This window comes from Sphingobium sp. WR1 (genome assembly GCF_059693745.1).
Genome location: NZ_JCATID010000032.1, coordinates 1 through 43,019, shown reverse-complemented (window position 1 = coordinate 43,019; position 43,019 = coordinate 1). Strand labels below are relative to the sequence as shown.

The window sequence follows — 43,019 nt, the reverse complement described above, 5'->3', positions numbered from 1 at the left end:
TGCGCTTGATCGATGAGCGCGCGTCCGGTCAGCTTCGCTACCGTCGAACTACACCATCACCCGGGGCACGACCGACGCCCGTCGTTTCCGGAAGCATTCATAAATTTGTTTTGCGTCCATTGGAATCTGGAGAATGCCTTATCGACATGCCATCTTGAAAAAATCGTTCATTGGCATAATGTTATGGATGCCATAGTGCCATTCGGAATGGCATGTCAAATCGTTCTGAATCCGAAATGAGCCGTTTTGGTTGTCATTTGTCGAAGGCTTGTGGGCGCGCTCTGCGCAACCGCGGGTGAACTTTTCGTACGGTGGCGGCAAGACATAGCCCATCACTTGCCGCCAAGGCTATTGCAAACGTTTGCGGATACGTTTAACGCCCGATCCGGGAAATCGGTAAACCGTATGATGGCCTGACGGGTTTCCCAAATTCGGGGAGGATGTCATCAGGAAGTGCTTGATGACGCCTTCCGATTTTTCGGGAGGATCGTGGAGATGAGAGCCAATTGGAACGCCGAACATGTGCGCGGCATTTCCGGTTCCTCTCCGTCCCTGCCTCGCCTCGGTGCGAAAGATTTTGTCCGTGTTTCGCCGGATCTGGATATCTGGGATGCCTGGCCGGTGCAGCAGCGGGACGGAAATCCTCTGACGCTTGCGTCAAAGGCGCAGCTTTGGATGGCGCTGGGAGCGCCCCGCTTCAACGATCCTGACGAGCGCCATGGCCATGCGCGCATCCACCTGTTCCGCCATCTGGATGGCGTCTGGGATCATGTCGGCCCGGCCATGCCGGATGGTTTTTCGCCGGGAAGTCGCGAATGGTCCGGATCGGCTATTCTGGATCAACGCACGGGGGAGGTGATCCTCTATTTCACGGCAGCCGGGCGACGGGGGGAGGCGACACCCAGTTTCGAGCAGCGCATGTTCAGTGCGCGCGCCAGCTTGACGGAAGAGGCAAATCTGATCGATTGGCATGACCTGCGGGAGGTCATTGCGCCTGAGCCGAATTTCTACATGCCCACTGTCGGCGGCGGCGGCATTGGCACGATAAAGGCCTTTCGCGATCCCGCCTATTTTCGTGATCCGGCAGATGGCCGTCACTATCTCTTCTTCGCAGGCTCGCTGGCCAATTCGGATTCGGCCTTCAATGGCGTGATCGGTTTCGCGAGCGCGCCCGCAGAGCGATCCGACGAGTGGCGGATCGGGCCGCCGATCGTCTCGGCCGATGGTCTCAACAATGAACTGGAACGGCCGCATGTGGTCCATCATCAGGGGCGCTATTATCTGTTCTGGTCGACGCAGAGCCATGTCTTCAACCCGGACGGCCCGGCTGGTCCTACGGGCCTCTATGGCATGGTCGGCGACAGGCTGGACGGTCCGTGGCAGCCGATCAACGGCTCCGGGCTGGTTTTTGCCAACCCGCCACAGGCGCCGGCGCAAGGCTATAGCTGGATGGTGTTGCCGGACCTCGCCGTGACCAGCTTCGTCGACAATTGGGGAGGCGACCCGGAGCGGCGCTTCGGCGCGACCTTTGCGCCGTTCGCGCGCCTTTGGCTCGATGGCGACAGGGCCGGACTCGTGGCATGAGATGTCCGTTCGTCGCCCCGCACCGGGTAGGTCGTACATAAAAACAAAGGATGATGAGGATGCCATATTTTCGATCCATTCTTCTGACCGGCATGATCATCCTGCCTCTGGGTGTTCCGGCGACAACATGGGCCAAAGCCAGCGCGACGGCGGACGGGCGCGTGATGCGGCTCGATGGCGGCGGCGTGACCTATGCCATGGGCGTGGACGAGCAGGGCTATCTCCAACCGCTTTATTGGGGCGCGACGCTGGATGAGAAGGCGCCGCTCTCGGCCCGGCATCCCGCCGAGCTGTCCGGCTTCGACCCGGCGGGATCGATCACGCCGCAGGAATATGCCGGACAGGGCGAAGGGCTGGTCAGCGAGCCGGGGGTCAAGGCGGTGTTCGCCGACGGCAATCGCGACCTCGTTCTCAAATATCGAAGCCACAAACTGTCCGGTGAGACGCTTACGGTCGAATTGGCCGATATTCGTCGCCCGCTTACCGTTACGCTGCATTATGCGATCGATCCTGCAACGGGCGTGGTTGCACGCTCCGCCAATGTCCGCAATGGCGGCGACAAGCCGGTGCGCATCGATCAGCTCGCGGCGGCGACCTATACGCTCCCGGTCGGCAACGAATATCGTCTCCATTATCTGACCGGTCGCCACGCATCCGAATGGTCGCAGGTGGACATGGCGGTGACGCCTGCCTTGACCGTGCTGGAAAGTCGACGGGGATCGACCGGCCATGGCAACCAGCCCTGGTTCGCGATCGGGAAGGGCGGCAAGACCAGCGAGACGGACGGCCCGGTCTGGTATGGAGCGCTCGCCTGGTCCGGCTCCTTCCGCCTGTCGGTCGGCCTCGACAATCTCAGCCGGGTGCGGATCAGCGGCGGCTACAACCCCTATGACTTCAGCTGGACATTGAAGCCGGGCGAGAGCCTGGACACGCCGGTCTTCTACACGGGATATACGAACAAGGGGATGGGCGATGCGTCGCGCCGCTTCCATGCTTTCCAGCGCGCCAACATCCTTCCCGGCGGCGCCGGGGCGAAAATCCGGCCGGTTCTCTACAATAGCTGGGAAGCGACCACCTTCAACGTGACGCAGGCCGGGCAGATGGCGCTCGCCGAGAAGGCGGCTAAAATCGGGGTCGAGCGTTTCGTCGTCGATGATGGCTGGTTCGGCGCGCGCGATGACGACAAGGCCGGCCTGGGAGACTGGACGGTCAATCCGCGCAAATTCCCGAATGGTCTGAAGCCCTTGATCGACCGGGTGAAGGCGCTGGGCATGGATTTTGGTCTGTGGGTCGAACCGGAGATGGTGAACGCCAATTCCGACCTCTATCGCGCCCATCCCGACTGGGTCCTGAACTTTCCCGACCGGCCGCGCACCGAAGGGCGCAACCAGCTGGTCCTGAACCTGGCCCGGACGGATGTGCGCGACCATATATTGGGCGTGCTGGACCGGCTGGTGAGCCAGAACGACATCGCCTTCCTCAAATGGGATTATAACCGCAACTGGACCGAGGCAGGCTGGCCCGAATTGCCACCGGAGGATCAGCAGCGGGTGCAGGTCCAATATGTCCGCAACCTCTATCATATCCTGTCCGAATTGCGGCGGCGGCATCCGGGGCTGGAGATAGAAGGCTGTTCGGGCGGCGGCGGTCGTATCGACCTGGGTATCATGGCCCTCACCGACCAGAGCTGGACGTCGGACAATACGGATCCCTATGACCGCCTGATCATCCAGGACGGCTTTACCCAGGCCTATGCTCCCTCGATCATGATGGCATGGGTGACGGACAGCCCCAATTGGGCGAACGGGCGGGAAACCAGCCTCGACTATCGCTTCCTCTCCGCCATGCAGGGGAGCCTTGGTATCGGGGCCAATCTGGATCATTGGCGGGACGCGGATTTCGCCACGGCCGCGAAGTGGATTGCCGCGTATAAGATCATTCGGGAGATCGTGCAGCGCGGCGACCTCTACCGGATCGCGCCGCCGGGGCAGGATGCGGCAAGCTCCGCAACCTTCTATGTCACCCCCGACAAGCGCAGGGCGGTGCTGTTCCAGATGCTGCACAGTTCGCTGTTCCGCGACAATGCCGCGGCGCTTCATCCGGCGGGCCTCGATCCGGCGCGCAGCTACAGGGTGCGGATGCTGGACGCATCGGCATTGCCCGACGGCGTGCCGGCTGAAGCGAGCGGCGCCTACTGGATGGAGCAGGGACTGCGCCTGAAGCTGAAGGGCGATTACAAGGGTGCGGCTTTGCTGTTCGAAGGCTGAGCTTTCAGCGGCGCGGCGGGCTGATGTCGAAGGCGATGGACAGCCGCTCGCCATCCGCAAACGGCGCGGTGCCGTGCCAGAGGGTCGAGGGAAAGAGGATCAGGCGGCCCACCTTCGGTTCGATCTGGCCATAGGGTTCCAGGTTCAGCCCCAGTTCCGGCGGCGGCGAGCCGAAACGCAGCCAGCCTGATGGCGCGTCGCCCATCGCCGAGGGGGGCGGCAAGGCGATATATAGCGCGGAACTGATCCAGCCGACCGGATGGGTGTGGGCGGCATGAAACCCCTGCGCGCAGAGGCGCACGGACCAGCTTCCCGCCAATCGCACCTCGCCGCGGGGTTTCCCGAGCAACGGATGGTCCGGCTCGGGCGGCGGCAAGCGCGCGATATAGTCGTGCACGGCGGCCGCGATGGCGGCGCGGGTCCGCTGGATTATCGGTTCGTGGCGAAAGAGCAGGGGCCGGTCGGTCTGCGTGCCGCCGCGTACCGACTGATCGGGATAGGGGGCCGTGGCGGTGTGCAGCGTGCGGAGAAGGCCGGCCAGATCCGACAGTTCATGCGCGTCCAGGCCGATATCGGCGCTGTGTATCAGGGTATCGGGCCGGTCGAGCCACGCCGCTCGGTCATCCCCCAGCAGACGCCAGCCGACCGAGAGATAGGGCCAGAACAGGGGGGCGGACGGCAAGCCGATTTGCGCGAGAGCGATGTCCGTCGCCCTGTCCGGCGCGCCACAGCGCAGCGCATGGCGGACACGGGCGAGGGCCAGCCCGGAGTCGGGACGGTCGGCCAGCCTATCGAACAGATCGGGCCTGTCGTCCGCCGCACCCGATTCCGCTTCGAGATAGAGGCGTGCGACTTCCAGCGCGGCGGACTCTCCGCAGGCGCGGGCCGCATCGGTCAGCAGGGCGCCAGCGGCGTCCCATCGCTTCGCCTTCGCCAGCCAGTGAAACCGTGCGAGATGGAGCGCCAGATTGCGCGGCTCGGCGCGGAGCGCCGCGACAAAGTCTTCATCCTCTTCTCCGCTCGCCCCGACAAGGCGACGCAAGGTTGCCTGATAGCTTTGCCCCTCGATCCAGCCCGGCTGCGCTTCCAGCGTCGACGCCATCAGCGCCAGCGCCGCCTCGGCCTCTCCCTCCGCCGCCAGCGCGCCGGCATGGCTTCGGATCAACGCCAGGTCCGAAGGGGCGAGGGCGCGGGCGGCAGCGAAATGCGCGGAAGCGCTGCGCCCTGTTTCATAGCGCAACTGGGCGAGCAGGGCGTGCGCTGGCGGATCGCTCGCCGCCAGGGCTGTGGCGCGTTGGGCTGCGGTCAGCGCGGCCTCATGCGCCTGCGCCTCTCGCAAGACGAGCGCCTTCAGCCAGAGGAGGCGGGGGTGGTCCGGCCAGTGGAGGCTGGTCCGTTCAATCAGCAGGGCCAGATTTGCCTCGTCCCCCGAACGCAATGCGGCAAAGACGACCGATTCGATCGCTCTCAGCCAGGCGACGGCGTCGGGAGAAAGAGGCGAAGCCGGCTGAGCGGCTGCAAGATCGGCGTAACGGTGATGCTCTTCCATCCTCTGCCTTGCCTCTCATGACCTTGGCTCTCGGCCCCAATATTTGAGTCCGAATATAGCAGCTTGTCACTGCCCGGCCAGCGGATAAGCAAACGTTTGCTGAAATATGTTGCAAAGGTTTGCGGAGGCGCATATGCAGTCATTCAACCCGACCGCGAGGCAACGCGCGGCGGCCCTAAGGAGGGGATGATGAAGACCGTTTTTCAATTGAGCTGCATCTCGACCGCCGCCCTGGCGATGGCGTGCCTTTCCGAACCCGCGCTGGCGCAGGAGGCCGTGGCCGGCGAAGCGCAACAGTCGCCCGCCGCGCAGGAACGCGCGCCCGTCGGCGGCGAGGATATCGTCGTCACCGCTGCGGCAGGCGACAAATCGCGCTTTCGATCGTCTATTTCGGTGTCGCAGATAAGCCAGGAAGCGATCCAGAATTTCACGCCCCGCTCCGAAGCCGAAGTGTTGCGCTCCATACCCGGCCTCCAGCCGTCCGACACGGCGGGGCCGGGCGGGAACGCCAATATCGGCGTGCGCGGCATCCCGGTGTCGACCGGCGGTTCGGAATATGTCGCGCTTCAGGAGGACGGTCTGCCCGTCACCCTGTTCGGCGACATCCAGTTCGGCAATAATGACTATTGGCTGCGCTTCGACCAGAATGTGGAGCGTGTCGAAGCCGTGCGCGGCGGTTCCGCCTCCACCTTCGCCAGCCAGGCGCCCGGCGCGGTCATCAACTATATCAGCAAGACCGGGGAGAAGGAGGGCGGTTCCATCGGCCTGTCAAAGGGTGTTGGCTTCCGCGAAACCCGCGTCGATTTTGACTATGGCGGGCCGATCAGCGACACGCTGCGCTTCCATGTCGGCGGCTATGCCCGCGAAGGCGGCGGTCCCACCAGCGAGGATTTCAACATCCTGCGCGGCTATCAGGTGAAGGCCAACCTCACCAAGGAATTTGATGACGGCAAGGGCTATATCCGCTTCAACTTCAAGCGTCTGGATGAACATGCCCCGACCAACAGCACCATGCCGTCGCTGGTGAAGATCGATGGCAACAAGATCACCGACTTCAAGCCGCTGCCGAACTTCGACGCCCGCGATGGATCGACCTATTCCATCTATCAGCGCAGCTTTCAATATGTCGACAGCAACGGCCAGCTCAAAAATGCCGATGTGGAGGGCATCCATCCCCGCGTCACCTCCGTCGGCGCGCAGTTCCATTATGAACTGAGCGATGCGCTGACGGTCGACAATGCCTTCCGCTACACCGACATGAGCGGCAATTTCACCACCCAGTTCCTGAACGTTGCGACGACCGCCAGCGTGTTGGGATCGACCGTCAACGGCCAGACGGTGGGCGCGATCCGTTATGCGGCAGGCCCCAACAAGGGGCAGGACTATACCGGCGCCTATCTGAACAATAATCCGAACATCAACACGCTGATGAAGGATATGGGCAGCATCGCCAACAATCTGACGCTGACCGGCAAATTCGATGTCGGCGCGGGCAAGGTCACGGTGCAGGCGGGCTGGTTCCACATGAGCCAGAACATCGTCCAGGACTGGCATGTGAACCGCCAATATAGCGCGCTGGAAGGGGAAAATGCCGCGCCGCTCAATCTCTTCTCCACCACCGGCGCGCAAATCACCGCCGCCGGACAGGCGGGCTTCAACGACAATTGGGGCAATTGCTGCGCCCGCAGCGTCGACCTCAAATATACGGACGATGCGCCCTTCCTGTCCGCCAACTATTCGGGTGGCGGTTTCGACCTCGACGCCAGCGTCCGCTTCGACCGGGTGCGCGGCGAAGGCACGGCGCGCGCGGGCGTTGCCGGCCCCGATTACGTCGTCAGCGACGAGGTCGGCAGTGCGATCCTGCCGTCCATGCTGCCGGGCGGGGTAATCGAGCGGATCAACTACAAGCGCAGCTATACCAGTTGGTCGGTCGGCGCCCTCTATGCCTTCGACAACAGCACCAGCATCTTCGCCCGTGTCAGTCGCGGCGGGCGCTTCAACGCCGACCGGCGCACGCTGGGCGGCAACTTCAACGCCGACGGGTCGCTCAACAGCCAGGGCGCGCGCACGGCCATCAATTTCCTCAACCAGCAGGAAGTGGGCGTGAAGCATCGTGGCTTCGTCGGTGGGGCGGGCAATTATTCGGTGGAGATCACCGGCTTCCGCTCGACCCTTACCGAGAATAACTACGACTTCACCCGGATCAACAATCCGCCGCCGAACAATGACCCCAATATCTCCAACGACTATCGTTCCTGGGGTATCGAACTCACCGGACGGCTCAACATCGACAATTTTCATCTGGCGGTCGATGCGACCTGGGTGAACCCGAAGATCAGGGACAGCGCGACGGCGGCGCTGGTCGGCAACCGGCCGGGCGGCATTCCCAAGCTCACCTATCTGATCTCGCCATCCTATGATGCCGGCCTGTTCGCGGTGGGCTTGTCGGCGAGTGGCCAGAGCAGTGCGCCGAACGACGATTTCAACCTCTACACGGTGCGCGGCACCACCTTCTTCAACGGCTTCATCAAGGTGCGGCCGGTGGAGAATCTGGAACTGGGTCTCAACGCCAATAATCTCTTCGATACGCTGGGCTACCGTGGCGGCGGCCAATTGCTGCCGATCAGCGCGACGAGCGGCATCTTCCAGAACAGCGCGGTCTATGGCCGCACGGTGACGGCTTCGGTCCGCTACAATTTCTGATTCATTTCCAACGCCGGAACGACCTTTTTCATCCTCCCTGTAGGTCTTTTCCGGCCAACTTATGGGCCCGGTTCCGCAAGGAACCGGGCCTTTTCTTCAGCTTGATTCCCGCGTCACGATTTCCGGTTCGATCTGGATCGAGACAACCTCCTCGCCCGACAGCCGCTGACACAGAAGTTCGACCAACAGAGCCGCGCCGCGCTGGATATCCTGTCTTACCGTGGTCAGGGGCGGGTTTGACAGTTGCGCCAGCGGCACATCGTCGAAGCCCACCACCGAAAGCTGATCGGGTACGCGAATATCCCGTTCGGCGGCAGCGGTGATCACGCTCATAGCGGTCACGTCGGACGCGGCGAACACGCCGTCGGGGCGATGGCCGGCCGCAAAATAGTCCGCCGCGACACGATAGCTGGCCTCCGGCGTCACATGGGCATGGACCAGTTCGACCCGCTCCCGCGCATCGGCGGTCAGCGCGGACAGAAACCCCTGATAGCGGGCGGCAAATTCCGGCACGGCGACATTGCCGAAAAAGGCAAGCTTGCCGCGTCCGCGCTCCATCAGGTGCCTGGCGGCGAGGGCGCCTCCGGTCGCATTGTCGGTGCCGACGGTCAGATACTGGTTGTGCGCATCATGGGCGCCCCAGATGACGAGCGGGCGATAATGGCTGGCGGTGCGGTCCAGTACGGCGCTCTGGTCGGACTGTCCGATGATGATGACGCCATCGACACGACCCGCGCGAATGAAGTTGTCCAGCCAGTCGTCGCCATCGGGCAGCACGCGGGAGAGGAGCAGATCATACCCCCGCTCGGTCAGTTCGTCCGCCAGAAAGCCGAGCATGGCCATGAAGAAGGGATCGGACAGATGCTGTCCACGCTCATGGCCCAGCGGCAGCAATACGGCGATCGCCCCTGTACGCCCCAGCCGCAGATTTTGTGCTGCGACATTGAGCTGGAAGCCATGCTTGGCCGCCAATTCCTGAATGCGGCGGCGCGTTTCCTTGTTGAGCGCGCCCTTTGATGTCAGGGCGCGCGATACCGTGGACACCGAAACGCCCGCAATCCGGGCGAGGTCGGTTATGCTTCGGACAGGTTCGTCATGATGATCCGTCATGCCTATCGTCTAGGCTACACGAGGGCGCTGGACAATCCGATCAGCGACATGGCCGGCCTCAGGCGCTACGAGGGTTCCGCACGATCAAGGTGGCCGCGCCCGCAGCGATCATCATAAGGCCCGACATCCATATGATGTTACGCGGATCACCGTTGAGCAGAGGAAGATAGAGGAGCGGCACGATCAGCGTTTCCAGCAGCATGGGGATGACGATGAACATATTGAAAATGCCCATATAGACGCCGGTCCGTTCTGGCGGGATGGCGCTGGCCAGCATCACATAGGGATTGCCCATCATGCTGGCCCAGCCAATGCCGACGCCGATCATCAGCAGGAACAGGTGGATGGGGTCGTCCATGCCGGGGATCGCCAGCATTGCGGCGCCCGACAGGGCGACGGCGGCGGCGTGCACATAGTGCGGTCCGATCCGCCGGCTGAGCGGCACCATGGCGAAGGCGGCGAAAAAGGCCACGGCATTGTAGAGCGCACCGGCCTGGCCGGTGAGCAGCACCGCCTGGCGGAAGCCGCTGCTCGTTGGATCAGCGGTATCGAAAATCGCGCGGGCGAGCGCGAAGCTGATGAACTGCCAATAAGCGAACATGGCGAACCATTGCAGCAGCATCGACAGGCCAAGCTGGCGCATGGCCACAGGCATTTCGCGCACCGCAGCCCAGAAATCGCGCAGCGCCGTGCCGAAGGACAGTCGATCGCGCTGCATGTGGGCGATCTCCTCCGAAGAGAGCGGCAGTTCGGGAACGCGCAGCACCGACCAGAGGATAGTGGAAATCGAAATCACGGCGCCGATCAGAAAGGCGATCCGCGTGATGTCGGGTATCCCGTTCGCATCGACCAGATCGGCGTCGAAGCCGCACCAGACCAGTAGCGAGGGCGCCAGATAGGACAGGGTTTGCGCAAGCCCCGTGAAAGCGCTTTGCGTCAGGAAACCTACCGAACGCTGCCCTTCCTCCAGCCGGTCGCTGACATAGGCGCGATAGGGCTCCATGGTGATATTGTTCGCAGCGTCCAGCACCCACAAAAGGCTGGCCGCGAACCAGAGCGACGGGCTGTATGGCATCATCAACAGGCCCAGGCTGCACAGCACGGCGCCGATGAGGAAATAGGGTGTGCGTCGCCCCCATCGGCTGACAGTCCGGTCGCTGAGCGCGCCGACTATAGGCTGAACGAGCAGGCCCGTGACCGGCCCCGCCAGCCAGAGCAGCGGGAGATGTGCTTCGTCCGCGCCGAGATAGCGATAGATTGGACCCATATTGGCCTGTTGCAGGCCGAAGGAAAATTGGATGCCCAGAAAACCGAGATTCATTTCGACGATACGTGACAAGGGCATGATGGGTCTGACGACGCGGCCACGCATGACTTGATCTCTCCTAACGCTCAGGATGGCCGATGGCCTACCCCGTTTCACAGGATACACAGGTGTTAGTGAATTGCAAACGTTTGCTGATGCGATTGGGATAGCCGGCGTTACGGTCGGTTGGCAGATGTGGTAAAATATTCGATGGATTGTTCACACATCTGCAGACAATGCATGAATGGGCAAAAGGGCTGCGCCAAAGGTGATTGGCGAGCCATGAAGGCTCGATATCTGTATAGGCGGCCGGCGTTGATGGACGGTCGTCACGAGATCGGCATCCTGCAGGCGGCCAGCCAGGCCTTGAAGAATGGCAGGCGGCAAGGTGCCTGCCAGGACAATTGCCCCCGGATCAAGCCAGGCGAATGCAGTATTGCATATAGCCTCCAACTGCTCTGAGGCTCGGTCTAGCCAGTTCTCGATCGTGCGTATCTGCTCTGGGGCACTGAAGTCGATGTCGTTGACCGACGACAGGTCGCAGCCGGCGCTGCGGAGCATCGCCAGCAGATCCAGGGGACTTGGACGCGGCAGATGCCCCGGGAACAGGCAGCCAATCTCGCCCGCCACCCCATATTGACCACGCACCAGCCGGCCATCGACAATGACGCCTGCGCCAATGCCAAAGCCCAGCAGCAGCACAACGATAGTGCCGAAATCTCGAAGCAGGCCGCCCAGATAATATTCGGCGATCGCCGCCGCATTGGCATCATTCTCGATCCAGAGCGGCCAGCCCATTTCTGCGGACAATATGTCCCGCAGCGGCGCATCCCGCCAGTTGGGCAGGACATCGACGACGCTCCACCGATCACCCGCCGGAGACAAGGATGGGCCAGGCACGGCTACGCCAAGGCCCAGCATCCGCCGTCCCAGCAGGCCATACCGGTCCACCAGTTCGTGCGTGATGCGCCGCACCTTCTGCGCGAAACCATGGGGATCGATCGGTTCCACCGCCTCATGATGGGTCGCGATGGTGGCGCCCGTGAAGTCGATGAGCGAGATGTCCAGAAACCCTTTGTGCGCCGTCGCCCCCACGGCATAGCCGCCATGGCCCGCAAGGCGCAGCGGAATGGCCGGGCGTCCGCGCCCCTGCGTTTCCGCGCCCGGCACTTCTTCCACCAGGTTCAGCCCCAGCAGATCGCGGGACAGGCGGGTCAGCGCGGTGCCGCTGATGTCCAGTGCGTCGGCCAGCGCCGACCGCGAGAGCGGACCGGATTTGCGCAACATCTGGAGAATGCGCCGCTGATCCTTGTCTAGATGGGGAAACTGCATGGCTGCCTTGCCGTCTAGAGCTTTTGATTACCGCATTCTGCGAGCCGTCGGCTGTTCCAACCGACTTCAGAATGCTCCAAGAAATGCGACGACCCGTTATGCCGATTTATTTATTTTCACAACAATAATTAAAAATGTCACACGGCAACGTCAGGGAGCGCCCGACCAATCAAGAGGGGCTTCCAATGTTCAAGACCATCCTTGCCACCGGCACCGCCCTTGCGGCGCTCTGTTCCATTTCGCCTGCGTTCGCGCAGGACAATGCGCCGGCCGAACAGGCGGCCGACGCAGGCGACGGGGCGAACGACATCATCGTCACCGGCTCCACCCGCGCCCAGCGCCGCTTCGACGTGTCCTATGCGATCAACACTATCTCGAACGAGGATGTGGAGAAGATCGCGCCGGTGAACTTCGCCGACCTGATCGGTCAGCTGCCCGGTTTCCAGACCGAAATCACCGGCGGCGAAGTGCAGAATATCTACCGCATCCGCGGCCTGCCCAACGACGGCGGCTTCGTCAGCTTCCAGCAGGACGGCCTGCCGTTGTTCCATGAGAATGACGGTGTCTTCTTCCGGGGCGATGCGATCCTGAAGCAGGACCTGATGACCGACCATGTGGAGGTCGTGCGCGGCGGCCCGGCGCCGGTCTATGCCAGCTATTCGGGCGCGATCATCAACGCCATCACCGTCACCGGCAGCGACACGCCGCGCGGCAAGGCGCAACTGACGCTGGGCGACACCGGCCTCTATCGCCTGGATGCCTATCAAGCCGGGCCGCTGGGCAAGGATACCTATTATGCGATCGGCGGCTTCATCCGCCAGCATGACGGCTATCGCGACAATGGCTTCCCCAACGACAAGGGCGGCCAGATCCGCGCCAATATCAAGCATGATTTCGACAATGGATCGATCAAGTTCAATGTGAACTATGTGAATGATCACAACGTCTTCTATCTGCCGATCCCGACTGCCGACCCGCGCGACCCCAGCGTGTCGCTCGACAAATATATCGACTATTTCGACGGCACGATGAACTCGCCGGCGCTGCGCAACGTCAACCTGATGTATCGCGACGGCACGGGCCAGATCCAGAGCCGCAACAGCGACCTGTCCGATGGCCGCCATATGCAGATGATCAATTTCGGCGCGCAATATGAGGGCGAGTTCGGCGAATGGCTGGTGTCCGCCAAGGCGGGCTACACCCAGGGCAAGCTCGATTTCACCGCTTTCTATTCGACCACCAATCCGGCCGATGGCAACAGCTTTGCCGCTGGCTACCTGACCCGCGCGACCGCGGCCTTCGGCGCGGTCGATCATTTCGGCTATACGCTGGCGGGCACCAACACCGTCTATGATCCCTATTCGGCGTCGGGCCTGGTCATGCAGGGCCAGTATCGCGACATCCACTCAAAATTCTATTCCGGCCAGGCCAACCTGTCCGTCGCCCGCAAGTTCGATACGGGTATCGGCAGCCATGACCTGAAGCTCGGCCTCTATGGCAGCCTCTATGGCGAGGACAGCCGCACCCTCTACCAGAATTATCTGATCGAGGTTTCGGGCAAGCCGCGCACGCTGGATCTGGTGGCCTATAACGCCGCTGGTGCCGAAATCGGCCGCGTGACCGACAATGGCGTGCTCAACTATGCCGCGACGCTGAATCAGGGCGACAGCGATGCGAAGATGTTTGCGGTCTACGCCAACGACACCTGGGAAATCATACCGGGCCTACGCATCGACGCGGGCATCCGCCACGAGCGTTACAGCTACAAGGGCTGGGCCGCGCTGACCGATGTCGCCAATCTTGGCGACGCCACAACGCTGGCGGACGACAGCACCCGCGCCTTCACCGGCGTCATCATCAACCAGAAGCTGAAGCCCAATGTCACCAACTGGACGGTCGGCGTCAATTACGACTTTTCCAGCCATGTCGGCGTCTATGGCCGCGCCTCGCATCTGGAAACGCCGCCCAACGTGCAGACGGTGATGAGCATCAACCCGACCATCATCACGACCAAGGCCGACCAGTTCGAAGCGGGCCTGAAGCTCGCCTTCGGCCGCTCCTATCTCTATGTCACCGGCTTCTACACCAATTTCGATCCGCTCAATGCCAGCTTCCTGGCCTTTGATCCGACCACGGGGCGCAACGACGTCAACATACCCTTCATCGGCGAAGCGCAGGTCAAGGGCGTCGAATTTGACGGCAAGCTGGCGCTGACCAACTGGTTCTCGCTGAACGGCGCGCTGACCATCAGCGATCCCAAATACAAAAATTTCCAGAGCTCGACCGGCGCCGATCCGGAACAGGCCGAAGGCAACCAGATCGTCCGCCAGCCCAAGGTCTATGGCAATATCCGTCCCAGCTTCGACTTCCAGACGGGCGACACGGATATCTCCATCTACGGCCGCTACACTTATATGGGCAAGCGCTTCGTCGACCTTTACAACAATACCGCGCTGCCGGCCTATGGCACTGTCGGCGCGGGCATCACGGCGCGCCACGGCAGCTGGCAGATGCAGATCGTGGGCGACAATCTGTTCAACGCCCATGGCCTGACCGAAGGCAATACCCGCACCGACTCGCTGAGCGGTCAGGGCAGTTCGGAGGCCATCTACGGCCGCCCGATCTTCGGCCGCAACTTCCGCCTCGTCATCAGCAAGAGCTGGTGATGCGGCGGGGCATGGCAAGCCTGCTTACAGCGGCTGCGGTTGCGTTCACCCCCGTCCCGGCTTCGGCCGGGACGGCCCGCGATACCGTCGCGGAGGCGCTGTCAAAGCGCCTCTTCCCGCTGTTCGATGCGGCGGGACGCGATCCGGCGGCACTGGATCGGCTCAAGGCCGGTCCAGGCGTCTCCACCCTGCTCCGCGCCCGGCAGGAGCGGCGCGCGGCCTGCGGGCAGGATCTGGTCTGCGCCGCGCAGGCGATGATCTGGACGCCGACGGAGGCGGAGGCTATGGGCCGCGCCGCTGCCGCACTGTCCAACCTCCCGGCAGCGGATGATGGCGCGCCCGCCCAGATCCGGCGCGAGATTGAGGGCGTCAATGCCATCGTGCGGACCTATGGGCTGGGGCAAGTCCCCGCCTATCCGCAGATCGACGGCGCGGGCATGATCGACCCGCGGGAGCGGCAGGCGCGGCTTCAGGCCGCCGACTGGCTGTCGCACGCCCCCCGCGACCAGTCGGCGCAGGCGCTGGACCCCAGCATCGACTATGCGCTCGCCCTGCTCGACGTCAGCGACCGCACCGACGCGATCGGCTATGAACCACTGATCGGCGGCGCCAATGCCCCGGCCATGGCGCGGGCAAAGTCGCTCGACTGGAGCCGCTATCGTTTCAGCGCGATGATTTTGACCGGCGTCGGCCCGGAAATCGACGGTATGCCGCTCAGCCCTTACGGCAAATATCATCTGCGTCTGGCCGCCAACCGTTTCGCGCAGGGCGATATTCCCTTCATCATCATCACCGGCGGCCGCGCGCATCCGCGCGCAACCCGCTTTGCCGAGGCGGAGGAGATGCGCAGGGCGCTGATCGCGCGCTATGGCGTGCCCGCCGATGCCATCGTGATTGAACCCTATGCCCGGCACACGACCACCAATTTGCGCAATGCGACCCGGCTTCTGATCGCCATGGGCGCGCCACTGGATCATGACGCGCTGATCGTCTGCAACCCCCAGCAGAGCGCCATGATCGAGAGCGTCCAGTTCACCAAGCGCAATGCCGATGAACTGGGCTATCAACCCGGCCAGACCGGCCGCCGATTCTCGCCCACCGAACTTGCCTTCCGCCCCAACCGCACGTCCGCGCGGATCGACCCGCGCGATCCGCTCGATCCCTGACACGGAGCCGTCCCATGCGTATCTTCGCACTCGCCACCGCCTTGGCAATGCTGCCAACGGCAGCGCACGCCTGGGGCGGCACCGCCCATAGCGCGATCGACCGCGCCGCGATCGAGGCCATTCCCGATGATGGCCCGATATTCCTGCGCAAGCATGTCGACTATATCGCGGCGTCCGCCTCCCTGCCCGACAGCTGGCGCGGGGAGTCGGAGAATTTCTCGAAGATCGAGGAAGACCCCAATCATGGCTGGTTCCGCGAGCAATTCACGTTCCTGAAGCCCATTCCCCGCTCGCGCTACGAATTCGTGATCGCCCTCTACAAGCGCTACGAGGCGATCAAGGACAGTGATCCCGCGACCGCCGCGCGCACCAATGTCCGCTGGACCGGCACTTTGCCTTATGCCGCGATTGAAGCCTATGACCGGCTGGTCGTCTGTATGCGCTATGTCCGCAAGGCGCAGGTCGAGGGCGGCGACGCCTCCGTGCCGGAGCAGCATTGCGCCTTCCAGGCCATCCGCCTTGGCCATTATATCGGCGACGGCGCACAGCCCATGCACGACTCGATCCATTCGGACGGCTGGCGGGGCGACAATCCCAGGGGCTTCACGACCGACCGCAGCGTCCATGGCCGGTTCGAAAGCCAGTTCGTCGACGGCATGAAGCTGACCGTGGCGGACATCGCGTCGCGCATCAGCGCGCCCGGCCATAGAAGCGGGGACTTGTTCGAAGCGGTTCTCGCTTTCCTGGACGAGGCTGGGGACAAGGTCGAAAAGGTCTATACGCTGGAAAAGCGCAACGGCTTTGCCGACTTCGCCGACAAGGATGTGCGGGCGATGGTCTATGAACGGACGGCGGCGGGCGCCTCAATGCTGCGCGACATGCTCTGCCGCGCTTGGGCGGAAAGCGCCCAGGCGCCAGCCAAGGTCACGCCTTCACCGCTCGATTTCAACAACCCCCGCTTCAACCCGGAAACGGGATCGGCGCCCGACTGACGGCGCCGATCCAGCGCGGCAAGCAGCCGGCCATGCCGGGCATGGCTGAGGTCGAAGCGCCGCATCAGCAGGATCGCGCTGCAGCTGCCGATCAGCGGGACGCCAAGGCCCAGGGCGATCATGCCGGCCTGAACCGCGACCGTCTGCGCCTGGCCCGGTGCATAGCCAAGCCAGCCCAGCGTCCAGCCGATCAGGCTGGTGGAGGCAGCGCCGCTCGCCTTCACGACGACCAGGTAGAAGGCGAACAGCCCCGTCTCGAAGCGCCGGCCATGCCGCCATTCCACTATATCGACGGCATCGGCCAGCAGCCCCCATGGCAGCATGAAGACGCTGGCGAGGCCGAAGCCGATGACCGCCGCGCAGACCGTGAGCGCGGCGGGCCAGGACAGGCAGAGGCTGAAGGCGACCAGGCCGGCCGCGCTGACGCCATGGCCCATGGCGAGCAGCCCAGCCTTGCTGAAACGGCCGGTCATGGCTGTCCATAGCAGGACGCCTGCAAATTGCCCGACGGTCAGCGCCAGCAGCAATGTCGGAACAAGGTCGGGCCGATGGACGAGGTAGCTGCCCATATAGAGCAGCATCCGCCCGAAGGCGGGGGCCGCAAAGCCGGTGAGCAGGGCAAGAAGCCCCATGCCGATCACCATGGGATCGCCCAGCGGGACGCTGATGCCATCCCGCCCCGCGCTTGTCCGTGCGGACCGGGAGGCGCCGCTCCCGGATGTCCATGCGCACAGGATCATGGTCAGGGCAAAGAGGCCGCCTGCGACCGCGCCGGTCAGCGCCAGCCGCTCGAAAGCCTGATCGCTCCCCGCCCGCTGCACCAGCGGCGTCAATATGGTGGCGACGGTCAGCGCGCTGGCCGTGCTGAAGAATAATCGATAGCCGGACACGCGCCCCCGCGCGCGACTGTCGCTGGTCATCTGCGCCATCAGGGCATTATGGGGCACATCGATGACCGCATAGGCCCCCCGGAATATCAGCAGCGCCGCGGCCAGCATCCAGAGCCGCCGCGCGCCCAGCGCCGGCATCGCATACAGTAGGGCAAAGGCCAGCGCGCATGGGGTCGCCGCGACCGCCACCATCCAGCGATAACCTTTTCCCGCGTGCCGCAGGCGAATGACCAGCCGGGCCGCGATCAGGTCGAAGACGAGATCGCCGCACAGCGCCGCCAGCATCAACGATCCGGCCGTCGCACCTCCCAGCCCCAGCACGTCGGTCAGCAGAAACAGGATGGTCAGATCCGCGCCGCCAAACACCAGCGCCTTGCCGAAATTGCCGGAGGCATAGGCCAGCATACGGCGTTCGGCCGGTTTCTGGATCACCTGGAATTCCCGTACTTTGCGACCGCAAGACTTCTGCGGAAGAATAGGGGCCTAGAATCCTACTTTTTCATTTCTGCGACATGGTCTGAACGAATTTCAAAGGATTCGTCGATCTCCAGGGCCTCGACACAAAATCCCGCATCCATCGTGTGCCACGCCAGCACCTTGCGGCTCGCTCTCCTGAGCCTGTCGAAGGGCCTTGATGGCGACCGGATAGAGGAAGCCCCGGCGCATGGGCAAATAGATCCCATCCGCGCACCCGATATGGTCGGGGCGCGTGATTTCCAGATTGCGCAGCAGATAGGGATAAATACGATGCTCCGGGTGCGGGTCGCTCGTAGATCGGCGTCGGGCCTAACCGCACACGATTTTCTCAGATCGAAAAAAGGAACAGCTAAGTGATTGAGAAATGGCGCACCCAAGAGGATTCGAACCTCTGGCCTTTGCCTTCGGAGAATTAAAACAGGGGCCACGCCACGGCTCCCTAATCTACCTTGATCTACGCTGATACGCGCTAATGCTCTATATTCATTATCTTTTTCTACAGTTAGGATACGCCGTGGGTACGCTATTCTAACCGGGAGTTCGCTCCCACCTGCTTCCGTGGTGCTTCCGCGGAAGCAGGACCAGATGCCGGAGATTCGTCGCAATGGCAAAGATCAACAAGCGCAATGTGGATGCCGCACCGACCCAGGAAAAGGACTATTTTCTTTGGGACGATGAACTGCCCGGCTTTGGGCTGAGGGTCTTCGCATCAGGAAAGCGCAGCTATCTCGTCCAGTATCGCGCCCTCGGGCGGACGCGCCGGTTCACGATTGGATTGCATGGCGTGTGGACGCCCGAGCTTGCTCGCAAGGAAGCGAAGGTGCTTCTGGGGCGCATCGCGCAGGGCGAGAATCCCGCCGAGGAACGGCAGCTCGACCATAAGGCAATCACGGTCAAGGAGCTTTGCGACCTCTATCTCAAGGATCTGGAGTCCGGTCTGATCCTTGGCAAAGGCGGTCGGCCCAAGCGCCCAGGAACCATCGTTTCCGACAAGGGGCGCATCCTCCGCCATATCGTACCGTTGATCGGGACGCGCCGGGTAAAGGATCTGACCAAGGCCGACGTCACCAAGGTTCTGAAAGATGTGATGGCGGGTAAGACCCGGCGAAACGTGAAGACCAAGAATTTGCGTGGCCGTTCTATCGTCAAGGGCGGGGCCGGTACGGCGAACCGCACGGTCGGTCTGCTCGGTGGGATCCTGACCTATGCGAAGGACGCGGGGATCATCGACGTCAACCCTGCCGCCGGTGTGAAGAAACCGAAAGACCAGGTCCGAACCCGGCGCCTGACCGAAGCCGAATATCGAATCTTCGGCGAGATACTCGAAGAAGCTGGGCGGAATCCCAACTACGCCATGACGGTAGAGATCGCTCGCAATATCGCCCTGACCGGAGCGCGGCGCAGCGAGATCATCGGTCTGGAATGGAGCGAGTTCGATGCGGATAGTAGCTGCCTGCGGCTCAACGACAGCAAGGAGGGCGCGTCGGTTCGCCCGATTGGCCTGTGCGTCGTGGAAAGGCTTGAGAGCCTGCGCCCGGTTGAAGAACAGACTTTCGTGTTCCCAGGAATTCGAAAGCACGATCAGGCATTCGGCGGTTTTCCGCGCCAGTGGAAGGCGATCTTCAAGGGCACCGAGCTGGAATGGATGACGCCCCATGTCCTGCGCCACAGCTTCGCCAGCCTTGGCAATGATCTCGGTTTCACCGAGGCGACAATCTCCGCGATCGTTGGGCACTCGCGCCACAGCGTGACGAGTAAATACATCCACACGCTCGACACCGCGCTCATCATGGCGGCCGATACGATCTCGGGCTACATTCAGGGCTTGCTGCACGGCATGGCGTTCAAGCACACGTCCTACGCGCTCGATCGCCAGTCGCGGCAAGCTGCGCTGTCGCGATTCCTCGGGTTTGACGATGGGGAGAATGCGTTCGGTGCGAATGATGCGGCAGCGGCGCAGATGGCGGCCTGAGGCTCGATTTCTGCAGGCGCAGTATGGACGGCGACACATAGCCAGTCTGGTCGACTGCAATTCGAATTGATCGACCGCGCCGTGGACGGCTATGGCGGTGACGGGGGGATGTTTTGGATAACACGCAACGCTTTGGGTACGGGCTGAAGTTTGAGAATGCCTTCTTGCGGGAGCGGGGTAAGGCGTTTGAAACGCTGTTCGCCCGTATCATGGCCCACGCCCACCCCGGCGATTTCCAGCCAGTTCGCCCCTACGGTCCGCGCGGCGATTTGAAATGTGACGGCTATCGGGCCAGCGATGGAACGGTTTTCCAATGCTACGTGTAGCGGCTCGCAATGATGATCGCCCGGAACTGCAATAGAGGGGGCTTTCGCGCTTGAATTATGTGAGACGCTGGCGATCAGCCGGCGCACGTTCGGTGAGACGCAAATCACATTCGATGCGACGGACGCGAGATGTTCACCGAGCGGCGCGGGATCGCGGACACGGCGGTCAAAGCGGTAATCCTGCCGCGCGCATATCGTCGGTCAGCTCGCGCGCACGAGCCGGATCAAGCCCGCCCCGGAGCAGTTGCCGTATCTCCGCCGGCTTGGCGTCGAACTGGTCCGCCAGGCTCTTCGTATCGTAGCCGTGGCGGGTAAGCTGGGGTTCGAGGTCGTCAATCTGGCGTGACAGCACACCCTCTACGGTAGCGGCATCGATCGGTTTCACGCTGGCCTCGAACCCGGCTTCGAACGCGCGCACGAGATGGCGGCCGATCTGGAGCGGTGTCTTAAGCTTGGCGGCGAGCAGGATCGCGGCGTCTTCGGTCAGCACGGCATCGGGTTCTATCCCCGGCGACAGTGCGGTGCGCAGCGCCCAGTCGATATAGTCGCGCTGCCGATCGCGCAGGCCGCCAAACTCGAACACGGTCGTCCGGTCGCCGATTTCCTCCATCAGCGGGCGTTTCAGGTCGTTGCGCAGCTTCGGATGGCCGACGAGGATCACGGCCAGTTGACCGCCGCCCTCGGTGACAAGCTCAACGAGGCGCTTGAGCGCGGTCAGCGTCTTTGGGTGGAGGTCGTGGGCATCGTCGACGAACAGCGCGACCGGTCGCTTGGCCTTGCGAAACAGCTCCTGCAAATCGCGTTCGCGCCGTTCCGATTGGCTTGGGATCGAGACGGTCTTCTCAGACGAAAGATCATAGAACAGCGCTGCAACCAGCAGCGGCACCGATATCTTGGCCTTTTCCAGGCTGAGCGCGCGCGAGACGATCACACGGCCCTCGCGCTCTAGTTCTTCGCGCAGTCGCCGCGTCAGCACGGTCTTGCCCGAGCCGATGGTGGCCGTAAGCGCGATCAGGCGACCACCTGTGATCGCGGTCTTCAGATCATGGGTAAGCTGGGCATGATGCTCGGTCTCGAAGAAGCCGAGATCGACCGGGGGCCGGGCCAGCCCGTAATAGCGCATCACCTCGGTCTGCATCAGCCGCTCCGTCTGTGGCCGGGCGGGAATCGCCTGCGGATTTCATCCATCACTTCGGGCCGGGACAGCGTGCGCGCGAGCAACGCGTCGATGAAGGCGCGGTCCTCTTCGCAAAGGCCGCCAAGCGGCAGGCGCAGTTCCTCGGATATGGCGAAGCGTGCCTTGAGCGGCGTGGCGAAGGTGAGTTCGGCGAACGGATCTGGATCGGCGAATGGCCGGGCCGGCACAGGTGCGATCCCATCGGTGGGCTTGCGACCGATCACCACGATGTCGTCCTCGCCCGTCAAGACCGAGCGAGGGATTCCGATCTTCGTCGCCAGCGCATCGACGCGATCCGCGCGGACCTCGCGCCGGCTCTTGCGGTGCTTGCGATAGCGATGCAGCGGCACCGGCCCTCCGACCGGATCGAACGGGCCGTATCGGTCATCGCCATGCTCGACCCATAGCTCCTGGTCGAACAGCCCCCACCAGACGACAACCGTTTCGCCGGCCACTTCGGACGTGACCTCATAGGTAACGCCGGCGACGGTCAGCCGGCAGTCGAGGCCGACCTTGCGGCGCTCTGGCTCGCGCGCGAATGCGCAATAGCGCTCCCAACTGCACATGGCGCAAATGCCGCCATCGGGCAGGTGGCCGAGCCAGTCGTCGATCCGAGAATGCGGCTCGCGACGATGGTCGCCGCTGTTGTAGGTGGCGATGTAGCGCGCCAGCCAGCGATTGGCCTCCTCCTCGCTGGCGGGTTCGTGAAAGTGGTACAGCGTCTCGTGCGCTTCCTTGACAGTGCGGAACGGGCGCTCGACTTTCCCCTTGGCGCGCGCGGTCGTGCGGCGTCCGTCCGACCCTGCTGGCATGTGCGGAGTGACGGTAATCCCGAGACATTCCATGACCCGCTTGAACACGCTCGATTTGCCGACCGGGCCGCCATCGAGCTGGATGTTCTCCGGAATACCTCCAAACGGATTGTCCTCCTTTGGTGCCATCGCACGGAACAGGAAGCGCAGCGCCGCCTCGGCATCCTCCCCATAGACGAGCGCATATTCCTGGTAGACGACGCCCGACCGGTCATCGACCACCGAGAACAGCATCAACGTAGGCGCGCCATTACGATCGGGATCGATCCAGGTCGGGGCCTTCAACTGCTTGAGATCCGACGGGCTCATGTCGAAATGCCAGAGCATGTTGGCGCGTTCGGCCTGATAGCGCACCGCAGCCGGCTCGCGCGTCATCCGCTCGGTGTCGTATCCCCGTTGCCGCATGTGCCGGTTGAGTGTCGAGGCAGCCAACCGACCTGCCGGCAGCTTCACCAGACCGCGATCGGGGGTCTCGACACCGTGTTCGGTGACGATTTCGAGGATACGCTTCGTCGAGAGACGACGGCCTTGACGGTTGGTCGTGCGGCTCTTCATCGCCGCAACGACCTCACACCACCATTCGATCTCGCCGGCAGGCATGGTGCGCGACAGGCCACGATCGGCACGGTGTGCGTCCTTCGGCCTTCGCTCGCCGCGCAACAGCCGGTAGAGCGTAGCGCGGCTGATGTCGTAGAGTTCGGCGGTCGATGTCATCAGCGGCTGCCGCTCGGGATGCCTTGCTGGCAATGCCGCCAAACGACGTCGGAGCGTCACGATCGCCTCGATGGGGACCGTGACGCCCGCGCTCATTATGCAGCCTGGCTTTGCGGTTGCCGAGTGGGACCCGCATCGAGCAACGCCTGCCCCGGCGCCTTGGGGGTGCCGTCGCCGTTGACATAGACATACAGGGTCGTGGTCGTGATCCCGAGCCGCTTAGCGACATCAGCCGCGACGACACCTCGATCGGACATCGCCGCCATCGCCATCGTCAGCGTCGCCCGGTTCATCTTGCGCGGCCGACCGCCCATGCGACCGCGCGCGCGCGCCGCAGCAAGGCCGGCATGGGTACGCTCGGCGATCAACTCGCGCTCGAACTCGGCGAACGCCGCGAAGATGCCGAAAGCGAGACGGCCATTGGCAGACGTCGTGTCGATCTGCGCGCCGGCACCTGCCAGCACCTTCAACCCGATCCCGCGCGACCGGAGATCCTCCGCCGTCGTCACCAGATGGCGCAGATCGCGGCCGAGGCGGTCCAGCTTCCAGATGACGAGCGTGTTGCCCGGCTGAAGCGCCTTCAGGCAGGCGGTCAGGCCAGGCCGCGCATCGTGGCGACCCGATGCCATATCCTCATAGATGCGCGACGGATCAATGCCGGCCGCGAACAGCGCGTCGCGCTGCGGCTCCAGCGTTTGCGTGCCGTCCGACTTGGACACTCGGATATAGCCAATGAGCAATGCGTACCCCGCCAGAAAAGACTACCGGCATGGTGCAAGATGGCGCTGGTTTTCACAACGGGTTTTCTTGCTCTTTTCGGATTGCCGGGACCGGCATTGTCAGACCGCGAGAAAACCGCTCGTTTTCCTTGCGGAGCCAACGTCGGCACGGTCGGCAGAATTCGCCAACTATCGGCTTAGCCGATGCATTCAGAGCTTCTGGAAGCGGACGCTTTCTGATGCGGGATTGTGGCACCGTAAACTTGCCGAAAGCTATGGTAGTCTGCTGGTGTCACAACCGACCGGTTATGACACCAGCAGCGTTACGGACTGGAATGATGAAACAGGAAAGGTGTCGGCGATCAGTCTGGGATCAGCACCCAACCACGCAGCTGCAACGTCGCCATTGTTGTCAGCGCAGACACGTCGGTTTCGACACTTTTCCCTACCGTAGCGGGGTCAATCCCGTTTCCAATAAGAGCCTGGCTGCATACCCGAACGGATACACCCGCCTTTTTCAACGCCTCAATTAAGGCAAGGTTGGGGTTCGCAGCTACTCCCGTCTTTGTCGCATAGGCGCGATCTTCGGTAACGATGGGCGTCGCCGGACCGTGGACGATCACGACGACATCGCCTTGTTCTGGACGAACGCCATCGTTGCCCAGCAGGTTCAAAAAGCGGGCGACCTTCTCCAGCGATGGATTGATTTTATCCGGCGTTGCCGCGGCCTTGGTCACATTGAACAGCACGCGATAGCGCAACTTGCGATCGGGCCGTTCCGCAGCACCTTCGACGGGTGTGATCGCGCCATATCCCGGTATCACCGCCTGCCTAGGCACGCCGGCTGAAGCACTGACGCTGCTCATGAGTGACAAGCATCCTGCAAGAGCAATGATTGGCATACGCATCCGCTTTTTCCTTCTTCAGCCGAAATGATCAGCCAACTCTCGCAAAAACGGCCGCACCGATGTTTTGCGGTCGAACCACGGACGGCGTCTCGCGCGGTCGCACTGGGCGGGGGGCCGGGGCCGTTTGGGGAGCCGACAGATCGTCGGCTCCGAACATCGCCTCCAGGGTTCGCACACACAGTGCGGCTGCATCGTCGGCAAGACGGTAGTGAACCTGCTTCGCCTCACGCCTGGTCTTCACCAGATCGGCGCGCCGCAGCTCGGCAAGCTGCTGACTGAGCGCTGGTTGGGTCACGCCCGTGGCCGCCTCGATGTCCGCCACCTGCCGTTCGCCACCCAGCAGATAGGACAGGATCATAAGGCGCTGCGGCTGCGCGAACACGCGCAGCTTCTCGACTGCAACGTCGGCAAGCGCGCGGGACTGGTAGATCGCCATCACCGGTCAGCCTTCGTCTGGTGAAACCAGTCGGCGCCTGCGTTCCCCGGCAAAGCGGGAGGCAGGAGCACGTCGTCGCCCGGCTGCCAGTCAGCGGGCGTATAGGCCTCGCCATCGGCCGAACGCTGCAACGCCCTGACCGTGCGAAGCATCTCGTCGACCGAGCGCCCGACATTCATCGGATACCAGCTGAGTGCGCGGATAATGCCTCCGGGATCAATGAAGTAGGTTGCACGTACCGTTGAGGCATCGCCAGCCTGCTCGTCGAGCATGCCGTAGGCATACCCAACCGCCATCGACGGATCCTCGATCACCGGAAACGGCACCTCGACATCAAAAACGTCGTGGATCGCGCGAAGCCAGGCGACATGAGAGTAGAGGCTGTCGACCGACAGCCCCAACAATACGCAATCCAGCTCCTCGAATTGAGGAGCCGCTTTAGCCAAGGCCACAAACTCGCTCGTGCAAACCGGCGTGAAGTCGGCAGGGTGCGAGAAAAACACAATCCAGCGCCCACGATACTGATCGAGCGCAATCTCGCCCTGAGTGGTGCGGGCGGTGAAGTTCGGGGCTGCATCCCCGATGCGCAGCGAGCGCGGCATGTTCGCATCCATCATTTCCATTCCTCCCAAATGGCACGAACACCCCGTTGACGCAATACGTTTACACAACTACATAAACCGTGAGGTTGTCTAAATGGAGATGGTCATGGACCCGGTTTTGAGCGAAGCCAATGCCCAGATCAGACGCGCAAAAGCGGCCGGATCGCCGGTCGTTCAGTCCTTCTTTGATGAGCCTACCAACACAGCGACCTACGTCGTTTGGGACGTGGCGACGAAAAAGGCTGCGATCGTCGACAGCGTCCTCGATTTTGACGCCGCGGCTGGCCGGACCAAAACCGCGTCGGCGGACGCAGTGATCGCTTACGTGCGGGATCAGGGACTGACGGTCGATTGGCTGCTGGAAACCCATGCTCATGCCGATCACCTGTCTGCGGCACCTTATCTTCAGCAGGCGCTTGGCGGGCAGCTCGCGATCGGTCGTGAGATCATCCGGGTCCAGAACGTATTTGGCAAAATCTTCAACGCTGGCACCGACTTCGAGCGCGATGGCTCGGAGTTCGACCGGCTGTTTGAGGACGGCGACCGCTTTGCCATCGGCAACATCGACGCCATTGCGCTGCACGTGCCCGGCCATACGCCGGCGGACATGGCCTATGCCATCGGTGACGCGGTCTTCACCGGCGATACGCTCTTCATGCCCGATTACGGCACCGCGCGGGCAGACTTCCCTGGTGGCGACGCACGCCAGCTATTCCGCTCGATCCGCCGGCTCATGCAGCTGCCGGACGAGACGCGCCTGTTCCTCTGCCACGACTACAAGGCGGTGGGCCGCGACGAATATGTCTGGGAAACGACTGTAGGCGCGCAGCGTGTCGGCAACGTCCATGTCCACGAAGGGGTCAGCGAAGACGACTTCGTCGCGATGCGGACCAGTCGCGACGCCACCTTGTCGATGCCGAAGCTCATCCTGCCCTCGATCCAGGTGAACATGCGCGGTGGTCATCTGCCGGAGCCGGAAGCCAACGGCACCCGCTACCTCAAAATTCCGCTGGATGCGCTGTGATGCCAGGCTTTCCCCATGCCATGCCGCTCGAAGGCTTCATCGGCGGGCTGATGATCGGTGTCGCCGCGGCGATCATGCTGCTCGGCAACGGCCGCATCGCCGGAGTCAGTGGCATGTTCGCGAGGGTTTTTGGTCTTTCCGCTGGAGGCCCACCATGGGCCCTCGCGCTGCTCTTTACCGCGGGTCTGCCCTTGGGCGCGGGTATTGCTGCGGCCAGTTTGGGCGTGAAAGCCAGCTTTCCGGCATCGCTTTCGCTGATCGCCGTCGCCGGTCTAGTCGTCGGTATCGGAACGCGGCTTGGGTCCGGGTGCACCAGTGGTCACGGCGTATGCGGCCTGTCCCGCCTGTCGCCCCGGTCCATCGCCGCGACCGTCACGTTCATGGCGACCGGCGTCGTCACGGTCACGATCATGCGTCTGTCCGGGGTGATACTGTGATGCGCCAGAACCTCATTTCACTCGCTAGCGGGACGCTGTTCGGCGCCGGCCTTGCCATCTCCGGAATGATCGATCCGGCGCGGGTGCGCGCGTTCCTCGATGTCACCGGCGCGTGGGACCCGACCTTGGCGTTCGTCATGGCAGGCGCGATCCTGCCGATGGCGATAGCCTGGTTCGTCGTGCGGCGTCGCTCGACCCCGATCGCGGCCGAACAATTCCACACGCCCGCCACCTCGCCGATCGACCGGCGCCTCATCGGCGGTGCGGCCTTGTTCGGCATAGGCTGGGGCATCGTCGGATTGTGCCCAGGTCCCGCCATTGCCGCACTGGCGATCCAGCCTCTGCCGGCACTGGTCTTCATCGCTGCAATGGCCCTCGGCGTTGCCGTCCACCGCTTTGCATTCACTTCCCGCCGTTCGGCCTGATCAGACAGGAGACATCACATGGCTTTCAAGCAGATCACCTCGTCCTTCTCTGCCGCCCCCCAGCTGACGCAAGACGACCTCGCCGCTGCCGCGAAGGCAGGATATCGCTCGATCATCTCAAGCCGCCCGGACGGCGAGGAGGCGGGCCAGCCAAGCGCGGAAGAAATGGCCCGAATGGCAGGCGACCACGGTCTCGCGTTTGCCCATGTCCCTATCGTACCGGGCAAGGCGACTGACGCCGATGCGGATCGCATGAAGGAGGCGCTAGCCACGCTGCCACAGCCGACGCTCGGCTTCTGCCGTAGCGGGACGCGCGCGGCGACCTTGTGGGCGTTGGCCGAGGCCGATCGCGCCGACCCGGCGACGATCGTCGACCAAGCAAAGGCAGCCGGGTACGACCTTGCCGATCTCACGCCTGCGCTGAAGCGCCGTTCCGAAAGGGCTGATCAATGACCTACGACATCGTCATCATCGGGGGCGGTGCCGCCGGCATCGCGACCGCTTCCAGCATTCTGAAGCGCAACGCCAAAGTGACGATCGCGGTCGTCGATCCGGCGACCGACCATTATTACCAGCCCGGCTGGACGATGGTGGGGGCCGGCGTCTTCACTCCCGAACAGACGCGCAAGGCCGAATCCGACATAATGCCAAAGGGCGTTAAGTGGGTACGGTTGCCCGCCGTTGCCATCGACCCCGACCGTAACACGGTCGAGCTCGAATACGGTGACACATTGACCTATCGCGTTCTGGTCGTCGCGCCCGGGCTGCGCCTGGCGTGGGAGAAGATCGAAGGGCTGCCTGAGGCTCTCGGCCGCAACGGCGTCACCTCCAACTATCGCTACGATCTGGCACCCTACACCTACCAGCTCGTCAAGGAATTGCGGCAGGGGCGGGCGCTGTTCTCGCAGCCACCCATGCCGATCAAGTGCGCCGGCGCACCGCAGAAAGCAATGTATCTCTCCTGCGACATCTGGCGCGATAGCGGCGTTCTCCCGGCTATCGACGTCGAGTTCCATAATGCCGGCGCAGCCCTGTTCGGGGTCCCGACCTACGTCCCGGCGCTGATGGAATATGTCGAGAAGTACGGCATCGATCTCAGGCTTGAGTCCAACCTGGTCGCAGTCGACGCCGATCGTCGTGTCGCCACGTTCGAGCGCAAGCAGGACGGCGTCTCCGAGCGGATCGAACGCCCGTTTGACATGCTCCACGTCGTTCCGCCCCAAGTGTCGCATGCCGTCGTTGCCAATAGCCCGCTCGCGGCTGCGAGCGGCTTCGTCGAGGTCGACGAGACTACGCTGCGGCACAAGCGATTTGAAAACATCTTTGGCCTTGGCGATGCCGCTGGCACCAGCAATGCCAAGACCGCCGCTGCTGCTCGCGTCCAGGCGCCCGTGGTCGCGGTCAACGCGCTGGCCGCGCTCGACGGCAGACCCCCCGTTGCCGACTATAATGGTTACGGCTCATGCCCGCTCACGGTCGAACGCGGTAAGATCGTCCTCGCCGAGTTCGGCTATGGCGGAAAGCTGCTGCCCAGCTTCCCATCCTGGCTGCTGGACGGAACGCGTCCGACGCGCGCCGCCTGGTTCCTGAAGGAGCGCATGCTGCCCCCGATCTACTGGCAGGGCATGCTGAAAGGCCGCGAGTGGATGGCCGCTCCACACGAGATCGGCAAGGCGGCATGATCCTCGAACCAATCCAGTATCTGCTTGGCGCCTTGTCCGGCAGCCTGATCGGTTTCACCCTCGGGCTCGTTGGTGGCGGTGGCTCGATCCTCGCCGTGCCGCTCATGGTGTATCTGGTGCGCGTTCCCGACGCGCACCTCGCCATCGGTACGAGCGCGTTTGCCGTGGCGGCCAATGCCGCGACCGGTCTGATCGGTCATGCCAAGGCACATACCGTCAAATGGCGGTGCGGCGGCATGTATGCGACTGCCGGCGTCATCGGTGCGCTGCTCGGATCCACCGCGGGCAAGGCCGTCGATGGCGGCAAGCTCCTCTTTCTGTTCGCGCTCGTCATGATCGTCGTCGGCGTTGTAATGCTGCGCGGGCGGGGTGACGTTGGTAATCCCGGTGCAGAATGCAACCGGGAGAAGGCGCCCAAGGTGCTGGGTTATGGCCTCGGCACCGGACTGTTTTCGGGCTTCTTCGGCATCGGTGGTGGCTTCCTGATCGTTCCCGGACTGATCGGATCGACGGGCATGCCGATCCTCAACGCCGTCGGCACGTCGCTGATCGCCGTCACCGCGTTCGGGCTGACGACCGCTGCCAACTACGCGTTCTCCGGGCTTGTGGATTGGCCGCTCGCCTTCGCCTTCATCGGCGGTGGGGTTATCGGCGGGTTGATCGGCACGCGGATCGCTAAGCGTCTGGGCACGGGCAGTACACTCACCACGGTCTTCGCAACGCTGATCTTCGTGGTCGCAGCCTATATGCTCTGGAAGGGCGCAGGCGCGTTTCTGTGATGGGCAGCGCAATTGCCATCGGGCCGCTGATGATGGCGGTCGATCGCGGATTGGCGGTTCTGTGCGTCGCCGTGTTCCTCGGTTTGACGGCGCTGGCGGGACGGTTCCGCTTCCCGCGAGTGTCGATGGTCGCGACCAGTGCTATTGTCGTCGGGCTGGTGACGGCCCGGATCGGCTATGTCGCGACGCATTGGGCGAGCTACGCCGATGCTCCACTCTCCATCCTAGCTATATGGCAGGGAGGCTTCTCGGCCGTCGCCGGCCTCGCCGGCGCTGCGGTAACGCTGGCGTTCCGGCTCGGCCGAACGCGCGCTCTGGCGATAGGCTGGGCAGCGCTTGCCGTAGCTGGCGGCCTCTGGTTCACGCTTCAGGCGCTGATCCCGCCCGTGACCTACGGCCCCTTTCCCTATCATCTCGCCTTAACGACGCCATCCGGCGCTCCGCTCCCGCTTGATCGATTCCGGGGTCGTCCCTTCGTGGTCAATCTGTGGGCGACATGGTGCGGCCCATGCCGGCGCGAGCTGCCAATGCTCGATGCTGCTGCGTCGCGCCGTGGAGAGGTGCCGATTCTGCTCGCCGATCAGGGTGAGGCGCCGGCGACCGTTACCCGGTTCCTTACCCGCGAAGGCATCGGTGCTGGCAACGTCGCGCTTGATCCCGACCGTAGGCTTTCCCGAGCCTTCGAGGTCGCCGGCTATCCCGCAACCGCCTTCGTCGCCGCGGATGGCACGATCGTGCAGCTCCAGCTCGGAGAGTTGTCGCGCGCCGCGCTCGCCGATGGAATTGATAAGGCAAGGAAACATCGATGAACCGCCGCAACCTTCTCTTTCCCGGCATTCTAGCCGCGCTTGCTTTTGCCGTGCCGATGACACCTGCGGTCGGGCAGCAGCAGCCTGATTTGTCGCGCAAGGCAGTCATCGACGATCCCGTAGCCCCCAAGCGGGCCGGCACAGCCTATGACGTCACCGTTGTCGAGTTCTTCGACTACAACTGCCCCTATTGCCGTCGCATGGAGCCGGTGCTGAACGCGCTGCTTCGCTCCGACCCGAAGGTGCGGATCGTGTATCGGGACTGGCCGATATTCGGACCCGCCTCCCGCGAGGCGTCCCGGGCGGCCGTCGCGAGCCAGTGGCAAGGCAGGCATGCCGCCTTCCATGGAGCGCTGCTTGCCTCACCGGCGCGGCTCGACAGCGCCGCTATCAGGGCAGCTGCTGTGAAAGCCAAGGTGGATTGGCCGCGTCTGCAACGTGACCTGAAGACGCGTGGCGCGGAGATCGATGCGCTGCTGACGCGCACCAATGGCATTGCCGAGGCGATCGGATTTAACGGGACCCCGGCGCTGATCGTCGGCTCGCAGGTCGTGGCCGGCGCGGTCGATCTACCAACACTGCGCCGCCTCGTCGCAACGGCGCGCAGCAAGCCCGCAGGGCGTTGAGCGTGCCGGGGCCACTCAATCGGAGGCAGGCAGTCGGGCTCGGCGCTGTAGTCGTGGGGGGCTGGGCGGTCGGACAGGTACTGCGACGCACCGCCCCGATTGGGCGTGACGTTGGTCCAACCGCCGACCTGATCCTGGCAGGCGGCAGTTCGCCTGAACACGGTCCTGCCGATGCGACGCTGCGGCTTGCCGTCTTCACCGATTATCGTTGCCCGGCCTGCCGTCACGCCTTCCCCGCGTTGGAAGAGGCCGTGCGACGCGATGGCAAAGTTAGGGTCATCTACAAGGATTGGCCGATCTTCGGTCCACCGTCTGAACGTGCCGCGAGCGTTGCGCTCAGCTGTGCCGAACAGGGCATCTACCCGGTCGTCCATCGCCAGCTGATGGCCGACAACCGTACGATTGACGACGACATGCTGCGGGACGTCGTAATCGGCGCTGGCGGTGACTGGCTGAGCGCAACGACGTGGCTTGCTTCGCATGCACAGGCTGTCGCGGCGCGCCTGCGTGCGAACGGCCAAGAGGCCTATTCGATCGGCTTGGCCGGCACCCCGGGCTTTCTTGCCGGACGCATGCTGGTGATGGGCGCGATCGATCCGGGTGATTTCGAGCGGTTGTTCGCGCGGGCGCGGGCAGAAAGCTAACAGAGCGAAAGGATGAAAACATGATTGAGTATAAGCACGATGGTATGACCGTTGCGTCGCTCCATGACGAACGCACTGGTAGCTTCCAATATGTTGTCGTCGACGACACTACGAAGACGGCCGCGATCATCGATCCAGTCCTGGATTTTGACCCGCGCGCTGGCGCGACCGCGACCCGCAACGCCGATCTTATCCTCGACTATGTGCGCGAGAAGGGGCTGACCGTCGAATGGGTGCTCGACACCCACCCACACGCCGATCATTTTTCGGCCGTTCCGTACCTCGCCGGCAAGACCAGTGGCAAAACCGCGATCGGCAACAAGGTCGTGGAAGTGCAAAAGCTGTGGCGGGACATCTACTGCCTGCCCGATCTCGCCGTCGACGGCAGCCAGTGGGACCGGTTGTTTGCGGATGGCGAGCGTTTCCGGATCGGCACGCTCGATGCTCATGTCATGCTGTCGCCGGGCCATACGCTTGCCTCGATCACTTATGTCGTCGGTGACGCCGCGTTCGTTCACGATACGCTGATGGTTCCCGATAGTGGCACAAGCCGAGCGGACTTCCCGGGTGGTGATGCTCATTCGCTGTGGTGCTCGATCCGCGCCATCCTCGATCTGCCACCCGAAACCGCAACCTATGTTGGGCATGACTATGGCAAGGATGGCAGGGACGTACTTGGTCGCTCGACCGTCGCCGATCAGCGTCGCGACAACATCCATGTTCACGATGGCATCGACGAAGCCGAGTTCGTCGCGACCCGCGAGAAACGCGACGCATCGCTCCCACTACCCGACCTGATGCTCGCCGCGCTTCAGGTGAACATACGTGGCGGCCGGCTGCCGGATGCGGACAAGTGTGGGACGGCGTTTCTCAAGGTGCCTCTGAACCGGTTTGGACCTGGTGCTTCATAGCTCAGTCCGCGCTAGGGCAGCTGCTGTTTCAAGTGTCAGAACCGAACGGTTATGACCCTCGGAGGGCGGCGGTATTCGACCATGCCGGCTCGGAAAGCTGCCCGGGCGCTAACCACCGCTTTTTGCCGTCCGTAAGCCAACGGATCAGCATTGCGCGTCGGTCGCACCGAATGTGGTTTCTGTCTCACGGAGCGTGCGTTCCCCGCATCGATCCGTCTCACGCAATGCGAGCCGAAAACCGCCCTATATTGCAGTTCCGGGCGATCATCATTGCGAGCCGCTACAGCTACGCGCCGGATGCCATGAGAGTCGATCCACTCCTCGCGAAGATTGACGAAGACTTCAATGGCGCCATTCAGCACTGGGCTGCGAGGATGCAGCGGTGGGAGTTCGTCCACAACGATCAGCGGGGCCTTGCTGCTCAAGCGGTCCAGAAACTGGCCGATTTAGGGACGGCGAACCCGAACGTGGTCCTCGCGGTCTGCGGCGAAGCGGAATTGCGTGCCATCGTGATGAGCTTGGCCCTTCACCAGCTCGAAGATCTTTTCGGAGCTGTCCCGTCAGATCGGACGTTGGAACGACTAGACTTTGCTGCTTTGCGGCCGGTCCTGCTCGCAATTCAACGCAAGGAGCCAGACACCCATCCACCGCTGGCCGCTCCGTCGGCTGCCAAACTCGATTACAATGCGTTGTCGCAGGATGCTGCCGGGCTGCTCCGGCAGGGCCGGCGGCGGGAACAACTGGTCGAGGCGTTCTTCGCGGCATGGCCCGACCCTGATTTTGGAGAAGAGATCGCGCAGGGCTTCCGACTGCGCTATCAGGCGCTCAAGGGTGCCGGCTTGCCGGCAGACGAAATCTTCGGCGAGCTTCAAGCGTTTGCCGGCGGGATGACGGGAGAACCGGCCCGGCAAGGCGCGGTTCTTGCCGTGCTGTCCTATTTTTTTGAGCGTTGCGACATTTTCGAGGATGTGATTCGAGTCGATGTGACATGATACTGCCGACCAAACATATCCGTCCGGATCGGGCGCTTCTCGCGGTTGGCGCCGACGTACTTGGCTGTCTGCGCGAGCCGATGACAGTGTCGCGGTTGTGGGATGAGATCAGGTCGGCGCGGGCCGATCGGGCGGTGTCCGCACCGATCAGCTATGACTGGTTCGTGCTGGCTCTCGATCTGCTGTTCATGGTGAAAGCCGTGCATTTCGATCGCGGCCTGCTCCAGAAGACCGCGTCATGATCCACGGCCTCAGCAGTGATCTTCCGACGTTCAAGAGCCTAACCTTCCGTCCCGGCCTTAATATCCTGCTCGCGGACAAGAGCGCCGGGGCGACTGATCGGCAATCGCGCAACGGAGCGGGCAAGACCAGTCTCGTCGAGCTGATCCACTTTCTGTTCGGGGCGAATGCCGGGAAGGACAGCATCTTTCGATCCAGTGCTTTGGTGGGGCACACATTCGAGGCGAGGGTCGACGTTGGCACCACCCTCGTCGACGTGGCCCGCTCCGGAGCCAAGCCATCGCGCGTCGTGATCCAGGGCGACGCTGCAAGCTGGCCCATCCCGCCGTCGCTGGACGTGAAAACTGGCGACCAGATCATCAGCAACGAGAACTGGCGGAGTGTCCTCGGGGCGTTGATGTTCGGCCTAAACGCCGATTCCGATGGAGACGAGAACGTCCGTTACCGGCCCTCGTTTCGTTCCCTGTTTTCCTATTTCGTGCGCCGACAGAACAGCGATGGTTTCCTGTCGCCAACCCAGCAATCATCCAAGCAGCAAGGATGGGACCAGCAGGTCGCCATCAGCTTCCTGCTGGGCCTGGATGCGGCCGTCCCGCAGCAATTTCAGGAAGTTCGGACGCGCGAGCGCGCGATGGGCGAGTTGCGGAAGGCAGCGAAGGACGGCGGGCTGGGCCGTTATTTTGGTACCGCTGCCGACTTGCGGACGAAAATGACCGTTGCGGAGGCACGCGCCCGGCGTCTGCGGGATCAGGTCAGCACTTTCACCGTCGTTCCCGAGTATACCGAGATGGAAAAGGAGGCCTCGCGGATAACACGCGAGATTTCCACTCTGAACGATGACAATACCGCCGACCGAGAGCTAATCCTTCAGTTGCAGGCTGCGATCGACAGCGAGGCTCCGCCGGCTTCTACCAGCCTCGATCGGCTTTATCGTGAGGCAGGCGTGGTTCTGCCGGGTTCGGTCGGAAAGCGGTTCGAAGAGGTGGAAGAATTCCATCAGGCGATCGTGCAGAACCGCCGCTCACATCTGACTTCGGAAGTACAGGCTGCCGAAGATCGCATCAGCAAGCGGGATCGGACCCGCGAGAGCTTGGACCAGCGACGCCGCGAACTGATGGGCATTTTGCAATCTGGCGGTGCGCTGGAGCACTATGCACTCCTCCAGCAGGAAGCTGGCCGAGCCGAAGCGGATGCCGAGGGTCTGCGGCAGCGGCTGAAGACTGCGGAGGAGATCGAGAGCACCAAGGCCGAACTCGACATCGAGCGCGCCCGGCTGCTCAAGACGCTCCAGGACGATCACCATGAGCGCGAAAGCCTGATTGAAGAGGCCATCCTCGTTTTCGAGGACCTCTCGAACGCTCTCTACGAGAAAGCAGGAAGCCTCACGATCAGCGCAACCACCAACGGCCCCCAAGTCGATGTTCGTATCGACGGGCAGCGCAGTAAGGGCATCACGAACATGCAGATATTCTGCTTTGATCTGATGATTGCCGAACTCGCCGCGCGTCGAGGTATCGGTCCTGGCTTCCTAGTGCATGACAGCCATCTTTTCGACGGTGTTGATGAACGCCAGGTGGCGAAGGCGCTGCAATTGGGCGCGGATCACGCAGCGAGTGTCGGTTTTCAATACATCGTGACGATGAACTCGGACGCGTTGCCAAGGGACGGCTTCCGGGAAGGCTTCGATGTCAGCGCGCATGTCATTGACGTGAAGCTCACCGATGCGACCGATTCCGGCGGATTGTTCGGGATGCGCTTTAATTGAGTTGTTCAGGGTCAAGAGACGCCCACCGCAACACTCGGAAGGGCTATCTTGAGGGTGAGGCATTGAGCTGATCGAACGGCGATCCAACCGCTTTCGGCACTCAGAGATTACGAAACGGCAATCCCCAGCTTCCGCCGGGTGCGGCGCGGTGTTTTTTCCTCGCTGCTTGCTGAAATCAGAGCCTGGTCTTTCGCGATCTGGTTGTGGGCAGGCGCAGCGCCCTTCCGTCTTCCGAGGCCGCCCGCCTTGGCGAGTTCGCTGCGCCTAGCTGAGTAAGCCGGCGCCACCATTGGGTAGTCCGCAGGCAGGTTCCACTTTGCGCGATACTGGTCCGGCGTCATGCCATAGGCGGTCATGAGGTGACGCCGGAGCGTCTTCAGCTTCCTGCCATCCTCCAGGCAGACCAGATGGTCAGACTTGACCGACGCGCGCACCGAGACAGCGGGTTGCGGCGCAGGCTCCGTGGTATCGGGCGCGCCCAGGCCAGCGAGGGCGCCATGAACGGATGCGATCAGCTGCGGAACGTCGGCGGCCGTGACCTGGTTGGCGCCGAGGTGGGCGGCCACGATCTCTGCGGTGAGCGACAGCAATGTGGACTCATCGACGTTGTGGTTGTCGGTCATTGCTGCCTGCCCGTTCATCCGTTGACCTTGTCCTTCAGGGCCTTCGCGGCGGTGAAGCCAACGCGCTTGGAAGCGCGGATCACGATCGTCTCGCCGGTCTGAGGATTGCGGCCTTCACGGGCGGCGCTGTCCTTTGCGCGGAACTTGCCAAAGCCGTTCAAGGAGACCTCGTCGCCCTTCACCAGCGCATCGCCGATAAGGCTGAGGACGGTATCGAGAGATTTCTTCGCATCAGCCTTCGAAATGCCCTGCGATGCTGCAAGGGCGTCAACGATGTCAGCAGCGTCTTATCGTAGCCTGACATATGGAAGTGACTGTAGTGTGCGGCCGAAATCTCGCAAATCCCTACTGTAGCACCATACGTAAATAACCGAACAGGCGATCATCATCGCTCATCGCCACGTTGAAGCGCATATGATCGCGCCAGCCGCCACTGGCGCTGAACACCGCACCCGGTGCAAGGACGATCTGCTTGGCCAACGCAGAGCGGGCGAGAGCGACCGCATCGACGCCATCCGGTAATCGTGCCCACAGAAAAATGCCCGCACCCGGTTCAGCCCAAGGCTCAATACCGAGGTCGCGCAGCCGCTTCGCCACGCGCGGCATGGCGCGGGCAAGGCGGGAGCGGACGGATTCAAGGTGCCTGCGATAACTTCCATCCGTCAGGACCGTGTGGAGCAAGCCTGCCGACAAGGGGCTACCAGCCATGGAGGTCGCGATGCGCAGATCGGCCAGTGCCTCGATCCAGTCGCCGCGCGCGGCAATGTTGCCGCATCTCACGGCTGCGGACAGGGACTTGGAAAAGCTGCCGATCCGGATCACTCTTTCCAGCCCGTCGAAGGCGGCGAGGCGCGGAGCCGGGACATGCTCGAAATCGGCGAAAATATCGTCCTCGACGATGACCATGTCATGGGCTTCGGCGATGCGGAGCAGCCGATGCGCCGCAGGTGCGGAAAGCATCGCACCCGTCGGATTATGGACGGCCGAATTGGTCAGATACAGGCGCGGCCTGTGCGTGACGGCCACCTCCGCGAACGCGGCGAGATCGGGGCCGCTGGGCGTCATCGGCACACCGATTACCTTGGCCCGATGCGCTCGCAGCAAGGCAAGGAAATTGAAGTAGCATGGATCATCGACCAGCACCGTGTCACCGGGCTGGAGAAGGAAGCGGCAGACCAGATCGAGCGCGTGGGTGCCGCTGTCGGTGAGAAGAATTTGGTCGGGCGAGGCCGCCACGCCCTGTTCGGCGAGGCGGCGAGCGAGCAGCGAGCGCAGCGCAGGTGAACCGAACGGCGAGGCATAGCTCGCGAGAGCGCCCGCATCCTTTGTACGCGCCATTGCGCGCATGGCCTTGCGCAGCGCCTCGCCTGCGAGCCAGTCATCCGGCAACCAGCCGCACCCCGGCATCCGTTCCGCGCGCCGTTCCCCCAGCGACTGACGGAGCATCCATAACGGATCGACCTCCCGCTCGGCGGTTTGCGTCAACCGTTCAAGCGTCAGCGGAGCCAGCGGAGCCGCGACATAAAAGCCCGATCCGGGCCGCGAGCGGATCATACCCTCGCTTGCAAGACGCTCATAAGCTTCGACCACGGTCGAGCGCGCGACGCTCATCGTGTCCGCCATCGCGCGGATGGATGGCAGCCGCGCGCCGGGCGTCAGCGTGCGGGCTTCGATCCGGTCGCGAATATGGCGGACGATACGTCCTGTCCGCGTTTCATTGGGGTTTGCCGCCACCGTCCTGCTTTCATGACCAGTACAGTTTGACGATATCGTATCGATCCGTGCCTGTCGATGCCGGTGCCGCCAGTTAGAAAAGCCGTCTGCGCAACAGGAGTTACAGCGTGAACAATCCCTTCCACCTCGTCGACGTGTTCGGCGTCGACCCTTTTACCGGCAACCCAGTCGCCGTGCTGTCCGATGCCGAAGCTCTCTCGACCGAGGAGATGCAGGCCATCACCCGCTGGCTGAACCTGTCGGAGACTACCTTCCTTCTGCCGCCGACCGACCCTGGAGCGGACTACAGGGTGCGCATCTTCACGCTTGCGCATGAACTGACCTTCGCCGGACATCCGACGCTGGGCAGCGCTCATGCTTGGATGGAGGCGGGCGGACAACCGAGGGATCGGAACATGATCGTGCAGGAATGCGGCGCAGGTCTGGTGAAGATCCGGAACGACGGCGAACGCCTTGCCTTCGCTGCGCCGCCCCTGCTGCGCGGCGGCACTCCCACGGAAGCAGACATCGCCCGGGTGGCGGAGGTTTTGCGTATCGAGCGTGGCGCAATCATGGGTGCGACGTGGGCGGATAATGGTCCCGGCTGGATCGCGGTGATGCTGGAATCGGCCGATGCCGTGCTGGCGGTGGAACCGAAAAGGAATCAGAGCCAGCGAATCGATATCGGCATTCTCGGCCCCTATGCGGCAGGCGGTGACGCAGCATTCGAGGTCCGCGCCTTTTTCAGCGACGCCCATGGCGCGCTGATCGAGGACCCGGTGACGGGCAGCCTCAACGCCGCGCTCGGCCAATGGCTGTTCGCGAGCGGCCGCGTGAACGATGCCTACATTGCAGCACAAGGCACGCGGCTGGGAAGGAGCGGTCGCATCCACGTCGAACAGGATGATGCCGGACAGATATGGGTTGCCGGTGCCACCCGTACGCTCTTTAGCGGCCGGAGTGCCAGTTGATGCAAATCGCGGTCCTGACCTTCGACGGCTTCAATGAACTCGATTCCTTCATTGGCGCTGCCATCCTCAACCGTCTCCGGCCGCGAGGCTGGCAGGCCCATATCACTGCCCCGTCAAAACAGGTCACGTCCATGAATGGCGTGACCGTGCAGCGCCAGCGCCCGCTGGAATTTGCCTGTGAGGCGGATGCAGTGCTGATCGGCAGCGGTATTCGGACGCGCGAGATTGCCGAGGACACCGCCTTGCTGGCTCGCCTGCAGCTCTATCCCACCCGTCAGCTGATCGCCGCGCAATGTTCCGGCACGTTGCTGTTGGCCAGGCTCGGTCTGATCGGCGACCTGCCGGCCTGCACCGACCTGACGACGAAGCCGTGTGTCGTGGAGGCGGGCGTCAACGTTATCGACGCGCCGTTCGCCGCTCATGGCAATGTCGCGACAGCGGGCGGCTGCCTTGCCGCGCCTTATCTCGCCGCGTGGATCATCGCGCGCGGCGCGTCGATCGACATCACGCACGAAGCGATGCATTATGTCGCTCCGGTGGGCGAGAAGAGCTTCTATGTCGATCATGCGCTGCGGGTGATCGAACCGGCCATATTGGCGGCAGCGCAGCACGAGACGGCCGGCGTCGGTTCAGGCGCTAGGATGCTCGACCCATTCGGCGCGGAAGAAGCGAGCCGATGGTAAGCCGTCATCCCGGTTCCTGCCACTGCGGCGGGGTCCGCTTCACCCTGGACAGCGATCCGATCGAATTGACGACATGCGATTGCTCATTATGCGTGAAGCGCAACGCATTGATGGTGAAAGTGCCCGAAGTAGCGCTGCATATCGAACAGGGAGAGCAACTGCTCTCGCTCTACGTATGGAACAGCGGCCGCGCGAAACATTATTTCTGCCGGCGTTGCGGCATCTACGTCTTCCACCGCAAGCGCGCGGCGCCCGATCACTTCGGGGTCAACATCTTCTGCCTCGACGGATTCGACGCGACCGCACTTCCCGTCCGGGCCACCGAGGGCGCGGGGATGAACCTTGTCTGTGACGATCCGCGACCTGAATGGCCTGGCCCGCGAGTTCCGGCCATGCGATCAGAAAAGCCCGCTGTATCCCGTCGGTGCTAGACGCGATCATCCTTGCTTCCTTGCATCTACAGGAGCTTCCATGTCCCCGACCGATCTTCTCGTGCCGACATATACGCATATGTTGCAAACGCTCGCAGGATTGCTGGAAAAGGCGCGCCAGCAATCGTCGGAGTCAGAAGCCGAAGCGCTCCTTGCCCAACGCCTCGCGCCCGACATGCTCCCCCTGTCAGCGCAGGTGCGGTTCGCCTGTCTGCAGGCGCAGGAAGCCGTATTCCGCCTCAAAGGTCAACTATTGCCGCAAGCTCTGGAGCAACTCGGACAGGAAGGGCATGCGGCCGGTGAAGAACCAGGATCGATGGTCGAAGCGCAAACCCGCATCGGTGACGCCCTATCGTTTCTCGGCAGCCTTGAGCCAGACGCTTTTGACGGAACCGAGGATAGGCGAGTGATCCTTGAACTGCCGGGCGGTCCAACGTTCGATATGACCGGCCAGGACTATGTCAGGGACTGGGCGCTGCCCCAATTCTACTTTCACGTCGTAACCGCTTACGCGATCCTCAGAAGCCGGGGGATCGAGATCGGCAAGGCCGACTATGTGCCGCATATGTTCAACCATCTTCGTTCCCCGACCGCGGCGTGAGGATGTCGGTTCCCCGGCCAACAATCGGCAAGAGCTTCGATCGATCCCCGGAACATGCGGATCACCTGTTCGTCATTACCGGAGGACCGGGATCGGGAAAGACCTCTCTCATCGAGGCTCTTGCTCTGGAGGGTTTCCGGCACACGCCGGAAGCAGGCCGCGCAATCATCCAGGATCAGGTCGCTACTGGCGGCAACGCATTACCATGGCTCGACCGGCAGGCGTTCGCGGAACTCATGCTGACCTGGGATCTGAGATCCTATCGCGAAGCAAGCAAGCTGGCCGGTCCTGTGCTGTGCGATCGAGGCATTCCCGATGTGTTAGGATATCTGTCCCTTTGCGGACTCGATGCGCCGCCCCACATTCGCCGGGCTGCTGAGCTTTTCCGGTATAACCGTACCGTATTCATCGCCCCCCATTGGCCGGAGATTTTCATCCAAGATGCTGAACGAAAGCAAAGCATGGCGGAGGCGAGAGCAACGCATCAGGTGATGACAAAGACATATGCCGCCCTGGGATACGATCTCGTGCCGTTACCCCTTGCCAGCGTTTCTGAGCGTGTATCGTTCGTTCGCCAGCACATCTCCACGCGCTGACCTTGCCGGCAGAAGCTTCGACTGTCGTTGAGTATACTATTGCGATTAATTCGCAATAGTATACATGGAGGCGTTGCAAGGGGTTTCATGACACTGTGCAAGCGGGTTCACTCACACCGACATTCTGGTCGTGCAATGCGGCGCGAGGGCTGTCGGTGGGCGCGGGTTCCCGCAGCTTCAGGGAAGAAGCCGAGGCGATCGAGAATTTGCGCCCGGGGATCAAGCTGGCTTTATTGCTCAAAGGGGCGATCGAAGTGGGAATCGCTGGTCAGACACACGCCAGCGAGTCCGGTCCGAGCGTGAACTTGTTTGTCAGCCGTCACGAATGGCAGCTTCACCATCGCTTCGCCAGCCTCAGCTCGCTGCAATATCTGACCCTGCATCTGGACGCAGAGGCTGCCGACGAGTTGCTTGGTGATGCCGATGCTCTTCTGCCGGAGGGCATGGCCCATCATCGAGCGACGTGCCCCGTCGCGATGCAGGCTATTGCGGAGCAAATTCTGAACGCGCCCTATGTGGGCGTGGCCCGGCGGCTACACCTGGCCGGCAAGGCGCTCGAACTGGCAGCGCTGGCGCTCGACACGCTGGCGCGGCCATCCACCAACAGTTCGGTAAGTCTGGCATCGCCGCNGCCGGCAAGGCGCTCGAACTGGCAGCGCTGGCGCTCGACACGCTGGCGCGGCCATCCACCAACAGTTCGGTAAGTCTGGCATCGCCGCTCGAAGTCAGGCGGCTGCACGAATTACGCGATCGCCTGAACCGCGACCCCGCCAACATGCCGGGGCTGGATCGCCTGGCCCGCGACTGTGGCATGAACGTACGTCGGATGACGGCCGGGTTCCGGCGCCTCTTCGGTCAAAGCATCGGGGAATATCTGCGCGAGGCTCGGCTGCGCGAGGCATGGCGGCTGCTCGAATCCGGGCTTAGCGTCACGCTGACGGCGGAACAGGTCGGCTATACGCTGCCGCATTTCACCACGGCCTTCCGACAGCGTTTCGGTATCCTGCCGAGCACCCTTAACCGTTCCGGTCTCGAGCCGCCCGGAATCTGAAATTTCCGTCCGGCGATCGGAAAGACAGATCGCCACTCAGCTCCTATTCGCTCCGCTATTGCGAGTGATTAGCGAAGATGGGGCAAAGAGTGGATCGGAAGATTATCGTGCGATTGACCGCGGGCGTGGCTTGCCTCGCCATTGGCTGGGTCACCGCCGGAACCGCGCGGGCGGAAGAGACGGACTCGAAAACCGACGAGATCATCGTCACGGCCGCGTTCGCCGAAGGTGTGGGCGTGGGCACCAAGCTGCCTTTGACACTTTCTGAGACCCCGCAGACGATTAGCATCATTGATCGCGACCGGCTC

General features: G+C 62.9%; 41 protein-coding genes and 2 pseudogenes. 28 read left to right on the top strand and 15 right to left on the bottom strand.

Going from position 1 to position 43,019, the window contains the following annotated elements; genetic code table 11:
- Positions 1 to 495 precede the first annotated feature (495 nt).
- Both AC58EF_RS24975 and AC58EF_RS24970 read left to right on the top strand, forming a co-directional pair.
- Positions 496 to 1,584, top strand: a complete 1,089-nt coding sequence (locus AC58EF_RS24975) for a glycoside hydrolase family 68 protein (protein ID WP_497279167.1) — start codon at positions 496 to 498, stop codon at positions 1,582 to 1,584.
- A gap of 59 nt (positions 1,585 to 1,643) precedes the next feature.
- The gene (locus AC58EF_RS24970; RefSeq protein ID WP_497279166.1) at positions 1,644 to 3,851 is read left to right on the top strand and encodes an alpha-galactosidase; all 2,208 of its coding nucleotides are present in this window, start codon (positions 1,644 to 1,646) and stop codon (positions 3,849 to 3,851) included.
- Between the two features lie 4 nt (positions 3,852 to 3,855).
- On the opposite strand, the gene AC58EF_RS24965 is transcribed toward AC58EF_RS24970, so the two are convergent.
- Positions 3,856 to 5,400: a putative 2OG-Fe(II) oxygenase gene (locus AC58EF_RS24965; RefSeq protein WP_497279165.1), complete on the bottom strand. Its 1,545-nt coding sequence runs from the start codon at positions 5,398 to 5,400 to the stop codon at positions 3,856 to 3,858.
- A gap of 189 nt (positions 5,401 to 5,589) precedes the next feature.
- On the opposite strand from AC58EF_RS24965, the gene AC58EF_RS24960 reads away from it, so the two are divergent.
- Positions 5,590 to 8,103, top strand: coding sequence for a TonB-dependent receptor domain-containing protein (locus AC58EF_RS24960; RefSeq protein WP_497279164.1), 2,514 nt, complete (start codon positions 5,590 to 5,592; stop codon positions 8,101 to 8,103).
- Positions 8,104 to 8,199: 96 nt separating this feature from the next.
- Here AC58EF_RS24960 and AC58EF_RS24955 read toward each other — a convergent pair whose 3' ends face one another.
- From AC58EF_RS24955 to AC58EF_RS24945, 3 genes are all read right to left on the bottom strand, one after another.
- Positions 8,200 to 9,213, bottom strand: coding sequence for a LacI family DNA-binding transcriptional regulator (locus AC58EF_RS24955; RefSeq protein WP_497279163.1), 1,014 nt, complete (start codon positions 9,211 to 9,213; stop codon positions 8,200 to 8,202).
- Positions 9,214 to 9,271: 58 nt separating this feature from the next.
- Positions 9,272 to 10,585, bottom strand: coding sequence for an MFS transporter (locus AC58EF_RS24950; RefSeq protein WP_497279161.1), 1,314 nt, complete (start codon positions 10,583 to 10,585; stop codon positions 9,272 to 9,274).
- Between the two features lie 153 nt (positions 10,586 to 10,738).
- On the bottom strand, positions 10,739 to 11,851 hold the full coding sequence (locus tag AC58EF_RS24945; RefSeq protein ID WP_497279159.1) for an ROK family protein: 1,113 nt from the start codon (positions 11,849 to 11,851) through the stop codon (positions 10,739 to 10,741).
- Positions 11,852 to 12,036: 185 nt separating this feature from the next.
- Here AC58EF_RS24945 and AC58EF_RS24940 point away from each other — a divergent pair, with 185 nt between their 5' ends.
- Genes AC58EF_RS24940 through AC58EF_RS24930 form a run of 3 tightly spaced genes read left to right on the top strand, consistent with a single transcriptional unit; the run spans position 12,037 to position 16,675 of the window.
- Positions 12,037 to 14,517, top strand: a complete 2,481-nt coding sequence (locus AC58EF_RS24940; RefSeq protein WP_497279157.1) for a TonB-dependent receptor — start codon at positions 12,037 to 12,039, stop codon at positions 14,515 to 14,517.
- Positions 14,518 to 14,528: 11 nt separating this feature from the next.
- Complete coding sequence (locus AC58EF_RS24935) at positions 14,529 to 15,683, top strand: YdcF family protein (RefSeq protein ID WP_497279155.1); 1,155 nt, start codon at positions 14,529 to 14,531, stop codon at positions 15,681 to 15,683.
- A 14-nt stretch (positions 15,684 to 15,697) separates the two neighbouring features.
- Positions 15,698 to 16,675 (top strand): phospholipase C/P1 nuclease family protein, encoded by a 978-nt coding sequence (locus tag AC58EF_RS24930; protein ID WP_497279153.1) that lies wholly within the window; start codon positions 15,698 to 15,700, stop codon positions 16,673 to 16,675.
- Between the two features lie 56 nt (positions 16,676 to 16,731).
- Here the strand turns inward: AC58EF_RS24930 and AC58EF_RS24925 are convergent.
- Both AC58EF_RS24925 and AC58EF_RS24920 read right to left on the bottom strand, forming a co-directional pair.
- A pseudogene (locus AC58EF_RS24925) lies at positions 16,732 to 17,970 on the bottom strand (MFS transporter); the annotation flags it as partial.
- 140 nt (positions 17,971 to 18,110) lie between these two features.
- A pseudogene (locus AC58EF_RS24920) lies at positions 18,111 to 18,348 on the bottom strand (IS3 family transposase); the annotation flags it as partial.
- Positions 18,349 to 18,646: 298 nt separating this feature from the next.
- Here AC58EF_RS24920 and AC58EF_RS24915 point away from each other — a divergent pair.
- Complete coding sequence (locus AC58EF_RS24915) at positions 18,647 to 20,014, top strand: tyrosine-type recombinase/integrase (protein ID WP_015460378.1); 1,368 nt, start codon at positions 18,647 to 18,649, stop codon at positions 20,012 to 20,014.
- Positions 20,015 to 20,506: 492 nt separating this feature from the next.
- Here the strand turns inward: AC58EF_RS24915 and AC58EF_RS24910 are convergent, their stop codons facing one another.
- The 6 genes from AC58EF_RS24910 to AC58EF_RS24885 all read right to left on the bottom strand — a co-directional run bounded on the left by AC58EF_RS24910 (position 20,507) and on the right by AC58EF_RS24885 (position 25,729).
- A complete protein-coding gene (locus AC58EF_RS24910) occupies positions 20,507 to 21,478 on the bottom strand; it encodes an ExeA family protein (protein ID WP_008830441.1) in 972 nt (323 codons plus the stop codon).
- On the bottom strand, positions 21,478 to 23,139 hold the full coding sequence (locus AC58EF_RS24905; RefSeq protein WP_048939568.1) for an integrase: 1,662 nt from the start codon (positions 23,137 to 23,139) through the stop codon (positions 21,478 to 21,480). Before AC58EF_RS24905 ends, AC58EF_RS24910 begins: the two co-directional genes overlap by 1 nt.
- Positions 23,139 to 23,783, bottom strand: a complete 645-nt coding sequence (locus tag AC58EF_RS24900; protein ID WP_037519505.1) for a recombinase family protein — start codon at positions 23,781 to 23,783, stop codon at positions 23,139 to 23,141. Before AC58EF_RS24900 ends, AC58EF_RS24905 begins: the two co-directional genes overlap by 1 nt.
- A gap of 341 nt (positions 23,784 to 24,124) precedes the next feature.
- Positions 24,125 to 24,670 (bottom strand): DsrE family protein, encoded by a 546-nt coding sequence (locus AC58EF_RS24895; RefSeq protein WP_435593923.1) that lies wholly within the window; start codon positions 24,668 to 24,670, stop codon positions 24,125 to 24,127.
- Between the two features lie 28 nt (positions 24,671 to 24,698).
- Positions 24,699 to 25,106: an ArsR/SmtB family transcription factor gene (locus AC58EF_RS24890; protein ID WP_008830445.1), complete on the bottom strand. Its 408-nt coding sequence runs from the start codon at positions 25,104 to 25,106 to the stop codon at positions 24,699 to 24,701.
- On the bottom strand, positions 25,106 to 25,729 hold the full coding sequence (locus AC58EF_RS24885; protein ID WP_048939566.1) for a peroxiredoxin: 624 nt from the start codon (positions 25,727 to 25,729) through the stop codon (positions 25,106 to 25,108). Before AC58EF_RS24885 ends, AC58EF_RS24890 begins: the two co-directional genes overlap by 1 nt.
- Positions 25,730 to 25,814: 85 nt before the next feature.
- Between AC58EF_RS24885 and AC58EF_RS24880 the strand changes: the two genes are divergently transcribed.
- The 13 genes from AC58EF_RS24880 to AC58EF_RS24820 all read left to right on the top strand — a co-directional run bounded on the left by AC58EF_RS24880 (position 25,815) and on the right by AC58EF_RS24820 (position 36,042).
- Positions 25,815 to 26,732, top strand: coding sequence for an MBL fold metallo-hydrolase (locus AC58EF_RS24880; RefSeq protein ID WP_048939570.1), 918 nt, complete (start codon positions 25,815 to 25,817; stop codon positions 26,730 to 26,732).
- 20 nt (positions 26,733 to 26,752) lie between these two features.
- Positions 26,753 to 27,169: a YeeE/YedE family protein gene (locus AC58EF_RS24875; protein ID WP_240511292.1), complete on the top strand. Its 417-nt coding sequence runs from the start codon at positions 26,753 to 26,755 to the stop codon at positions 27,167 to 27,169.
- A complete protein-coding gene (locus tag AC58EF_RS24870) occupies positions 27,169 to 27,594 on the top strand; it encodes a DUF6691 family protein (protein WP_008830449.1) in 426 nt (141 codons plus the stop codon). Before AC58EF_RS24875 ends, AC58EF_RS24870 begins: the two co-directional genes overlap by 1 nt.
- An 18-nt stretch (positions 27,595 to 27,612) precedes the next feature.
- The gene (locus tag AC58EF_RS24865) at positions 27,613 to 28,047 is read left to right on the top strand and encodes a protein tyrosine phosphatase family protein (protein ID WP_046406874.1); all 435 of its coding nucleotides are present in this window, start codon (positions 27,613 to 27,615) and stop codon (positions 28,045 to 28,047) included.
- A complete protein-coding gene (locus tag AC58EF_RS24860; protein WP_070156781.1) occupies positions 28,044 to 29,276 on the top strand; it encodes an NAD(P)/FAD-dependent oxidoreductase in 1,233 nt (410 codons plus the stop codon). The genes AC58EF_RS24865 and AC58EF_RS24860 overlap by 4 nt, the downstream gene beginning before the upstream one ends.
- Positions 29,273 to 30,055: a sulfite exporter TauE/SafE family protein gene (locus AC58EF_RS24855; RefSeq protein WP_497279149.1), complete on the top strand. Its 783-nt coding sequence runs from the start codon at positions 29,273 to 29,275 to the stop codon at positions 30,053 to 30,055. Before AC58EF_RS24860 ends, AC58EF_RS24855 begins: the two co-directional genes overlap by 4 nt.
- Positions 30,055 to 30,864 carry a TlpA disulfide reductase family protein gene (locus AC58EF_RS24850; RefSeq protein ID WP_048939563.1) on the top strand — a complete coding sequence of 270 codons (810 nt, stop codon included), beginning with the start codon at positions 30,055 to 30,057 and terminating at the stop codon, positions 30,862 to 30,864. The genes AC58EF_RS24855 and AC58EF_RS24850 overlap by 1 nt, the downstream gene beginning before the upstream one ends.
- Positions 30,861 to 31,490 carry a DsbA family protein gene (locus AC58EF_RS24845; protein WP_048939562.1) on the top strand — a complete coding sequence of 210 codons (630 nt, stop codon included), beginning with the start codon at positions 30,861 to 30,863 and terminating at the stop codon, positions 31,488 to 31,490. Before AC58EF_RS24850 ends, AC58EF_RS24845 begins: the two co-directional genes overlap by 4 nt.
- Positions 31,491 to 31,543: 53 nt before the next feature.
- Complete coding sequence (locus AC58EF_RS24840) at positions 31,544 to 32,134, top strand: DsbA family protein (protein ID WP_234415796.1); 591 nt, start codon at positions 31,544 to 31,546, stop codon at positions 32,132 to 32,134.
- 20 nt (positions 32,135 to 32,154) lie between these two features.
- Positions 32,155 to 33,045 (top strand): MBL fold metallo-hydrolase, encoded by an 891-nt coding sequence (locus AC58EF_RS24835; RefSeq protein WP_048939560.1) that lies wholly within the window; start codon positions 32,155 to 32,157, stop codon positions 33,043 to 33,045.
- A 224-nt stretch (positions 33,046 to 33,269) separates the two neighbouring features.
- Positions 33,270 to 34,037 (top strand): ABC-three component system protein, encoded by a 768-nt coding sequence (locus AC58EF_RS24830; RefSeq protein ID WP_497279147.1) that lies wholly within the window; start codon positions 33,270 to 33,272, stop codon positions 34,035 to 34,037.
- The gene (locus AC58EF_RS24825; protein ID WP_015460380.1) at positions 34,034 to 34,279 is read left to right on the top strand and encodes an ABC-three component system middle component 6; all 246 of its coding nucleotides are present in this window, start codon (positions 34,034 to 34,036) and stop codon (positions 34,277 to 34,279) included. The genes AC58EF_RS24830 and AC58EF_RS24825 overlap by 4 nt, the downstream gene beginning before the upstream one ends.
- Positions 34,276 to 36,042: an ABC-three component system protein gene (locus tag AC58EF_RS24820; RefSeq protein ID WP_070933746.1), complete on the top strand. Its 1,767-nt coding sequence runs from the start codon at positions 34,276 to 34,278 to the stop codon at positions 36,040 to 36,042. The genes AC58EF_RS24825 and AC58EF_RS24820 overlap by 4 nt, the downstream gene beginning before the upstream one ends.
- Positions 36,043 to 36,149: 107 nt before the next feature.
- Here AC58EF_RS24820 and AC58EF_RS24815 read toward each other — a convergent pair whose 3' ends face one another.
- From AC58EF_RS24815 to AC58EF_RS24805, 3 genes are all read right to left on the bottom strand, one after another.
- A complete protein-coding gene (locus AC58EF_RS24815) occupies positions 36,150 to 36,683 on the bottom strand; it encodes a Ros/MucR family transcriptional regulator (protein ID WP_380766579.1) in 534 nt (177 codons plus the stop codon).
- A complete protein-coding gene (locus AC58EF_RS24810) occupies positions 36,680 to 36,940 on the bottom strand; it encodes an HU family DNA-binding protein (RefSeq protein ID WP_070933747.1) in 261 nt (86 codons plus the stop codon). Before AC58EF_RS24810 ends, AC58EF_RS24815 begins: the two co-directional genes overlap by 4 nt.
- A gap of 70 nt (positions 36,941 to 37,010) precedes the next feature.
- The gene (locus AC58EF_RS24805; protein ID WP_070933748.1) at positions 37,011 to 38,399 is read right to left on the bottom strand and encodes an aminotransferase-like domain-containing protein; all 1,389 of its coding nucleotides are present in this window, start codon (positions 38,397 to 38,399) and stop codon (positions 37,011 to 37,013) included.
- A 107-nt stretch (positions 38,400 to 38,506) separates the two neighbouring features.
- On the opposite strand from AC58EF_RS24805, the gene AC58EF_RS24800 reads away from it, so the two are divergent.
- From AC58EF_RS24800 to AC58EF_RS24765, 8 genes are all read left to right on the top strand, one after another.
- Positions 38,507 to 39,349, top strand: coding sequence for a PhzF family phenazine biosynthesis protein (locus AC58EF_RS24800; RefSeq protein WP_070933749.1), 843 nt, complete (start codon positions 38,507 to 38,509; stop codon positions 39,347 to 39,349).
- The gene (locus AC58EF_RS24795) at positions 39,349 to 40,032 is read left to right on the top strand and encodes a DJ-1/PfpI family protein (protein WP_084653073.1); all 684 of its coding nucleotides are present in this window, start codon (positions 39,349 to 39,351) and stop codon (positions 40,030 to 40,032) included. The genes AC58EF_RS24800 and AC58EF_RS24795 overlap by 1 nt, the downstream gene beginning before the upstream one ends.
- Positions 40,026 to 40,463: a GFA family protein gene (locus tag AC58EF_RS24790; protein ID WP_084653076.1), complete on the top strand. Its 438-nt coding sequence runs from the start codon at positions 40,026 to 40,028 to the stop codon at positions 40,461 to 40,463. Before AC58EF_RS24795 ends, AC58EF_RS24790 begins: the two co-directional genes overlap by 7 nt.
- Positions 40,464 to 40,503: 40 nt before the next feature.
- Positions 40,504 to 41,064: a DUF1993 domain-containing protein gene (locus AC58EF_RS24785; RefSeq protein ID WP_497279144.1), complete on the top strand. Its 561-nt coding sequence runs from the start codon at positions 40,504 to 40,506 to the stop codon at positions 41,062 to 41,064.
- Between the two features lie 2 nt (positions 41,065 to 41,066).
- A complete protein-coding gene (locus AC58EF_RS24780; RefSeq protein ID WP_497279143.1) occupies positions 41,067 to 41,660 on the top strand; it encodes an AAA family ATPase in 594 nt (197 codons plus the stop codon).
- 95 nt (positions 41,661 to 41,755) lie between these two features.
- The gene (locus AC58EF_RS24775) at positions 41,756 to 42,364 is read left to right on the top strand and encodes a hypothetical protein (protein WP_497279141.1); all 609 of its coding nucleotides are present in this window, start codon (positions 41,756 to 41,758) and stop codon (positions 42,362 to 42,364) included.
- A 71-nt stretch (positions 42,365 to 42,435) separates the two neighbouring features.
- Positions 42,436 to 42,711 carry a helix-turn-helix transcriptional regulator gene (locus tag AC58EF_RS24770; protein WP_497279140.1) on the top strand — a complete coding sequence of 92 codons (276 nt, stop codon included), beginning with the start codon at positions 42,436 to 42,438 and terminating at the stop codon, positions 42,709 to 42,711.
- Positions 42,712 to 42,818: 107 nt separating this feature from the next.
- On the top strand, positions 42,819 to 43,019 hold a 201-nt coding region (locus tag AC58EF_RS24765), incomplete at its 3' end, for a hypothetical protein (protein WP_497279139.1).

Coding starts and splice junctions, on each gene's coding strand:
- AC58EF_RS24875 (WP_240511292.1), top strand. CDS start 26,753: ATGCCGCTCGAAGGCTTCATCGGCGGGCTGATGATCGGTGTCGCCGCG.
- AC58EF_RS24820 (WP_070933746.1), top strand. CDS start 34,276: ATGATCCACGGCCTCAGCAGTGATCTTCCGACGTTCAAGAGCCTAACC.
- AC58EF_RS24885 (WP_048939566.1), bottom strand. CDS start 25,729: ATGGAAATGATGGATGCGAACATGCCGCGCTCGCTGCGCATCGGGGAT.
- AC58EF_RS24870 (WP_008830449.1), top strand. CDS start 27,169: ATGCGCCAGAACCTCATTTCACTCGCTAGCGGGACGCTGTTCGGCGCC.
- AC58EF_RS24855 (WP_497279149.1), top strand. CDS start 29,273: ATGATCCTCGAACCAATCCAGTATCTGCTTGGCGCCTTGTCCGGCAGC.
- AC58EF_RS24830 (WP_497279147.1), top strand. CDS start 33,270: ATGCGAGCCGAAAACCGCCCTATATTGCAGTTCCGGGCGATCATCATT.
- AC58EF_RS24965 (WP_497279165.1), bottom strand. CDS start 5,400: ATGGAAGAGCATCACCGTTACGCCGATCTTGCAGCCGCTCAGCCGGCT.
- AC58EF_RS24940 (WP_497279157.1), top strand. CDS start 12,037: ATGTTCAAGACCATCCTTGCCACCGGCACCGCCCTTGCGGCGCTCTGT.
- AC58EF_RS24785 (WP_497279144.1), top strand. CDS start 40,504: ATGTCCCCGACCGATCTTCTCGTGCCGACATATACGCATATGTTGCAA.
- AC58EF_RS24790 (WP_084653076.1), top strand. CDS start 40,026: ATGGTAAGCCGTCATCCCGGTTCCTGCCACTGCGGCGGGGTCCGCTTC.
- AC58EF_RS24930 (WP_497279153.1), top strand. CDS start 15,698: ATGCGTATCTTCGCACTCGCCACCGCCTTGGCAATGCTGCCAACGGCA.
- AC58EF_RS24955 (WP_497279163.1), bottom strand. CDS start 9,213: ATGACGGATCATCATGACGAACCTGTCCGAAGCATAACCGACCTCGCC.
- AC58EF_RS24780 (WP_497279143.1), top strand. CDS start 41,067: ATGTCGGTTCCCCGGCCAACAATCGGCAAGAGCTTCGATCGATCCCCG.
- AC58EF_RS24975 (WP_497279167.1), top strand. CDS start 496: ATGAGAGCCAATTGGAACGCCGAACATGTGCGCGGCATTTCCGGTTCC.
- AC58EF_RS24960 (WP_497279164.1), top strand. CDS start 5,590: ATGAAGACCGTTTTTCAATTGAGCTGCATCTCGACCGCCGCCCTGGCG.
- AC58EF_RS24945 (WP_497279159.1), bottom strand. CDS start 11,851: ATGCAGTTTCCCCATCTAGACAAGGATCAGCGGCGCATTCTCCAGATG.
- AC58EF_RS24815 (WP_380766579.1), bottom strand. CDS start 36,683: ATGAACGGGCAGGCAGCAATGACCGACAACCACAACGTCGATGAGTCC.
- AC58EF_RS24950 (WP_497279161.1), bottom strand. CDS start 10,585: ATGCGTGGCCGCGTCGTCAGACCCATCATGCCCTTGTCACGTATCGTC.
- AC58EF_RS24850 (WP_048939563.1), top strand. CDS start 30,055: ATGGGCAGCGCAATTGCCATCGGGCCGCTGATGATGGCGGTCGATCGC.
- AC58EF_RS24865 (WP_046406874.1), top strand. CDS start 27,613: ATGGCTTTCAAGCAGATCACCTCGTCCTTCTCTGCCGCCCCCCAGCTG.
- AC58EF_RS24825 (WP_015460380.1), top strand. CDS start 34,034: ATGATACTGCCGACCAAACATATCCGTCCGGATCGGGCGCTTCTCGCG.
- AC58EF_RS24895 (WP_435593923.1), bottom strand. CDS start 24,670: ATGCGTATGCCAATCATTGCTCTTGCAGGATGCTTGTCACTCATGAGC.
- AC58EF_RS24845 (WP_048939562.1), top strand. CDS start 30,861: ATGAACCGCCGCAACCTTCTCTTTCCCGGCATTCTAGCCGCGCTTGCT.
- AC58EF_RS24910 (WP_008830441.1), bottom strand. CDS start 21,478: ATGCAGACCGAGGTGATGCGCTATTACGGGCTGGCCCGGCCCCCGGTC.
- AC58EF_RS24970 (WP_497279166.1), top strand. CDS start 1,644: ATGCCATATTTTCGATCCATTCTTCTGACCGGCATGATCATCCTGCCT.
- AC58EF_RS24795 (WP_084653073.1), top strand. CDS start 39,349: ATGCAAATCGCGGTCCTGACCTTCGACGGCTTCAATGAACTCGATTCC.
- AC58EF_RS24770 (WP_497279140.1), top strand. CDS start 42,436: ATGCCGGGGCTGGATCGCCTGGCCCGCGACTGTGGCATGAACGTACGT.
- AC58EF_RS24835 (WP_048939560.1), top strand. CDS start 32,155: ATGATTGAGTATAAGCACGATGGTATGACCGTTGCGTCGCTCCATGAC.
- AC58EF_RS24915 (WP_015460378.1), top strand. CDS start 18,647: ATGGCAAAGATCAACAAGCGCAATGTGGATGCCGCACCGACCCAGGAA.
- AC58EF_RS24890 (WP_008830445.1), bottom strand. CDS start 25,106: ATGGCGATCTACCAGTCCCGCGCGCTTGCCGACGTTGCAGTCGAGAAG.
- AC58EF_RS24935 (WP_497279155.1), top strand. CDS start 14,529: ATGGCAAGCCTGCTTACAGCGGCTGCGGTTGCGTTCACCCCCGTCCCG.
- AC58EF_RS24880 (WP_048939570.1), top strand. CDS start 25,815: ATGGACCCGGTTTTGAGCGAAGCCAATGCCCAGATCAGACGCGCAAAA.
- AC58EF_RS24905 (WP_048939568.1), bottom strand. CDS start 23,139: ATGAGCGCGGGCGTCACGGTCCCCATCGAGGCGATCGTGACGCTCCGA.
- AC58EF_RS24860 (WP_070156781.1), top strand. CDS start 28,044: ATGACCTACGACATCGTCATCATCGGGGGCGGTGCCGCCGGCATCGCG.